The sequence below is a fragment of the Mucilaginibacter sp. genome (assembly GCF_041660805.1).
Taxonomy (GTDB): domain Bacteria; phylum Bacteroidota; class Bacteroidia; order Sphingobacteriales; family Sphingobacteriaceae; genus Mucilaginibacter.
Map to the genome: position 1 here is coordinate 1 of NZ_JBAZVP010000029.1, position 57,671 is coordinate 57,671.

At 40.7% G+C, this 57,671-nt stretch carries 50 protein-coding genes and 2 tRNA genes (1 of these 52 running past the window's edge); 28 read left to right on the forward strand and 24 right to left on the reverse strand.

Annotation, left to right across the window (positions count from 1 at the left end; translation table 11 throughout):
* Positions 1-255: 255 nt before the first annotated feature.
* The 6 genes from WC743_RS23160 to WC743_RS23185 all read right to left on the reverse strand — a co-directional run bounded on the left by WC743_RS23160 (position 256) and on the right by WC743_RS23185 (position 4,874).
* A complete protein-coding gene (locus tag WC743_RS23160; RefSeq protein ID WP_373015936.1) occupies positions 256-954 on the reverse strand; it encodes a peptidoglycan DD-metalloendopeptidase family protein in 699 nt (232 codons plus the stop codon).
* A gap of 6 nt (positions 955-960) precedes the next feature.
* Complete coding sequence (gene rbfA, locus WC743_RS23165) at positions 961-1,338, reverse strand: 30S ribosome-binding factor RbfA (RefSeq protein WP_373015937.1); 378 nt, start codon at positions 1,336-1,338, stop codon at positions 961-963.
* Between the two features lie 168 nt (positions 1,339-1,506).
* Entirely contained in the window at positions 1,507-2,736 is a 1,230-nt protein-coding gene (locus WC743_RS23170; RefSeq protein WP_373015938.1) for an FtsX-like permease family protein, read from the reverse strand.
* A 32-nt stretch (positions 2,737-2,768) separates the two neighbouring features.
* The gene (locus tag WC743_RS23175; RefSeq protein WP_373015939.1) at positions 2,769-3,404 is read right to left on the reverse strand and encodes an MBL fold metallo-hydrolase; all 636 of its coding nucleotides are present in this window, start codon (positions 3,402-3,404) and stop codon (positions 2,769-2,771) included.
* A gap of 94 nt (positions 3,405-3,498) precedes the next feature.
* The gene (gene gldD, locus WC743_RS23180; RefSeq protein WP_373015940.1) at positions 3,499-4,101 is read right to left on the reverse strand and encodes a gliding motility lipoprotein GldD; all 603 of its coding nucleotides are present in this window, start codon (positions 4,099-4,101) and stop codon (positions 3,499-3,501) included.
* Positions 4,083-4,874 (reverse strand): shikimate dehydrogenase, encoded by a 792-nt coding sequence (locus tag WC743_RS23185; protein ID WP_373015941.1) that lies wholly within the window; start codon positions 4,872-4,874, stop codon positions 4,083-4,085. The genes gldD and WC743_RS23185 overlap by 19 nt, the downstream gene beginning before the upstream one ends.
* A gap of 478 nt (positions 4,875-5,352) precedes the next feature.
* Between WC743_RS23185 and WC743_RS23190 the strand changes: the two genes are divergently transcribed.
* Positions 5,353-6,561, forward strand: a complete 1,209-nt coding sequence (locus WC743_RS23190) for a glycosyltransferase (protein ID WP_373015942.1) — start codon at positions 5,353-5,355, stop codon at positions 6,559-6,561.
* On the opposite strand, the gene WC743_RS23195 is transcribed toward WC743_RS23190, so the two are convergent.
* The 7 genes from WC743_RS23195 to WC743_RS23225 form a co-directional block, all read right to left on the reverse strand.
* Positions 6,548-7,396: a transglutaminase family protein gene (locus WC743_RS23195; RefSeq protein WP_373015943.1), complete on the reverse strand. Its 849-nt coding sequence runs from the start codon at positions 7,394-7,396 to the stop codon at positions 6,548-6,550. The genes WC743_RS23190 and WC743_RS23195 overlap by 14 nt on opposite strands.
* 4 nt (positions 7,397-7,400) lie before the next feature.
* A complete protein-coding gene (locus WC743_RS23200; RefSeq protein ID WP_373015944.1) occupies positions 7,401-8,123 on the reverse strand; it encodes a peptidase in 723 nt (240 codons plus the stop codon).
* A 21-nt stretch (positions 8,124-8,144) separates the two neighbouring features.
* Positions 8,145-9,125, reverse strand: a complete 981-nt coding sequence (locus WC743_RS23205; RefSeq protein WP_373015945.1) for a transglutaminase domain-containing protein — start codon at positions 9,123-9,125, stop codon at positions 8,145-8,147.
* A gap of 17 nt (positions 9,126-9,142) precedes the next feature.
* On the reverse strand, positions 9,143-10,078 hold the full coding sequence (locus tag WC743_RS23210; RefSeq protein ID WP_373015946.1) for an alpha-E domain-containing protein: 936 nt from the start codon (positions 10,076-10,078) through the stop codon (positions 9,143-9,145).
* A 125-nt stretch (positions 10,079-10,203) separates the two neighbouring features.
* Positions 10,204-11,652, reverse strand: coding sequence for a circularly permuted type 2 ATP-grasp protein (locus tag WC743_RS23215; protein WP_373015947.1), 1,449 nt, complete (start codon positions 11,650-11,652; stop codon positions 10,204-10,206).
* 446 nt (positions 11,653-12,098) lie between these two features.
* Positions 12,099-13,640 carry a SulP family inorganic anion transporter gene (locus WC743_RS23220; protein WP_373015948.1) on the reverse strand — a complete coding sequence of 514 codons (1,542 nt, stop codon included), beginning with the start codon at positions 13,638-13,640 and terminating at the stop codon, positions 12,099-12,101.
* A 303-nt stretch (positions 13,641-13,943) separates the two neighbouring features.
* The gene (locus WC743_RS23225; RefSeq protein ID WP_373015949.1) at positions 13,944-14,594 is read right to left on the reverse strand and encodes an autotransporter outer membrane beta-barrel domain-containing protein; all 651 of its coding nucleotides are present in this window, start codon (positions 14,592-14,594) and stop codon (positions 13,944-13,946) included.
* Between the two features lie 240 nt (positions 14,595-14,834).
* Between WC743_RS23225 and WC743_RS23230 the strand changes: the two genes are divergently transcribed.
* From WC743_RS23230 to WC743_RS23295, 14 genes are all read left to right on the forward strand, one after another.
* The gene (locus tag WC743_RS23230; protein WP_373015950.1) at positions 14,835-16,439 is read left to right on the forward strand and encodes a Na+/H+ antiporter; all 1,605 of its coding nucleotides are present in this window, start codon (positions 14,835-14,837) and stop codon (positions 16,437-16,439) included.
* Between the two features lie 116 nt (positions 16,440-16,555).
* Positions 16,556-17,038, forward strand: coding sequence for a DUF4440 domain-containing protein (locus WC743_RS23235; RefSeq protein ID WP_373015951.1), 483 nt, complete (start codon positions 16,556-16,558; stop codon positions 17,036-17,038).
* Between the two features lie 143 nt (positions 17,039-17,181).
* Positions 17,182-17,994, forward strand: coding sequence for a DUF6597 domain-containing transcriptional factor (locus WC743_RS23240; RefSeq protein WP_373015952.1), 813 nt, complete (start codon positions 17,182-17,184; stop codon positions 17,992-17,994).
* A gap of 408 nt (positions 17,995-18,402) precedes the next feature.
* Positions 18,403-19,173, forward strand: coding sequence for an isocitrate lyase/phosphoenolpyruvate mutase family protein (locus WC743_RS23245; protein ID WP_373015953.1), 771 nt, complete (start codon positions 18,403-18,405; stop codon positions 19,171-19,173).
* A gap of 45 nt (positions 19,174-19,218) precedes the next feature.
* The gene (locus WC743_RS23250) at positions 19,219-19,599 is read left to right on the forward strand and encodes a DUF4440 domain-containing protein (RefSeq protein ID WP_373015954.1); all 381 of its coding nucleotides are present in this window, start codon (positions 19,219-19,221) and stop codon (positions 19,597-19,599) included.
* 185 nt (positions 19,600-19,784) lie between these two features.
* Positions 19,785-20,561 carry an exodeoxyribonuclease III gene (xth, locus tag WC743_RS23255; RefSeq protein ID WP_373015955.1) on the forward strand — a complete coding sequence of 259 codons (777 nt, stop codon included), beginning with the start codon at positions 19,785-19,787 and terminating at the stop codon, positions 20,559-20,561.
* A gap of 42 nt (positions 20,562-20,603) precedes the next feature.
* A complete protein-coding gene (locus WC743_RS23260; RefSeq protein WP_373015956.1) occupies positions 20,604-21,104 on the forward strand; it encodes a cupin domain-containing protein in 501 nt (166 codons plus the stop codon).
* 245 nt (positions 21,105-21,349) lie between these two features.
* Positions 21,350-22,375, forward strand: a complete 1,026-nt coding sequence (locus WC743_RS23265) for a hypothetical protein (protein ID WP_373015957.1) — start codon at positions 21,350-21,352, stop codon at positions 22,373-22,375.
* A gap of 83 nt (positions 22,376-22,458) precedes the next feature.
* Positions 22,459-23,898, forward strand: a complete 1,440-nt coding sequence (locus WC743_RS23270; RefSeq protein WP_373015958.1) for an MBOAT family protein — start codon at positions 22,459-22,461, stop codon at positions 23,896-23,898.
* Positions 23,899-24,023: 125 nt separating this feature from the next.
* Positions 24,024-24,359 carry a hypothetical protein gene (locus tag WC743_RS23275; protein WP_373015959.1) on the forward strand — a complete coding sequence of 112 codons (336 nt, stop codon included), beginning with the start codon at positions 24,024-24,026 and terminating at the stop codon, positions 24,357-24,359.
* Positions 24,360-24,526: 167 nt separating this feature from the next.
* Positions 24,527-24,841, forward strand: coding sequence for a hypothetical protein (locus tag WC743_RS23280; protein ID WP_373015960.1), 315 nt, complete (start codon positions 24,527-24,529; stop codon positions 24,839-24,841).
* Positions 24,842-25,236: 395 nt separating this feature from the next.
* Positions 25,237-25,953 carry a DUF4386 domain-containing protein gene (locus WC743_RS23285; protein ID WP_373015961.1) on the forward strand — a complete coding sequence of 239 codons (717 nt, stop codon included), beginning with the start codon at positions 25,237-25,239 and terminating at the stop codon, positions 25,951-25,953.
* A gap of 220 nt (positions 25,954-26,173) precedes the next feature.
* The gene (locus WC743_RS23290) at positions 26,174-27,211 is read left to right on the forward strand and encodes a zinc-dependent alcohol dehydrogenase family protein (protein ID WP_373015962.1); all 1,038 of its coding nucleotides are present in this window, start codon (positions 26,174-26,176) and stop codon (positions 27,209-27,211) included.
* 125 nt (positions 27,212-27,336) lie between these two features.
* Entirely contained in the window at positions 27,337-28,224 is an 888-nt protein-coding gene (locus WC743_RS23295) for a dienelactone hydrolase family protein (RefSeq protein WP_373015963.1), read from the forward strand.
* Between the two features lie 217 nt (positions 28,225-28,441).
* On the opposite strand, the gene WC743_RS23300 is transcribed toward WC743_RS23295, so the two are convergent.
* The gene (locus tag WC743_RS23300; RefSeq protein ID WP_373015964.1) at positions 28,442-29,554 is read right to left on the reverse strand and encodes an acyltransferase family protein; all 1,113 of its coding nucleotides are present in this window, start codon (positions 29,552-29,554) and stop codon (positions 28,442-28,444) included.
* A 311-nt stretch (positions 29,555-29,865) separates the two neighbouring features.
* Here WC743_RS23300 and WC743_RS23305 point away from each other — a divergent pair, with 311 nt between their 5' ends.
* The 3 genes from WC743_RS23305 to WC743_RS23315 all read left to right on the forward strand — a co-directional run bounded on the left by WC743_RS23305 (position 29,866) and on the right by WC743_RS23315 (position 35,761).
* Positions 29,866-33,537 carry an ABC transporter permease gene (locus tag WC743_RS23305; protein WP_373015965.1) on the forward strand — a complete coding sequence of 1,224 codons (3,672 nt, stop codon included), beginning with the start codon at positions 29,866-29,868 and terminating at the stop codon, positions 33,535-33,537.
* 151 nt (positions 33,538-33,688) lie between these two features.
* A complete protein-coding gene (locus tag WC743_RS23310; RefSeq protein WP_373015966.1) occupies positions 33,689-34,228 on the forward strand; it encodes a hypothetical protein in 540 nt (179 codons plus the stop codon).
* A gap of 369 nt (positions 34,229-34,597) precedes the next feature.
* On the forward strand, positions 34,598-35,761 hold the full coding sequence (locus WC743_RS23315) for a hypothetical protein (RefSeq protein WP_373015967.1): 1,164 nt from the start codon (positions 34,598-34,600) through the stop codon (positions 35,759-35,761).
* Between the two features lie 155 nt (positions 35,762-35,916).
* Here WC743_RS23315 and WC743_RS23320 read toward each other — a convergent pair whose 3' ends face one another.
* On the reverse strand, positions 35,917-36,324 hold the full coding sequence (locus WC743_RS23320; RefSeq protein ID WP_373015968.1) for an EthD family reductase: 408 nt from the start codon (positions 36,322-36,324) through the stop codon (positions 35,917-35,919).
* A 543-nt stretch (positions 36,325-36,867) separates the two neighbouring features.
* Here WC743_RS23320 and WC743_RS23325 point away from each other — a divergent pair.
* The gene (locus tag WC743_RS23325) at positions 36,868-40,095 is read left to right on the forward strand and encodes a SusC/RagA family TonB-linked outer membrane protein (protein WP_373015969.1); all 3,228 of its coding nucleotides are present in this window, start codon (positions 36,868-36,870) and stop codon (positions 40,093-40,095) included.
* 20 nt (positions 40,096-40,115) lie between these two features.
* The gene (locus WC743_RS23330) at positions 40,116-41,762 is read left to right on the forward strand and encodes a RagB/SusD family nutrient uptake outer membrane protein (protein WP_373015970.1); all 1,647 of its coding nucleotides are present in this window, start codon (positions 40,116-40,118) and stop codon (positions 41,760-41,762) included.
* A gap of 302 nt (positions 41,763-42,064) precedes the next feature.
* Here WC743_RS23330 and WC743_RS23335 read toward each other — a convergent pair whose 3' ends face one another.
* On the reverse strand, positions 42,065-42,904 hold the full coding sequence (locus WC743_RS23335; RefSeq protein WP_373015971.1) for an AraC family transcriptional regulator: 840 nt from the start codon (positions 42,902-42,904) through the stop codon (positions 42,065-42,067).
* Positions 42,905-43,000: 96 nt separating this feature from the next.
* On the opposite strand from WC743_RS23335, the gene WC743_RS23340 reads away from it, so the two are divergent.
* Positions 43,001-43,513, forward strand: coding sequence for a lipocalin-like domain-containing protein (locus tag WC743_RS23340; protein ID WP_373015972.1), 513 nt, complete (start codon positions 43,001-43,003; stop codon positions 43,511-43,513).
* A 142-nt stretch (positions 43,514-43,655) separates the two neighbouring features.
* Here the strand turns inward: WC743_RS23340 and WC743_RS23345 are convergent.
* Positions 43,656-43,728: transfer RNA gene (locus tag WC743_RS23345), tRNA-Met, on the reverse strand.
* A 145-nt stretch (positions 43,729-43,873) separates the two neighbouring features.
* Positions 43,874-43,946: transfer RNA gene (locus tag WC743_RS23350), tRNA-Met, on the reverse strand.
* A gap of 144 nt (positions 43,947-44,090) precedes the next feature.
* Here WC743_RS23350 and era point away from each other — a divergent pair.
* The 4 genes from era (at position 44,091) to WC743_RS23370 (ending at position 51,609) form a co-directional block, all read left to right on the forward strand.
* Positions 44,091-44,966, forward strand: coding sequence for a GTPase Era (era, locus tag WC743_RS23355; protein ID WP_373015973.1), 876 nt, complete (start codon positions 44,091-44,093; stop codon positions 44,964-44,966).
* Positions 44,967-45,065: 99 nt separating this feature from the next.
* Complete coding sequence (gene der / locus WC743_RS23360; RefSeq protein WP_373015974.1) at positions 45,066-46,367, forward strand: ribosome biogenesis GTPase Der; 1,302 nt, start codon at positions 45,066-45,068, stop codon at positions 46,365-46,367.
* Positions 46,368-46,978: 611 nt separating this feature from the next.
* Positions 46,979-50,149, forward strand: coding sequence for an ATP-dependent DNA helicase (locus tag WC743_RS23365; protein ID WP_373015975.1), 3,171 nt, complete (start codon positions 46,979-46,981; stop codon positions 50,147-50,149).
* 116 nt (positions 50,150-50,265) lie between these two features.
* Positions 50,266-51,609, forward strand: coding sequence for a M20/M25/M40 family metallo-hydrolase (locus WC743_RS23370; protein ID WP_373015976.1), 1,344 nt, complete (start codon positions 50,266-50,268; stop codon positions 51,607-51,609).
* Here WC743_RS23370 and WC743_RS23375 read toward each other — a convergent pair whose 3' ends face one another.
* From WC743_RS23375 to WC743_RS23395, 5 genes are all read right to left on the reverse strand, one after another.
* A complete protein-coding gene (locus WC743_RS23375) occupies positions 51,610-51,846 on the reverse strand; it encodes a PLD nuclease N-terminal domain-containing protein (RefSeq protein ID WP_373015977.1) in 237 nt (78 codons plus the stop codon).
* A gap of 293 nt (positions 51,847-52,139) precedes the next feature.
* On the reverse strand, positions 52,140-52,589 hold the full coding sequence (locus WC743_RS23380) for a hypothetical protein (RefSeq protein ID WP_373015978.1): 450 nt from the start codon (positions 52,587-52,589) through the stop codon (positions 52,140-52,142).
* Between the two features lie 122 nt (positions 52,590-52,711).
* Positions 52,712-53,509 (reverse strand): ABC transporter permease, encoded by a 798-nt coding sequence (locus WC743_RS23385; RefSeq protein ID WP_373015979.1) that lies wholly within the window; start codon positions 53,507-53,509, stop codon positions 52,712-52,714.
* A gap of 3 nt (positions 53,510-53,512) precedes the next feature.
* Positions 53,513-54,412 (reverse strand): ABC transporter ATP-binding protein, encoded by a 900-nt coding sequence (locus WC743_RS23390; RefSeq protein WP_373015980.1) that lies wholly within the window; start codon positions 54,410-54,412, stop codon positions 53,513-53,515.
* On the reverse strand, positions 54,406-54,612 hold the full coding sequence (locus WC743_RS23395) for a hypothetical protein (protein ID WP_373015981.1): 207 nt from the start codon (positions 54,610-54,612) through the stop codon (positions 54,406-54,408). Before WC743_RS23395 ends, WC743_RS23390 begins: the two co-directional genes overlap by 7 nt.
* Positions 54,613-54,839: 227 nt before the next feature.
* On the opposite strand from WC743_RS23395, the gene WC743_RS23400 reads away from it, so the two are divergent.
* Genes WC743_RS23400 through WC743_RS23410 form a run of 3 tightly spaced genes read left to right on the forward strand, consistent with a single transcriptional unit; the run spans position 54,840 to position 57,194 of the window.
* Complete coding sequence (locus WC743_RS23400; protein ID WP_373015982.1) at positions 54,840-55,850, forward strand: sensor histidine kinase; 1,011 nt, start codon at positions 54,840-54,842, stop codon at positions 55,848-55,850.
* Positions 55,851-55,852: 2 nt separating this feature from the next.
* Positions 55,853-56,581 (forward strand): LytR/AlgR family response regulator transcription factor, encoded by a 729-nt coding sequence (locus WC743_RS23405; protein ID WP_373015983.1) that lies wholly within the window; start codon positions 55,853-55,855, stop codon positions 56,579-56,581.
* A 10-nt stretch (positions 56,582-56,591) separates the two neighbouring features.
* Positions 56,592-57,194: a hypothetical protein gene (locus WC743_RS23410; protein ID WP_373015984.1), complete on the forward strand. Its 603-nt coding sequence runs from the start codon at positions 56,592-56,594 to the stop codon at positions 57,192-57,194.
* 25 nt (positions 57,195-57,219) lie between these two features.
* Here WC743_RS23410 and WC743_RS23415 read toward each other — a convergent pair whose 3' ends face one another.
* On the reverse strand, positions 57,220-57,671 hold the 3' end of the coding sequence (locus WC743_RS23415; RefSeq protein ID WP_373015985.1) for an RNA methyltransferase. 961 nt of this gene lie beyond the right edge of the window; only the last 452 of its 1,413 coding nucleotides appear in the window; the start codon falls outside the window, past its right edge; it ends in the stop codon at positions 57,220-57,222.

A 57,671-nucleotide genomic window follows, 5' to 3' on the forward strand; every position in this document is an offset into this window, starting at 1 on the left:
GCGCATTTCTTCCTGCATGGCTTCCCTTAGCGCTTCCCTGAATTGTATTTCTCTCATTATATTATTAAAATGAAGTTTTTTTGCGATGGCAAATATAAGCACTAATGTGTAAAATGCAATTGGCTATGTAACACTGATAAGGTATTTATCTATTAATTGTTACATTAATTTAACTAAACCCATTTAATTGAAATATTCTTAGATAAAACATGGCTAAAACGGGGTTGTAATAGTGCGTTGTTTTCCTTTAGAGTATTAAAATTTATCTAAAAATTGCAATATTAATTCCGGGTTGGGTATGTTTTGCAGAAATTTCTCTTTTTCGGAATACTTGCCCACTCCGGGATAATCTCCATAATTATCGCCGATATCAAGCATTAACTGAAAGTGCAGGTGCGGCGGCCAGTTACCATTTTCCTGAGCAGTGCCCAGGGCGGCTATTTGTTGGTTCAGGTTAATTGGCTGTCCAACTTCCAGTCCAGCCAGACTCGCCCTGCTCAAATGCCCGTACAGGCTAAATAAAGTTAAACCATCCAAATTGTGCTGCAGGATTATAGTGGGGCCGTAATCGCCATGGTTATTATTATCAGCAAAGCTGTGTACCTTCCCGTTTAAAGGCGCATAAATGGGTATCCCTGCATCACCCCAAATATCTACACCAAGGTGCAGGCGGCGGGGTTCGTCTTCGGTATCAAATAGTGTACTGCGGGTGTAAATGGTTCGGTGCTCCATGTAGCCGCCAATGCCATAGCGGCATTGGTTATCGGCAAGCTTTTGGGTGATCCAGTTACTAAAGGCTGCTGTGTTGACAACCAGGTCGGCCGTTAATTCGGTATTGGCAACTGTAAGATCAAGCGGGTAAAGCCGGTCATGTACGGGGTTATAATCCACCACCTTGCCTATCTCTGGCCGATGGTTTTTTATATAAGCTGCTAATGCTGCGGTAGCATCCATAAAAGCTTAGTTGTCTTCGGTATCCGGCTGGCGCTCTTCCTTGCTTATTTTGTCAAATATCTTATCCATACGTTCAACGTATTCGCTGGTATCGTCAATAAAAAATTCAAGCTGTGGAATTATCCTTACCTGGTCTTTAATGCGGGCACCCAGTTTATACCTTATTTCTGACGCGTGCGATTTTATGGTTTGTAAAGCCAACTGGCCATTGGCATTGTTAAAAAAGCTCAGAAAGACACGGGCTATAGCCAAATCTGGCGTTACCCTAACTTTAGTAATTGTAACCAATGTATGTGGCAGATAATTCATACCCTCACGTTGAAATATAGCTGCCAGGTCCTGTTGGATTACTCCGGCAAATTTTTGCTGACGTTTTGATTCCATAGTAATAATTAACGCCGGTTAGGCAAATGAGTTTGTTTTATTTATGATAGGCAATTTATAAAGCTACTGAATTGAAAACGCCTTGCAAATTGTATTTATAATTTATGTTGTTTTGGTGACGGTACAAATCGGTTTCCTATTTATCTAATTGTCTTTTTCCTTTATTTGCTATAGGTCTTGCTTTATCTCGTCCAGTCGTTTAACACTTAGCCTTGCGCTAATGCTCGATGCTATAACCGCAATTGCTATAACAGTTAAAAATACCAGCACAAAATCGCTAATGCTAAATGCAACCGGATAGGCATCCAATACAGAGGTTTCGGAGCCCATTTTTATTAGGCTGAACTGTTGCTGTATCAGGCAAATTATAAAACCTATTACAATACCAATGACGCACCCTATAACAGAGATCATCATCCCCTCGAAAAAGAAAATGCCCTGTATGAGCTGTTTGTTAGCGCCCAGGCTTGTAAGTATGGCTATGTCTTGTCGTTTATCCATTACCAGCATGGTTAATGAGCCAATAATGTTAAATATGGCTATAATCATAACAAAAACCAGGATCATGAAAATAGACCAGCGTTCGTAATTAATGGTTTTATATAGCTCAGTATTCTGTTCTTTACGGTTTTTTACTACGAAGTTGCTGCCGGCCTTTTCAGTAATCTCATCCTGCATATCGCTGATGTCGGTTCCGGGCTTAAAATTAATTTCCAGAGATGATACCTTGTTTGGCTCATCGAGTAAATCGCGGGTAAACTCTATTGGCGTTATAATGATGTCATCAAAATCTTGCTGTATGGCAAACACACCCGATGGCATAATTGAACGGAACACAAAATCATTCATTGGGTTTGTTGAATTGCCGGCTGTGCGCTTTGGCGAAAATATTTGCAATGCATTAAATTGGTTCTTTAAGCTTACGCCCAGGCTACCCTGTATGGTTGAGCCTATTACACCATAAAAATTATTGTTGCTATCCTTAAGTGTGAAAGATCCTGTTTGTATGGTGCTATCTAACTGTTTACCTTTTAAAAAATCATCACTTACACCTTTAACCGTGCCAATAAAAGTTCTGTTACCATATTGTATAAGGGCTTTTTCTTCTAATACTTGTGTGTATGATACTATGCTTTTATCCTTTTTTAAGGCATTAAAATAAGTGCTGTCCGGATCAAAGGTTTTGCCTCGTGTAGGCTCTATTTTAAGTTCGGGGGTGAAATTGCTGTATAGCGAAAGTATAACTTTTTCTAACCCGTTAAATACCGACAGGATGATGATAAGTGCCGCGCTGCCCACCAAAACACCAAGCATAGATATGCCTGATATAATGTTGATGGCGTGCGTCTGTTTTTTGCTAAACAGGTACCTTTTGGCTATGTAGATAGATGTATTCAACCAGGGTTATTGTTAACGGATGCGTTTATAACTTACAAATACGGATTATGTTTTTTTTCGTACCCTATGGTTGTTTCGGGGCCGTGACCGGGATATACTGTACAATCATCGGGCAGCGAAAAAAGTTTTTCTTTAATGTTCTGTATCAGTAAATTGTAGTTGCCTCCCGGCAAATCAGTACGGCCAATGCTGCTTCTGAATAATACATCACCGCCTACAAGCAAATTGGCATCCTTATCATAAAAGCATAAGTGGGCAGGTGAATGGCCCGGCGCAAATATTAATTGTAGCTCAGTATTACCAAAGCTGATGGTGCCGGTTTCCGGCAAGTATTCATCTGGTAGCGGCGATGGCTCATATCTGAAACCCATTGCCGGTGCATAGGCAATAACAGCTTCTAATACCTCACTCTCGCCAATATGGAACTTTGGTTTTAAGCCGTATTGGTCAAAAACAAATTTGTTGCCAAGCACGTGGTCAACATGGCAATGGGTGTTAAGCAGTAAAACAGGCTTAAGATTATTGGCTTTAATAAAGTTTACTACCGTATTTTGTTCGGCAGCGGTATACATACCGGGGTCAATAATTACGCACTCCAAACTATCATCATACAAAATGTATGTGTTCTCCTGGTATGGGTTGTTTACAAATGATTGAATATTGGCCATGGGTGCAAAAGTAGGGTATTAGGCTGAAAGCAAAAAGCTGAAAGCCGAAAGCATTTATTTGGTGCTTTTAGCTTTTAGCCTTCCGCTTTAAGCTTTATTTCCACCTTAATGTTTTTATCAGCACATCAACATCCTTTTTAAGGAAGGTAAGTACCGGCTTAATAGAGTCAAGACGTGGTTCGGAGTTAAAGTACAGGGCGCCGCGCAGGTAATGACGGCGGGTGCTGTCTGTTAAATAAAACTGTGCCGATGACGCGGCATTGCCCTCAATAGTGTAATAAATGCCGTAAACATTCCTTTCGGGAAAGGAAATAACGCCTTCATCTATAGAGGTTGCCTTAACGGTGTGCTTAAAGCTCAATTTGTGGGCGTCCTCAATCAACTCATTAAATTCTTTTTTTGATGAAACAGGCTCGTAAGTTAAATGCAGTGTTGCATTAAATTGAGGGTATTGCAAATTCATCCAGCAAGGCTTTGCCTTTGCAGACCTGTCTGGCTCAAAGTGCGCGTATTGGGGATAGTCAAATGTAAAAGGGCAGCCTTCGGTGTAGGGCTGATAGGCTTTTTCAGGGAAAACTATTCTATAAAAGCCCCGTGGCTTAGGAGAATAATCCTGGTTGCCACCGCATGCGGTAATGAATAATACGGTTACTAAAGCGGCTAAAATTTTCACAGGTGCTATTCTTCTAAATTCCATATTTCCCAGGCTTTTTCAGCCTGCAATACTAACATTTCATATCCGTTCTTTGTAGTGGCCCTGCGCTCCGCTCCCTTTTGCAAAAATAAGGTTTGGGGAGGGTTATATATCAAATCGAATAATAAATGGCTGCTGGTTATTGCCTCGTATGGTATTGGCGGGCATTCATCAACATTTGGGTAAGTACCAATTGGTGTTGTATTAATAATTAGTTTATGATTGGCAATGTGTTTATCGGTTAGGTCTGTAAATAACAGGTTGCCCGGTTTTGGTTTACGGGTAACACATACATAATCAATCCCTTTGTTTTCCAGTACACATTTAACCGCTCTTGCGGCCCCGCCATCGCCCAGTATCAGTGCCTTATCATGGTCGCTGGTTAACAGCGGACTAATTGATCCATCAAAGCCATTTATATCTGTATTGTATCCTTCCAGCCTAAAGTCATGCCCCTTAATACCAACCTCGCCAGAGAATGCCGCCGATATAGGGCTTTCTGAAATTACTTTTATGCAGTTAACCGCCCCGGCATGTTTGGCATCATTCTCAATCCAATCCAGGTGCTGTAAAACACTAACCTTATGAGGGATTGTAACGTTTAAACCACAAAGATTTGGGTGGGCATGCAGCAGGGCCGGGAGGTCGTCAATATTTTCCAGTGGATATAATTCATAGGTGGCGTCGGCGATCTTTTCCGTTGCAAATTTTTCGGTAAAATACTTTTTTGAGAATGAGTGCGAAAGCGGATAGCCAATGAGCCCGTACTGTTTCATATGGTGTACAATTATATAATACTACAGCAGCGTTTTGCAATGCTGTTTTACAGTAACGGTAATATTAGTAACAATGTGCGGAGATTTATAATTTATTTTAATAGTTAGCAAGGCCTACGCCTTTTAAGGGTTAATACAAATTGAAAAACTAAAGTTAACATGATAATTCTACCATGGTTCAAGCGCTATCTATTAATGTTTGTAAGCTTCTGACATGATATTAAACAATTGTATTTACTATATTAGCGAATAGGTTTTTAACAACTTAAACTAAGTTTTTATTTGGTAATGCATTATTTATTAATGTTTTATCTTTTTTATTTTATGCTGCTCAATTCCATATATTTTATACTGTTTACATAGTTGTTATAACTTATACTTCGTATCCCTTTATAAAATATGCTGGTTTGATGGCTCCGGATAAATTAGTATCCAATTGATATATGGTTATTTTATTATTTAGAAACAGATATTCAGCATGTTAAACAATAGGAATATATTGTGCATTGCCGGCAATGAATGGCATGGTAACTACATTAAGCCCGTGGTTGAATTAATGAAAGTGCTTTCTGTTACTAATAAAATACTATTTGTTGATAATGCCTATACTTATAAAGATGCTTTATTTGGCGTAAACAATAAGGCCCCGGTTGATTTTAAACAAGCGTTTGGTTTAAAACCAAGGCTTAAAGAAATACACACCGACAATGGGGGAATTGTTTACTGGCTAACTCCCCCGCTGGCTTTCCCGGTAAGTTTTTTATCTAAGGGATTTGCCTATGATGTAATGATAAAGTACAATGCCTGGTTGCTTCGTAAGCTGGTAAAGAAAACCCTGCAAAAACTGGACATGAACCACGATCTTATCAATTTTACCTCATTTAACCCGGCTATGGGTGTTATGAATGGGCGTAAGTTTGGTGAACGCTCTTTAATATATCATTGCTATGATGAAATAAAAGGAGCAAACACCTGGCTAAGAAAACATGGTGAACGGATGGAAGAGGCATTTTTAGCCATTGCCGATGCTACCATTGTAAGTTCAAAAGGATTATATGAGAGTAAAAAGCCATACACCAAACGTTGCTTTATTGTAAAGAACGCGGTTAAAGCCGAACTGTTTAAGCAAGGGTTAAATGAGGCCATTAATAAAGACAAGCAGGTAATTGGCTTTGTGGGTACCATTGATTATCGTATGAACTATGATATAGTTACCTATTTGATAGAGAAACTGCCAAAAGCTGAATTTGTATTTGTTGGCCGCACGCTGAATGAAGAAGGTGCAAAATTATTAAAGAGCTATCCAAACGTTACGTTTGTTGGGCCTAAAAACCCCGAAGAACTGCCATCTTATTTAAAAAACTTTTCAGTAGCCATTATTCCATATGTGAATGATAAGTTAACAAGTGGTATATACCCCATGAAGATTAACGAATACCTTGCTGCGGGGCTGCCTGTAATAAGCGCCCGGTTTGGCGATATGACAGATTTTGAAGTTGTTATTCAACTGGCAGATAATAAAGAGGACTTTTTGCAATACGTTATCTCTGAAATAAGTAGTAACTCGCCAGAGAAACAGCAAGCCCGTATTAAAGTAGCCGAAGGAAACACCTGGGTAAAACGGGCCGAAGAATTATCTGCAGCCATTGAGCAAACCGAAAGGGAATTATACCCTACAGGTAAGTAATCCCATCAAATATTGACCGGGTATAGTAAATTGGTTTAAAGGGTTTGTCATCTACAAACTCACAGGCTACTTTAATGTTGGTGCAAAACACATCGCCAAATATGCTGGCTATCGCGGCATCGGCGGCATCCCGGCCGGTAGCTATTTTAACCAATCCGTTTAAGGGGATAAGCCTCGTGGCATCAAACAAAACCCAATCGCCACCTAAATAGGCCTCAAAGCAGGCATGAAAATCCGGCGGGTTTAATTGGTAAGCATACCCGGTAAAATAACGTGCGGGTATAGTAAGTGCACGGCACAAGGCAATGCCCAAATGTGCAAAATCACGGCATACACCCGCCTGTTGGGTAACAGTATCATAGGCAGATGTTTCTGAATTGGTAAAGCCGCTTAAGTATTCTACATTTTTATGGATCCAGTCGGTAACGGCAAACACCTGCTCAAATGATGTGCTGATGTGGCCAAAAGTGTTGTTTGCTAAACGATATAACTTATCCGACTGGCAATAACGGCTGGGGTTGAGGTAAGTTAATACTGCCGGATCAAACCTGCTCACCGGGATCTCTTCTACATTGGAGTGGTCTTTTACCTCATAGTAGTTATCAACAGTAGCCTCATATTTTATGCTGATGGTGCCGGTATCAGGGATGTCTAACCTAACAAAACGGTTCTCACCATTTACGGCGGTTAGCTCTTCTATCTTAAAATAGGGCTCAATGCTTAGTTTCTCATCCAGTACGGTTTGGTGGGCTGTTCTTAGTGCGTGTATATTTAGTATCAACGTGCTTGGCGCTTTCACTTCATAATCTAACTCCGCCGATACTTTAAATTTCATTCTGTTATTTTGGTAATTTATCAAACGCTTTATCCATCCACTCCCCCGGAATATTCAGCAAGGCATTTTTTAATTCATCGTCCCATTGTGCCGATATATCTGCCATATCTTTTTGCGTATAACGCTGATCTATCAATTGAAAGGTTCCCTTTTTATAAAGCGCCACATCAATAGGGAAATCAACATTATTGCTGCTTACCCGTGTTGAGTCAAACGACAAAAAACCCGCTTTTAAGGCCAGCTTCATATCCGAATCTTCATTTAGTATGCGGTTAAGAATAGCCTTGCCATGCCCCGAGTTACCTATTACTACAAAGGGCGCGCCAAGCCCCAGTTCTACCCAGTTCCCTTCGGGATAAAGCAAAAATAGCTTATGCTCATCGTCGCCTTCAAGCTGCCCGCCAATAATTGTGTTCAGGTCAAACTTAAAACCGGCTTTTTCTAAGGTCGCCCTGTCCTCGTCAGCTACACGCCTTACTTGTTTGCCAAACGCGTTTACTGCCTGGTACAGCTTATTAAATTCAGAGGTTTCCAGTATTTCATCAAAATAAACAATGGCCTTATCTCTTACAGAGCGCAAGCCGCTGGTCATGATAAACATAGAGGAATGTTCCTTTTGCAGGATGCTGATCTTCTTTTTTATGGTAGTATCTGTCCCGGTGGTAACGCGGGTATCGGCAATGGCTATTAAGCCTTCTTTAACTTTAATTCCTAAACAGTACGTCATCTTCTTTAAATATATAAACCCTTATTGCTGCTGCTGTTGTTGCTGCTGCTGCTGCACAATCTCCATATACCTGGCATAACTGTTTCGTGAAGCAGTAGTTTCGGTTTTGGAGACTGTTGATGCGGTAAATATATCTTTTTCTTCGGGTAAATGGTTGTCTTCATAGCCAACCGAAACAGATACCTCCAGCTTGTGGTTTGCCGAACCTTTGTACACACCCTTAACCGGCGAGCAGTCAGAGAAATTGCGGCCTACAGCCAATCTTACATGCATTTCATTGGCAACACAATTGTTGGTAGGGTCAATCCCTAACCAGCCGTACCCCGGTATGTAAGCTTCTGCCCATGCATGGGTGGCGCCTTCGCCTCTCATGCCGTCGCGGTTAGGGCAAATGTATCCGCTTACATACCGGGCAGGAATACCCACCAGGCGCAGCATCACCATTAAAAGATGTGCAAAATCCTGGCAAACACCGGCTTTTATTTTCCATATCTCGTCAAGGGTAGTTTCAACGGTGGTTACGCCCTTTATGTATTCAAAGTTCTTGTATACATACTGGCAAAATTTAAGGGCGGTATGATATGGAGTATCTTCAGTTTTGCGCTCGTTTTCAACAACGGGCCGTAATTCAATTAATCCTTCAAAATACTCTTGTTTTAAAAAGTCAATATAGGGTACTATGTATCTCAGGTTAAACAGTTCGTTCCATTGCTCTGATGCAAACATGTTATCAACCGGGAGTGGCCTCACATGTGTATTCACCAGTAATTGCGAATTAATAATGAGTTGGTTATGCGGCTCGGTATTGGTAAAGCTGCCTACCTCGTTACCATAATAATCAACATAAGTATCTACCTGGGGGTTACCCGTTATAACAAGGTCATGCTTAATAACATCCTGGTAAATGTCAACAATAGGAAACAGTATGATATTGTTGGCGCTATCGCGAACAAAGTTATCATAGGAGTATTTGGTGATATGCTGTATTTTAAATTCTGGCATAGTGTCAATTTTTTTGATCAGGAATTTGCAAAATAATATTCATTAAGCGCGTTACCTATATGGTACAGATCTTCTTTTACTCGTATAAGGTACTGGTGTAACCCTTCCTGGCTTATGCTTTTTACCGAGCTGTATTTAATACTGCTTTGCAGCCTGCCAATATGAAAGGATATCTCTCGGTAATCGTTCACATTACTGTTATTCTTGAGCCTGTCGAAATACCGCTGAATGCTGTTAACGGAGTAGATAACCGACCGTGGAAAATCATTATTAAGAATAACCAGCTCCAGTACATTCTGCGCCTCCAAACCGCCGCGATAGGTTTTTTGGTAAAGCTCATACCCGCCTATAGACATCAATAAGTGTTTCCAGTAGGTGATATCTGTAAGCAGGTTGGGGTTATTATTTAACGGGCCGTATTTAACATCCAAAATATCTATTGATTGGATAGCGCGCTCCAGGTACTTGCCAATATTCATAAAGCTGCGCCCCTGACCACGCTCCATGGTGATCTCGGCAGTGCCATAATATAGCATAACCTGCTTTATTAAAACATCAAGCACGCCTATAGGGTCGTCCTTTTTTAAACCGGCTGCTATTTTTGGCTCTTTAACGGTATGGTAGTACTCATTAAGGCACTGCCACAAATCTTTTGGGATATGTTCCTGTACACTGCGGGCGTTTTCACGGGCAAGGGTTATAATGTTAAGGATAGAGTTATTATTATCCTTATCAGTAACCATGTACTTTAATACGGCACGGCTATCGTTTCCCAGCCGCTCCATAAGTTCCTCATCCGGGCCCGAAAAAATACGGATCACAGGCTCCCAGGTAAACCCCGCTACCGAGTCTTGCGATGAAGCATAATTGATCTTCAGCATTCTTAAAATACCGTCGCTACGTTCAATATACCGGCTTAACCAATAAAAACTTGCTGCTACCCTGCTTAACATAGCTGCCCCCCAACCCCCTGAAGGGGGAGATTTTGATTTATATTATTTGCTATTTTGAATAACATGTCTTGTTTCTTGATTCATATATCTTACTTCAAATCCGGCTCCCCTTCAAGGGCTGGGGGTTACGCAAGTACCCACGTGTCTTTACTACCACCGCCCTGCGAGCTATTAACTACCAGCGAGCCTTCTTTTAGCGCTACGCGGGTTAAGCCGCCGGGTACAATTTCAATGCCGTCCGGCCCGCATAAAGCATAGGGGCGCAGGTCAATACGCCTTGGCTGCACCGCCCCGCCAATATAACATGGCGCTGCCGATAGGCTGATTGTTGGTTGTGCAATAAAATTTCTTGGATCTTTTAATATCTCCAGTTTGTACTTCTCAATTTCTTCTTCTGTTGATGCATGCCCCATTAACATACCATAGCCACCGCTTTCATTGGTTTTTTTAACCACCATGGTGTTAATATTCTTGAACACATGATCGCGCTCATCCTTATTACTCAGGCGATGGGTGGGTACATTCTTTAGTAGCGGCTCCTCGTTCAGGTAGTACTTGATCATATCAGGTACATATATGTAGGTAGCCTTGTCATCGGCCACCCCGTTACCAACGGCATTAACAATAGCTACGTTGCCTTTGCGATAAGCACCCATGAGGCCGGCTACACCCAGCACGCTGTTAGGGTTAAACACCAGCGGATCTAAGAATTCATCATCAACACGGCGGTAAATAACATCAACCTGCTGCAGGCCGGTGGTGGTTTTCATATAAACCTTGTGGTTGTTCACTACCAGGTCGCGGCCTTCAACCAGTTCAACACCCATCAAGCGGGCAAGTGTGGTGTGCTCAAAATAAGCAGAGTTATATATACCCGGACTAAGCAGTACGATAGTTGGGTTGCTAATTTGCCTTGGCGATAACGATAGCAGGTTTTTATACAGGATAGATGGGTACTCGGTAACGCTCCTTACACCGCAATTTGGCAGCAGATCTGGAAACAAACGTTTGGTTATCTCCCTGTTTTCCAGCATATAGCTTACGCCTGATGGGGTGCGCAGGTTGTCTTCCAGCACATAAAAAGTTCCGTCGTGGTCGCGGATCAGGTCAATACCGGCTATGTGCACATATACATCATAGGGTACATTTAACTGGTACATTTCCCGCAGAAAATGTGGGCAGGAGTACACAATGTCAATAGGGACAATCCCGTCTTTAACAATAAACTGGTTGTGATAAATGTCTTTTAGGAAAAGATTAAGCGCGGTAAGCCTTTGTTTAATGCCTTTTTCAATAAAAGCCCACTCACCTGATGTAATAACCCGCGGAATAATATCGAAAGGGAATATTTTTTCAATTCCTTCGCCGCTATTGTATACAGTAAAGGTAATTCCCTGGGTCATGAACAATCTTTTTGCCAATTCTTCCTTCTTTCCGAGGTCATCCGGTGATTCCTGAGCTAAATACTCAACTATTTTCTGATAATGATCGCGTACGGTGCTGTTTTCGCTGTGCATTTCGTCCCATACGCCGTTTATTAAATTGTATTTTTCAAAATGTTGCGATTTGTACATAAAAACTATCCTGATTAGTGCAGTAAAAACTCAAATATTATTAGGAATGCATGTAAATGATTATAAAACACTTCTAATTAATGATTTTTTTGGTAAATTATGAAAAAAAACATATAATTAATGCAAGATTTATATTAAATAATAATATTAATCTCATTTTTTTGAATGAATCTTATTCGGATTGTTGCTAATAATTATCTTTTGGCAGAAATAAGAGCCATAGATAATTGATAAACAAGCATGGCTGCACTGTGTTTGGTTTTTCAGAAACAATAAATTAAGCACAAAAAAGATACGGATTAACGCAGAAAAACACAAAAAGCTACAAAAAAATGCGGTCAGGCGGCTAATAAAACAAGGAATAGCAACAGGACTATTATTCCATCGCCGTAAACAAAAAAGGAGGGTCGATATTTATTCGGACCCCCTTTTTTGTTGAAGACAAACTACTTTACTTTATCTGTAGCTATGCTGTATGCAGGGTCTTCTATTACATTTACATCTATGATATCGGCTGCATTTTTAAGAAGCAGCCTGCAATCGGCGCTTAGGTGTTTAAGGTGGAGTTTTTTGCCTGCTTTACGGTATCTTTCTGTTAGTTTATTTAAAGCCTCAATGCCAGACATGTCTGCTATCCGGCTGTCTCTAAAATCAATAACCACCTCATTTGGATCGGTCATCACATCAAATTTTTCATTAAATGCTGTTACCGAGCCAAAAAATAATGGCCCGTATATTTCGTAATGTTTAACACCTCCGGCATCTGTATATTTCCTGGCCCTGATGCGTTTAGCGCTTTCCCACGCAAAAACCAATGCCGATATAATTACACCAATTAAAACGGCCAGAGCTAAATTATGCAACCAAATGGTAATGAGCGCTACAGTTATCCCAACAAAAACATCCTGCTTAGGCATCTTATTAATTATCCGGAAGCTAATCCACTCAAAGGTGCCTATTGCCACCATAATCATAACCCCGGTTAAAGCAGCCATGGGTAGTCGTTCTATAACAGGTGCTCCAAATAATATGATAAGCAAAATAGTAAGCGAAGCAATAATGCCCGATAGCCTTGCCCTTGCCCCGGCAGACAGGTTAACCAAAGTTTGCGCTATCATAGGGCAGCCGCCCATCCCAAAGAAAAAGCCATTTAATATATTGGCGCTGCCCTGGGCAATACATTCCCGGTTGCTATTGCCGCGGGTGGCGGTTATTTCATCTACCAGGTTCAGGGTTAATAATCCTTCTGTTAAACCTACGCCGGCCATGATCAGTGCATATGGGAAAATGATCTTTAAAGTATCCAGGTTAAAGGGCACTGCAGGGATATGAAAAGGAGGGAAGCCACCGCTTACTTCTGCAATATCTTTTACCGTTTTTGTGTGGATACCAAGGCCCAGCACAACAGCAAAAACTACCATGATGGCTACCAATGATGGGGGTACGGCCTTAGTGATACGTGGCAGTAAAAACACAATAGCAATAGTTAAGGCAACTAAGCCTGCCATAATAAACAATGGCGCCCCTGTAAGCCAGACTTCGTGCCCGTTCACTACCGTTTTAAATTGTTGCAGCTGTGCCATAAATATAACTACAGCCAACCCGTTAACAAAGCCATACATAACAGGCTGCGGAACCAGCCTTATAAACTTGCCCAGCTTAAATAAGCCTACAATTATTTGTATAACGCCTGCTAATGCAACGGCTGCAAAAACATAGTCAATACCATTTGATTTCATGAGCGCTATAAGTACAACTACTGTTGCGCCCGCCCCGCCCGAAATTAAACCCGGCCTGCCGCCAAATATGGCTGTAATTAGCCCCATAATAAAAGCGGCATATAGCCCAACCAAAGGTGGAAAACCAGCCAGGATAGCGAACGATAATGACTCGGGCATCATAGTCATGGCGACTGTTAACCCGGCTAAAATTTCATTTTTATAATTGATCTTCTGCGAAAGGTCAAAAAGTTGTAAATAAGGCTTCATCTTTAACTGTTAAGCATAAAAAAAACGGTAAAACAGCAAAGCATGCCGATAGAATAATGGATTAAAAACTCAATGCGGTGTAACCAGGCTAAATGAATTATTATCTGCCAAAATTATTAAAAATTGCATCTTATATTTATAAAAGGGAATTAAATAATCAGAAAACGGGTGCCATGGAATTACACGAACAATTTAAGTTCAATGGTGATAAGATCATTAAACTAACAGATATCAGTTAGATGATCATAAATCAGCCTTAAATCAAAAAAGATCTAAGGCTGATTAAGGGTTGTATTTGCTTAATTACCAAATGTAATTAACAGAAAAGATAAGTGAATTGGCAAAGCTTAAATTAAAGCTATTATAAGTCCCGCTTGTATTGCCGCTGCTCTTTTGATGCTGATAATCTAAATTGCCCATTGCAGCAGTAAGGCCTAATTTTTTTATAGGATAATAAACAAAATCGAGCCCTACACCGCCTGTATAAACATTACTGTTTGTGTTATAATTAGGCTGATTATTAATATTGTATGTATAAGATTGGCTTAATCGTTGGTAGCTAAGATGTGGGCCGGTGCGTATACCTATTTTGTTATCATACAAAAAGTATTTTCTTAACCTGATGGAGCTGAAGAAACTTTTGCCTGATTGGTTTTGTGGAGAGTACATATTGGTATCATACTTTTGGCTGCTGTATGAATATCCTACTGCCAAGCCAATATCCAGTTTATCTGCAATAAAGTAGCTGTAATTTGGCGAAATTGTGTAATTGTTTTGTTTTCCTTTAACCTCAGGATCGTAGTCGTTAGTGCTGTAATTAATACTCCTGGTTTTAAGGTCGGTGGTAGATAAACCAAAGCTTAATCCTACACTTTGATTGCCTTTTTCGGTTTGGGCTTTAGCTGCATTAATGGTGATAATTGATACGAATACCAAAAGGAGTTTTTTGTACATAAATGTTTAATAAGGTTTAATAATTTGATTAAGAATTGCGATTTTGACAGTGCCGAATGCCGTTAGTTTAACGCTATAAAGGCGATTGCCTGAATTTTTAACTAAAGCATTAGTTATGTGCGGGTTAAAATTTTATTTTTAGGATTCTGTTAATAATACGATGACATAAAACCGGTCAATTGGTGACATTTTAAACATTTACCTTATCTTACAGTTTAAATATATTATTTGAGTTGATAGATGCATGAAATTTTACTGCTTTGCCTGGGGCTGATCCTCAGCGTTTCTTTCCTGGTGGTGCTTGCTAATAAACTAAAGGTAGCATACCCCATTTTTTTAGTGATAGCAGGATTGGGCATCAGCTTTGTGCCCGGTATCCCCAATGTACATATTGACCCCGACGTGGTGTTCCTTGTTATTTTACCACCTGTACTGTTTGATGCCGCCCAAAATACTTCATGGAAGGCTTTATGGAAATGGCGGCGTATTGTTACCGTTATGGCCCTTGGGTATGTTTTGCTTACGGCAACCGCGGTAGCGTTTGTAAGCTATATGCTTATCCCTGGTTTTACATTGGCGCAGGGATTTTTACTGGGGGCCATTATTTCGCCGCCGGATGCGGCCGCCGCAACTTCAGTATTGCAATTTACCAGGCTGCCCAAAGGCATGGTATCTATACTTGAAGGGGAAAGCTTGCTGAACGATGCAACCAGTTTAACCCTTTTCAGATTTGCGCTTGCCGCCATTATAAGCAGCAATTTTGAATGGTATGATGCCGCATCGGGGTTTGTATTTGTAACCCTTTCGGGTATTGGTATCGGGTTGATATTGGGTTTAATATTTTATGCCATTTACCGCTGGCTGCCAACAACCTCTAACTTAGATATCGCTTTCGCGTTGGTATTGCCTTACCTTATCTATATCACGGCAGAGGAGCTGCATTCATCGGGCGTATTGGCGGTGGTAACCGGCAGTTTGTTCATATCCTATAGAAATCACTTTGTTTTAACACATACCAGCAGGCTTAAATCAAATGCGGTATGGCCGTCTATCGTATTTATATTTAACGCGGTGATTTTTTTTCTGATCGGGTTACAATTACCAGAAATTATCGGTGGCATAAAAGAAACTTCTTTGTATGATGCTTTCAGGATAGCGCTGATCATTACCGGGGTGGTTATCCTGGTAAGAATGTTTTCGGGGCTAATTTCGTCGCGGTTTACTACGTTCATCAGCAAGTATATTACCGTTGCCCAAAACCGGCCGGGTTGGCGAAACCCAACAATCATTGGTTGGGTAGGGATGCGTGGGGTAGTTTCTTTAGCATCGGCGTTGTCAATACCGCTAATGCTTAACAATCACGCTTTCCCAAATCGTAACCTCATACTGTTTATTACCTTTATCGTTATTATTGTAACGCTGGTTTGCCAGGGCCTTACCTTGCCATGGGTTATAAAATTAATAAAACCCGAGCCTGTTGACGATGATAAAGCCGATGACCAGCAGATTCTGGAAATTGAGTTGGCGCTGCTTTCCACGGCAGTAAAAGAAATAGGCGCTAAATACGAGGGCGACCTGAAAACCAATGATCTGTTAAAAAACAAATTTGAACTGCTAAAGTATAAGGTAGAACTTTATACCCAATCAAGGGATGACGAGAAGAAAAAGGTGGCTGTTAATAAAATGATAAGCCGGTTTAAGCATGTAATGACAGACATTATTGAACGTGAGCGCGAAAAGCTGCACGCCTTTAGAAAAAAGGATGGTTATGATGATGATATTATTTGGTTAATAGAAAACCGGCTGGATCTGGAGGAAGAGGGCCTACAGGAAGAGAGTGAATAGGTTATTAATATAGTCGCAATTTTTAAAAGATCAGGCTAAACAGTTCCTTTTTGTACAATTTGCTAATTTCCTTTTCAAGTAATTTTGATTATAAATTAAACGCTAAATAATTCAAAATGAAAAGAGGTATCTCCTTTGTCACTATTATGTTAGTGGCAGCTTTAAGTTTGTTTATAAACCAAAGTAACGCACAGTCTAAATCAGGTATAAGTATATCAGAAGCAAGAACAGCTATCGCCAAAAGTAACAGCATCTATTTTAAATCGTTCGTAAATAATGATCCGTCTGCTTTTGCAGATCGCTATGCGGAAGACTGCATTATAATGGTGCCAAATGCAAAGGCTTTGAAAGGGCGTAAAGGCGCGCTTGATTTTTTTAACATTGCTTATAACGATTTAGGCTTAAGGAATGGTAAATTTATTACCACAGATGTATATGGCCCTGGTAACGGCTATGTAGTTGAAGAGGGACTTTGGCAGTCGTTTGATAAGAATAACAAACTGTACGACAACGGAAAGTTCCTTGTTTTATGGAAAAAAACTAATAAAGGCTGGAAAATGTTCAGGGATTCTTTTAGTAGTGACAATAAAGCCAGGTAGTGTTTTACACCGGTTTATCTCCGGCTTAAATTTTTAAAGGCTTTCATATGAAAGCCTTTATTTTAAAAACAATACGATATTTTTACTGTACCATTAAGAATAGCAGCACCCATAAATAAATTTTAAGATCAAACTTTTATCAGGTGAACTTCAAACAATTTGCGCCATCTAATATATTAATGCCTTATATAAAGCACTATTATATTTTTGAATCAGATTCTGATATCGAGTTTGAAGACATCGTATTTCCAAGCGGCGATATGGAGGTGATCTTTAATTTGGGTAATGGTGTATGGGAATCATCTGTTGGCAATGAATTTTATAAAACACCTCAAATAGAATTATGGGGCCAGATAACCAAACCCTTAGCCATCAAGTCAAAGGGGAAGCATACCATGCTTGGGATCAAATTTTTTACACATTCCGCGGCTTACTTTTTTAACGATGAGATTGGGGTATTTAATGACCGCATCACAGACCTTTACGATGTATTAGGCAACCCGGCTAAAATATTGCACGCGCAGCTTTTAGAAACAAAAGACCAGGATAAAAGAATAGAAATATTAGAAGGCTTTTTGATAAAGAAACTAATAGGCGCTCAAAAAAGATTTGCCAGGATAGACAAGGTTGCCCATATTTTAATGAGTATAAAAAAGAACCCTGCAGAAAATAATCTGGGCAATATCGCGTCAAAACATGGCATTACCCCCCGTTACCTTCACAAGCTTATCTTACAAAATACCGGCCTTTCGCCATCTTCATTTAATAAAATAAACAGGTTTCAGTTCAGTCTTAAACTTATTGCTAAAAATAACCTGCCATTTACGGCTATTGCTTACAACTGTGGTTATTTTGATCAATCTCATTTTATAAGGGATTTTAAATCCTTTACCGGCCTTACCCCTTCGGCTTATATGGAAAATATTACGCCGGTTAACCAGTTGCTGCTGCAATAATAAACCTTACACTTTTTTAGCTGCATCTTTACTTCCGGGTATTAAAAATGCCGGTTAAAGCCCAATGTCATTATTTAAGGGATCTCTACCCCAGAGGGGTTAAAGCTTTGTAGACTAAAATCGAAATTATCTAATCCGTGCCATAGGTACGGAACCTTTGCGTTGCGTACCTACGGCACGCTAAAAACGCTATTTATATTTTCTACAAAGCTTTTACTCCTAACGGAGTATTTTGTCTTTCCTTAAATAATCACATTGGGTTAATGCCATGCGGCCTGTTTTAAATAACCTATCCTGAAATTATTTCGATCAACATATTATTACTGTTCCGCTTTATACAATTTTACTGTTTAGCACTGCAATATCTTTGTGCATACTATTTATTAAACATTATATAATCTGTATTTTATGAAATCTTTTGAAACATTTAAACAACTGCATCAGGGCCCAACCCCGTTCCTTTTAGGGAACGTATGGGACGTAAAAAGTGCCCAGGTATTTGAAGCTAACAATTATAAAGCAATAGGCATATCAAGTCAGGCATTATCAAATGCTTTTGGTTATGACGACGGCGAAAACCTACCGTTTGAGCTATTGCTTCAATTGGCTAAACGGGTATGTAAAGTAGCTTCTATCCCCTTTTCTGTTGATATGGAAGGCGGATATAGCCGCACCGTTCAAGGTATTTTGGAAAAGATAGACAAGCTGCATGACGCGGGAGTGGTTGGTATTAACCTGGAAGATACTATCCCGGGCGAGGTGCGTACTTTTCTGCCCGGTAACGAATTTGAGAAGATCCTGTCGGCGGTGGCAGATCATATCAGCAGGAACAATTTGAAACTTTTCTTAAACATCCGGACTGACGGGTTCCTGCTGGGCCTGCCAACAGCACTTTCTGAAACACTCACAAGGGCCAGAAGGTACGAAACTGCAGGTGCTGATGGAATATTTGTGCCTTGCATTACCAATAAAAACGACATTAAAGAGGTGGTAGAAGCCACAAGCCTGCCTGTTAATGTGATGTGCATGCCCAATTTGCCGGGCTTTGAAGAACTGGGGGAGCTTGGTGTAAAAAGGATCAGCATGGGGCCATTTCTTTTTAACAAGGCTTATGAAAACGTGGCAAACCTGGCAAAGGCAATTAATAACGACAAAAGCTTTACACCCCTATTTGCCTGATTTTTAGCTCATAAATTAATCACAAAATATAAAATTCAAAAAAAGATGAACCTACCAAAAAGAGCCGAAGATGCTCACGCAACACTTGCCGCCGCCTTTAATACCGGCGATGTAGCCACCGTAATGAGTATGTATGATGTAAACGGAATTATTGTACCCGAGCCAAACAAACCTGTATCAGGTGCGGCCAAATTCGAAGAATCAATAAAAGCAATTTTATCCATAAAGGGAAAAATGGAGATCAAAACCGTTTACTGCCTTGTTACAGCCGGCATCGCTTTAGGCCGGTCTGAATGGAGCATTACAGATGGCAACGAAGTAAAAATAAGCGCCAAAGGTATTGAGGTAATGAAACAACAAACTGACGGTACCTGGAAAATTGTTATAGACCAGGCATTTGGCGCCGAAGCTAACCTGGTAGCATAAAAAGCTAAACTGGTATAACCCCTGTAACCTAAACCGTTCTTAACAAAAAGCCTTAAGGTATTTTACCTTAAGGCTTTTTGTTAAGAATTACCCGCAGGCTAATTTTATTCATTTTAAAAAAGATCTGAAACTTTTATCCTTAATAAATATTAAGAACTTTATAAAAACAAAGTTTCAATTTTATCATGAAGATAGCTACCTATAACGTTAATGGTATTAACGGGCGTTTACCCGTACTGCTGCGCTGGCTTGAAGAAACAGCGCCCGATGTTGCCTGTTTGCAGGAACTAAAAGCGCCCGATGAAAAATTTCCGGAGCAGGCTATAAAAGATGCAGGTTATAGTGCCATATGGCACGGGCAAAAAAGCTGGAATGGGGTAGCCATATTAGCCCGGGGCACCGGTATTCAAGAAACAAGGCGCGGCCTTCCGGGTGATCCTGACGATAGCCATAGCCGCTATATTGAGGCCCTGGTTAACGGCATAACCATTGGCTGCCTTTATTTACCAAATGGCAACCCGGCCCCGGGCCCCAAGTTTGACTATAAATTACGCTGGTTTGAAAGATTGATTGCCCATGCGGCCGAGTTATACAGAGCTAACATGCCCGCAGTATTATTAGGTGATTATAATGTAATACCAACCGAACTTGATGCCTACAAACCCGAGCGCTGGGTGGAGGATGCATTGTTCCGCCCGGAAACCCGCGCGGCGTTTAAAGTACTTGTTGAACAGGGATGGACAGATGCCATACGCAAGCTTTACCCTACCGAGGTGATCTATACCTTTTATGACTATTTCCGTAATGCCTATGGCCGCAACGCGGGCTTACGTATAGATCATTTTTTGCTTAGTCCGCATTTGGATAGCCGCCTGGTAGCTGCCGGGGTTGACCGTAACGTGCGCGGATGGGAAAAAACAAGCGACCACGCACCGGTATGGATCGAGCTGGCCGATAAATAGCTGTTTTTGCCGACTCGTTATAAACGTAATTAAATCATCAATATGAAAAAGAAACAAAGTGTTACAGTGGTTGAAAAAGGAGCAGGGGCAATAGTTTCGGTAGTGGGCGATACGTACCGTATGGCAATAACAGGTAAGCAAACCAATGGAGATTTTGCCCTGATCGATATGTTGGTTCCGCCGGGCGGCGGGCCGGGGCCACACGCCCATCCGGCTTTCCACGAGACCTTTTATGTGCAGCAGGGCGAAGTGCAAATTAATAGCGAAGAGGGTACCTATATAGCTAAGGAGGGTACTGTAGTTCATATTCCTAAAGGTGGGATGGTGCATAGTTTTAAAAATAACACTGATAAACTTACCCGCCTGCTGTGCATAGTTGTACCGGCTGGCTTAGAAGAATTTTTTATGGAGTTTGGAAAACCTGTTGCCGCAAATACCTTTTTGCCGCCTGCAATGGATGAACAAACCATCAAAACATTGGAAGCACTTGCAGCAAAACATGGGATGCAAACTTTCCCTCCTGATTATTTGGATAAAAAGTAGTTAATCCAAAAAAGGCCTCTCAGATTTGTTTGAGAGGCTTTTTGTTTTACCGGCGCAAAGCAAAAATCATTTATGCCAAAACTGCAAATTATCTATACTGTGCATATTGTGTAAACATGGTATACAAAACTTGTAAAATATGCACAAATAAATATAAAACACATGCTTTGTATTAATTAATCGCCTAACTTAGAGTGTCTTAAGCGTCGCCTTTAACATTAACCGTTTCATTTTAATAAAACAATATGAAAACAAACCGGCCTTTAAACTCCTTAGCGCTGGCATTGGTACTGGTCATAAGCGCGGTTATTTGCTGGGAGATCTTTCTCCGGAATAAAGGACTAAAACCCGATTTTGATGATGGCCCGGAATTGTGGGCAGATAGACGGGCCATGGTTTACGAACCATCAAATAAAGCAACTGTTTTTATAGGCTCCTCGCGTATTAAGTATGACCTGGATATTGCTACATGGCAAAGTGTCACCGGCACCAATGCTATACAGTTAGCAATGGTTGGTTCATCACCACTCACCATGCTGAAAGACCTGGCCAACGACCCCAAGTTTAAAGGGAAGTTATTAGTAGATGTTACAGAAGTGCTTTTTTTCAGTGAGTCGCCGCGGGTATTTTTAACACCCGATGAGGCAATAAGCTACTATAACAAACGTACGCCCGCGCAAAAAGCAAGCTTTGAATTTGATAAGTTACTTGAGCCCAGACTGGCTATGCTTAATAAGGATTTTTACTCACTTAACGGCCTGTTAGATCATCTGTATGTGCCTAACCGGCAAGGGGTATACGCAGGGCTTGATTTCCCTATCGGTTTTGCAGAAACGCTTTACAGCAGGCAAACAAAAATGACAGATTCGTTTTTAAGCGATACCAACCGTGTAAATAAAGTAAGAGGGATATGGGGATTTGTGGCAAAGCTTAACCCAAAACCGCCCGTTACCGGTAAAGCGCTTGATGCTATTTTATCATCTGTGAAGCACGACGTTGACCGGATAAGGGCCAGGGGCGGTACCGTTATTTTTTTACGGACCCCATCAAGCGGGCCTTTTTTAATGGGCGAAAACATGGGTTATCCAAAGGCTAAATATTGGGCTAAATTACTGGCTGTTACCCAATGCAAAGGCATCCATTTTAGTGAGCACACCGCGCTGAATAAATTAGTATGCCCCGAGTTTTCTCATTTAGCCCCCAGTGATGCTGTAGTATATACAAAAGGTATTATTGATATCCTTAAAAAGGAAACAGACTGGAAATTATAATCCTGCAGATAAATATTAATTAAATATAAACCCATTGTGCCATGGTTTTTAATTCGTACACCTTTATAGCATTTTTTATAATAATGCTTATACTGCATAACCTGCCATTGCCATGGAAGGTTAAGAAAATTAACCTGCTACTGGCAAGTTATATATTTTATGCCGCCTGGAACCCGCCTTTCATCCTGCTGCTTTGGCTTTCAACCGTAGTAGATTTTTTTGTTGGAAAGGCATTATACGTACAACCTAATAAGCATAAACGATGGGTGCTTTTAGTAATTAGCCTTATTGGTAACCTGGGTATGTTATGCTTTTTTAAATACGGAACGTTTTTATTAGAGAATTTTGTAATTATATGTAATGCATTAGGGATTGATTATCACCCTGCTAAACCGAGCATTATTTTACCTGCAGGTATTTCATTTTATACATTTACTACGCTTTGCTATACAATAGATATGTATAAGCGGAAAAGTGAGCCGGTTAAATCATTGCTTGATTTTTCTTTGTTTGTTACCTTTTTTCCGCACCTGGTTGCCGGGCCTATTGTTCGCCCGCCGCAATTAGTGCCTCAGTTTGAATCGCCCCGCAAGGCCAGTAAACAGCAACTGGCCGATGGCCTGCTGTTACTAACCCTTGGCCTATTCATGAAAGTGGTATTGGCAGATACGCTCCTGTCTGCAACAGCCGATGCTGTATTTGGGTACACCGGCAAATTGAGCACCCTTGATGCCTGGGCGGGTGTACTTGCTTTTTCCGGCCAGATATTTTTTGACTTTGCAGGTTACTCTACCGCTGCAATTGGCGTGGCTTTATGCCTGGGGTTTGTATTGCCTCAAAACTTTTTATACCCATATGCCGCTATCGGGTTTTCTGATTTTTGGCGCAGGTGGCATATTACGCTATCATCATGGCTGCGCGATTACCTTTATATCCCGTTAGGCGGCAACCGCCAGGGGAGCTTTAAAACCTACATAAACATCATGATAACAATGCTGATTGGTGGGTTGTGGCATGGCGCCAACTGGACCTTCGTGGCATGGGGCGGCCTGCATGGCTTATATTTATGTGCCGAAAAAGCTATGGATTATAAACGGCCTAAAGCATCGCCCTTAATTGATATTACCCCTGAGCCGGTCATATCTACCGCTTCAATAATTCCACCATTAGTAAATAAAAAGCTTAATAGTAATATTTTAAAAGCGTTATTAACATTTTTTCTTATTTGTATAACCTGGGTGTTTTTTCGGTCGGCCACGTTTGCAGGTGCATGGCAGTTGCTGGGGTCAATGTTTACCAGGCAAGGGGACACTCTTCCTTTATTAACTACCATAGCCATTATTAAAGTAGGGGTAGTAGTTTCATTTATGTTAGTTTTTCATTGGATAATGCGCGATACCACCGTTTTAAAAGTTGTAAAGAAAACACCCGTATGGAGCCTTGGTATTGTTTGGTCGCTTATGCTGATATTGATCATTTTAAGCCAGGAGTCAAGTAAATCCTTTATATATTTTCAGTTTTAATTGATGGATTTAACCCGGTTAACACTGGTGATTTATGATATTCTTATCTGAAGATGTTTTAAGAAAATAACCTAATTTGAGTAAATTATTCGTTACATATATTTGTTATTACTATCTTGCAGGTAATGACGGATTATCTTACGCTGTTTAAAGATTGGGTTATTAACCTGGGGGAAAAGCATGAAGTTGACCCTCTTATTCTGGGAAGCCTTTATTTGGTCAGCAAGCTGAGTTTTTTTTCTTTTTTGGGTTGGGTAATCAAAAATTTGAGGTCAAAAAAGCCATTTCTTATACCCTTACTATTTGCATGCGTTAGTTTTAGCATGCCCTATCTTTACCTGGTGATAGCCGGTCGTAACATTTCTGTTTGGGTTTATATATTTATTGGCCTGATGTTCATTTACGGAGGATTCTCCATCTGGAAGAAAATTACAGTAAAGCCCAGTCCTGTTAACGCCTAATACACGTTGTCTCCTGTGTGATATTAAAAGCCCCTCAGATTTTCTGTAGAGAGGCTTCATTATGAATGAATGCCTTGTCGCAATTGCCCCTTTAACTTGTCCTTATTGCACCCGGCAGCGTATCTGTTTTCGTTTAAATTTGTAATGCTTACTTAAAATCATAAAATATGAAAATAGTTAGGGTTCAATACACTACAACGCAGGAGTATGTTGCCACAAATAAAGAAAACATCAGGCAGGTGGTAAACGAGTTAAAAAGCATCAATCATCCGGGTATTAAATACAGTACTTATTTGCTGCCGGATGGAAAGACATTTATGCACTTTGATCAGTTTGAAAACGGAGAGGCCCACGAGTTTTTGACGGCGCTTAACTCGTTTAAAAAATTCGCGGATGAACTGGAAGCAAGTGAACTTGAAGCAGAACCAAAGCTGGAGCTGTTAACCTTAGTGGCCTCTACAGAAGATTTTTTTGGCGAATAACCAATCTGTTAGTTGGCGTTGCCACTACAGGTGTTCGGAAGAAATAAAATTAAGGGTCATGCCGATGCATATCGGCATCTCACTGGCAAAGTAAAATACATGCTTAGCTATGAGTTGTCTGTAAAGTGGAGAACCGTCCTGATGGGATGCTGAAATAAATTCAGCATGACCTGGTTGTTTTTTAAGAAAATACAATCTACCCAACACCTGTAGTGTTGCCAACAAGCCATTATTACAAGTTTTCTCAAAAGCGCCTCAAATCAAAACACCGGCGCTCTTTATTTTCCATATAATTGATAATCAGAGTGAAGGAACTATAAAGCATTGCACTATTTTTTCAGGAATGGTCATTTTGTTTGTAACAATATCAATTGGCAATCATCAAAAATCAAAAAATGAACCCAAATCAAAAGGCCGAAGCTTCGCCACAAGTTTATGCACGAATAGGCGGGGTAATTTATTTGATCATCATAGTTGCCGGTATATTTGGTGAATTGTTTGTTAGGGGCAAACTTATTGTGCCGGGCAACCCTGCTGCTACAGCTAATAATATTATGGCCCATGAGCAGCTCTGGCGTATGGGCATTGCCGGCGACCTGCTAATGCATTTGTGCGATGTGCCTTTAATGCTGGTGTTTTATATTTTGCTAAGACCGGTAAACAAAAACCTTGCCTTGCTTGCCGTGCTTTTCAATTTGGTACAGACCGCAGTTTTGGCTGCCAATAAGTTAAATCTTTTAACAACATTGTTCCTGAGCGATGGTACTGGTAACTTAAAAACACTTGAACCGCACCAACTGAATGCACTGGCCTATGTTTATACGCGGGTGCATGGATACGGCTTTAGCGTTGGCCTTATGTTTTTTGGTTGCACATGCCTTGTTTTGGGGTATTTAATTTTCAGATCGGGCTATTTACCTAAAATTTTGGGTGTTTTGATGCAGATAGCCGGTTTGTGCTACCTTACCAATAGCTTTATATTGATAATTGCCCCATCAATAGAAAACATTGTATTTCCTGCCATTCTGGTTCCTCCTTTTATTGCGGAATTGTCCCTTTGCCTGTGGCTTCTTATAAAAGGTGTAAACCTCACAAAATGGAATATGGCTTAAACGCAAAAAAAGCTTTTCAGATTTAAGAGGCTTAGTTTTACTTACCCCTAATGGTACAAATCTTAAACCGCTTTTTAGCTGATTTAGGGAAACCCGCAGCTATTTATTACTAATTGATCATTTTGGTTGAAACAACTCTTACATGTCGTTGTAGTACAGGTACTACTATAGTATAAGATTCTTTTATACTTATGTTAATTCACTAACAATACATACGCCTATGAAAGCCTTGGTTTACCACGGGGAACATAACATCACTTTATCCGATGTTTCTAAACCTCAAATAGAAAAAGCGACAGATGCCATTGTCCGTATCGTTCATACAACCATTTGCGGAACTGACCTGGGGATCCTGAAGGGGAAAAACCCGGAGGTGACCAAGGGGCGCATTTTGGGCCATGAAGGTGTGGGGATCATAGAGGAAACAGGTTCCGGTGTTTCGCAATTCAAAAAGGGAGACAAAGTGATCATTTCCTGTATCACCGCTTGCGGAAGTTGCATCTATTGTAAAAAACAGATGTACGCTCATTGTAAGGATGGTGGCTGGATATTAGGGCACCTTATTGATGGTACGCAGGCAGAGTATGTGAGGATCCCGTATGCAGATAACAGCCTGTACAAAATCCCCGAAACGGTAGATGATGAAACTGCCATTATGCTCAGTGATATACTGCCTACCGGGCATGAGATAGGCGTACAGTACGGGAATGTTAAACCGGGAGATACTATAGCCATAGTGGGCGCGGGCCCTGTTGGGATGGCTGCCTTGCTGACTGCACAGTTTTACTCCCCGGCTAATATTGTAATGATGGATACGGATGAGAACAGGCTGGAATTTTCAAAAAAATTAGGTGCTACCCATACCATTAATTCCGGTACTGAAGATGTGGTTAAATTTATCAAGGAGCTTACGGATGGAGAAGGTGTTGATGTGGCCATAGAAGCTGTGGGGCTACCCGAGACCTTTGACATTTGCCAGCGCATTATTAGGCCTGGCGGGCATATTGCCAATGTAGGCGTACACGGAAGAAGTGTGGATTTTCAGATCCAGGATTTGTGGATTAAAAATATCACCCTAACCACCGGCCTGGTTAATACCAATACAGTGCCAATGCTTTTAAACGCGGTGGCATCAAAAAGGATAGCACCAAATAAACTCATAACTCACCGGTTTAAACTCGATCAGATATTGGAAGCCTATGAGGTTTTTAAAAACGGCGCAAAAGAAAAAGCGCTCAAAGTACTGATCAGCAATTGATTTAAAATACACTTAAAAATAACCGAACACTCAACAAACACCAAAACTTTACATGTAGCGAGACTGTTACCATTTGGGTAGCAAGCTGTTGCCGTGAATTATTATATTTGAGTAAAACCTTTAAAATGAGCCAGATCAACAAAGAAGACATTAAGCAGGAAGTGTTTGACCTGTATGATGATTACGCACACAACCGGCTTGACCGGCGCGGATTTGTGCAAAAGCTATCTCTTTATGCCGTTGGCGGGTTAACCGTACCCGCGCTGATGAGTTTCCTGATGCCCGATTACAAAGGGAACGTGCAGATAAAGCCGGATGATCCCCGCTTACAATCCGGATATATCAATTATTCTTCACCAAAAGGAGGCAAAACTATAAAAGGGTTGCTGTCAAAACCTGTAGATGCTAAAAAGAAACTTGGCGGCATTATAGTGGTGCATGAAAACCGGGGTTTGAACCCTTATATTGAAGATGTGGGCAGAAGGGCCGCCCTGGCAGGATTTATTTCGCTTGCACCCGATGCGCTGACACCCCTTGGTGGTTACCCGGGCAATGATGATGAGGGGCGTACCATGCAAAGCAAAAGGGACAAAGGCGAAATGGAGGAAGATTTTATAGCGGCATATGAATACTTAAAAAATCATAAAGACTGTAACGGTAAAGTAGGTGTTGTGGGCTTTTGTTTTGGCGGGGGTATAGCCAATATGATGGCTGTTCGTGTACCGGAACTGGCGGCAGCTGTACCTTTTTACGGCAGTCAGCCCGCTATTGCGGATGTGCCGAAAATTAAAGCACCACTGATGCTGCACTATGCATCGCTCGATACCAGGATCACTGACGGCTGGCCGCCCTATGAAGCTGCTTTAAAAGCAAATGGCAAAAAATACCAGGCGTTTATTTACGAAAACGTAAACCACGGCTTCCATAACGATACAACACCCCGTTATGACAAAGCAGCCGCAGAACTTGCCTGGAAACGCACCATAGATTTTTTTAGAGAGAATTTGGGATAAAGTGCTTGTATTGCACGTGAAAAGTATGAATATGAAAAAGCCCCATAGAGAAATCTAAGGGGCTTTTCATTTCCAGGGTAGCAGGAGCAGGACTAAAATCGAACCAATTGATAGACGATTTAAGGCGCATTGTGATATAAACATGCCTCGATATTGGTGAAAATCATCAGAGCGCAACTCATGCAGACAATATTTTTTTAATAAAAAATCCGGAGTTTTAATCACCATCGGCTTTTCGTTTGGCAAGCCTTTCACTTCGTTTATTGTTTAAATATTTCCTCACGGGGGTATCGTAAATTATCATTACTAAGTACGCTGCCCCAACCAGCAGGATTAGCCCGGCTATGATGATGAAAGCCAATTGCATCGTGCCTGGTTTATGACTGGTGTAATAATTACCGAACATCCATAACACGGCATAATGCGTCATGTACAATGGGTAGGAGATCTTTCCCCCAAATATACAGGCCTTTTTTAAGCCAGGTGTTAAACTAGCCCCTGCCCCCAAAGCGAGCAGCAAGGGGAAATAAAACAGTACTACAAAAGGCTCAGATAACCAGTTCCATTTTGACGATGGCATAATAAAGGCCAGGAACAATAATAAGGCTACGCCGATAAATCCCAGCTTATTTTTGATGATCCAATTGGAACGGTAAATAAGAAGTCCTGCTAAAAAAGAATACGATATCCGGGCGCTCCCGTCCCAAAAGGTGGGGCCGCTCCAACCGCCCAATAAATTACCGGAACGGTAAGATACAAAGCAAATAGACACCGCCGAGAGTATGGTTAACAGCAACAGGTAGCTGCGGCCAATTTTATAAAGCACAAATGCGTAAACAATATTGGCGACATATTCCCAAAACAACGACCATGACGGTGCATTGAAGCTAAACAGGTTAAAACCACGGTCGGCTATTACAGGCAAGGGGATAAGCAGTACCGAGCAAACAAATGTCAGGATGATTTTACCGGTGCTGTACAATTCGGGATGGCCGCCAAACGGGTCGAACAAAAATGCGAGCAAGCCTAATACCGATCCTGCTATAACCAGTGGGTGCAGCCGGATGATCCTTGATTTAAAAAACTCAAGAACGCCCATTTTTGCTATACGATCGTCATAGGCATATCCGATAACAAATCCCGAAAGGCAGAAGAAGAAATCGACAGCTAAAAAACCATGTCCGATAAAATTTTTGCTGGGATCGGTATAAACCCATTCCATAAAATGAAACGTTACAACAGCCAGGGCGGCAATGCCCCTTAACCCATCGAGAATTTCAAAATGCTGTTTTGTTTGCAGAATTGACGGGGCGATGTTGTTCTTGTCCATTTGATGTATCCTGGTACGTTAAATTTAACGTGGCAATATACACTGACTTGCTGTTGCCCCAAATTATTAAAAATTAATAATCCAACCAAAATGTATAGATGAGCCGGACGGCTAGCCCCAATAGGACTAAACCTGAACCGCTTGCATGCTGATTTGAGAAGTATAGCATTTTAGAATTTTTTTGTCCAAAATGCTATTTTAAAACCGAATGTACTTCGTTAGGTTTTGGTACACCATCTATCTCAACTTATTCGTTAATAGTCTAATTATTAGCATATTTGTTTGGATAGCGATTGCGATATTTAATTTACTTGAAACCATATACATTCCATATTACCCTTTATGACGTTGCGTTTCTTGGAACGATTTTTATCGGCCTCACTTTCATCCTGCTTTTATGGTTCACCAGGAAAGCCAACCGGCCGGCAAACCGGTTTTTAGCCATAGCACTGGCTATTGTTGCTTTGTGGATAACCCGGATATTGGCGATTGACATTCAGCTGGCAGCCTATGTTCCTTTTTGGAGCCGGCTGCCGCTACAATTTTCGCTGGCATTTGGCCCCGCCATTTTCTTTTATGTGCTTAAAATAACTCAGCCGGATTATAAATTCCGGCGCAAGGATCTGTTGCATTTCAGCCCCTTATTACTGGAACTAAGCGCTTACGTCTTAGAGACCGGGGAAAGTATAAAAACAGGCGTATCGACATACGATACGCTGACATTTCAACGATTGAACCCTATATTACAGCTATTAGCATTCATTTCGGTAATTATCTACCTATATCGGTGTTACAAATTAATTGAAAATTTTTACCAACAGCTGAAATTTAATGGAGGCGACCGGGCGCGGCACGAGCTGCGGTGGCTGCATAAATTACTGGCAGGTTTCGGGCTGTTATGGCTGTTGTGGATACCCTTTATAGCTGTAGATTATTTTTATTACAATTACCAGCCAGGCATACAGGCTTACTATCCTCTATATCTCCTTTTAGTGTCAATGATCATCTGGATGGCGGCGAGGGCCTTTTTAAGGCCGGAAATTGGCATCCCGGGAGATGCAGTATCAATTTTTAAACCATTACTGCCGGCAGAACTGAAGCAAAAAGGTATTTGGTTGAAGAAAATTGTTAAACAAACCCGCTATTACCAGGACCCGGAATTAAGTTTGAGTTCGCTTGCTGAAAAGCTTAAGCTGGGTCCTCATGAATTATCCCGGATCATCAATACAGCGCTCAAAAAAAGCTTCAATGACTTCATCAATGAATATCGCGTTGCGGAGGTCGTTCAGAAAATGCAGGATCCCGCTTACGGCCATATCACCCTGCTGGGTATTGCATTTGAATCGGGCTTTAATTCTAAAACTACTTTTAACCGCACTTTTAAACAATTGACGGGGAAAAGCCCGGTGGAGTATAAAAATCACCTGGAAAAAGAGCGCCCATCTTATAATTTGGGGCGTTCTCCCCGGTTTGCGACGGTAATTTCGTCTCAGGAAGCCACCCCGATGTGGCCTCACGACAAATTAAACCGCAACTTTATGTTTAAAAATTATTTCAAAATAGCATGGCGCAATCTGGTTCGCAATAAAAGCTATACTGCTATTAATATTACCGGCCTGGCCGTGGGGATTGCCGTTTGTATGGTAATCTTTATTATTATACAATTTCAAACCAGTTTTGATAATTTTCATGCAAAGAAAGATCGGGTCTATCGTGTGCTAACCGAATATCATAGTGCCGATGCAGCAGATATTTCTTATGGTAAAGATGTCCCTCTTCCAATGCCTGTCGGATTAAAAACGTCTTTCCCCCAAATAGAACAGGTAGTCCCAATTTATGCGAGTAAAGATGACCAGGTGCTGATACCTGATGATAGTGGAACTTCAAAAAAAATATTTAAAGAGCAGAGAGGTGTATTTTTTACAGAGCCTTCCTTTTTTAAACTATTTAATTTTCCCCTGCTTGCAGGTTCGTATGCCTCATTAAAAGATCCGAACAATGTATTGCTTACAAAAGAGATCGCTGAGAAATATTTCGGTGACTGGAAAACAGCAATAGGTAAAAGCATTAAGTTGCAAGCAGGCGGCAATATATTCAGTCACGGTACTGATGTATTGAAAGTTTCAGGCATTCTTGCAACCATACCTTCAAATACAGACTTTCAGTTAAAACTTGTCGTGTCTATTGGAACAGCGTCTACCGCGGATATGATAAAATCAACCGATTGGGAGGATAGAACGGGATCTGATTATGGCTGCTATGTTCTGCTGCCGCCGAATATTTCGGTAGACAATTTTAATCAGCAATTAAGAGCGTACTCCCGAAAGGTGCAATCTCCCGTTAATAAGGATACTCATATTGTGCAGCCATTAAGCGCGGTGCATTATGATACCCAAGCTGGTAATTACAGCAACAAAACGATCAGTCATCAGCTGCTTAATGTATTGTGGATCATTGCAGCATTCATCCTGTTAATTGCCTGCGTAAACTTTATCAACCTATCTACCGCGCAGGCTGTTAACCGGGCAAAAGAGGTCGGCGTACGTAAAGTTTTGGGGAGTAGTAAATCTCAATTGCAGGTCCAATTCATCATCGAGACATTTTTAATAGTGATAAGCGCCGTGGTGCTTGCAAGCTTTATTACCATGTTTGCATTGCCTTATGTAAATCAACTTTTAGAGCTTTCGCTTTCATTCAACATACTCAGCAATGCTACAATTGTTTTTTTCCTTTTGATTGTAACAATAGTTGTAACCGCGCTCGCCGGTTTTTATCCAGCCATTGTTTTATCAAGTTTCAATCCGGTTAATGCTTTAAAGAGTAAACTTACCACAGGTACAGCAAATGGAATTTCATTAAGAAGAGGACTGGTCATGTTTCAGTTCATCATTGCCCAGGTACTGATCATCGGGACGCTCATCATTGTAAAGCAAATGAATTTCTTTATGGGCCAACCCTTAGGCTTTGATAAAGATGCAATTGTAAATGTTCCTTTCCGTGTAGACAGTCTTCGCATCAGCAGGTTGGATTACTTAAAGAACCAGTTATTATCGGTAAACGGCGTGAAAGCAGTAAGCTACAGCTCCAACACCCCGGTTGAAGATGGTGCTGATATGTGGAACACACTCAGGTTTAACCACGCAATAAAAGAAACAGATTTTAAGGTTATCACCAAATTTGCCGACAACGGTTATGTGCCGGCTTATAAATTACAACTGATAGCCGGAAGAAATTTGCAACCTTCCATGATGACAAGAGAATTTTTGGTGAATGAATCACTCGTGAAAAGTTTAGGGCTTAAAAAACCGGAAGATATATTGAACAAAGAAATAAGCATGTGGGACGATCGAATAAAATGTTCTGTTGTTGGGGTGCTGAAAGATTTTAATGACAGATCTTTTCGCCATGATCTTGCACCATTACTTATTACCACAAACGTTACCATGTACAACCAGGCCGGAATAAAATTGGCAACCACAAATATTTCTTCAACAATGCAGTCTATTAAAAAAGTATTTGATCAAACATTTCCCGATTTTGTTTATGAATACAGGTTTCTTGATGATAAAATTGAAAGTTTTTACAAACAGGAGAATCAGTTAGCACAACTGTACAAAATTTTTGCAGCTATCGCGATACTCCTTAGTTGCCTTGGCTTGTATGGTTTAGCCTCATTTATGGCCGTGCAGCGAATAAAAGAAGTGGGTATTCGTAAAGTGCTTGGCGCCAGTGCGGGCAGTATCGTTTATTTGTTTTCAAAAGAGTTTATCATACTCATTGCAATTGCCTTTGCAATTGCTACACCCATTGCCTGGTATTACATGCACCAATGGTTGCAGGATTATGTTTATCGCATCAACATCAGTTGGTGGTTATTTGCGGCAGGCGGACTTGCTGCAATAATTATTGCGCTTGTAACGATAAGTTTCCAGGCAATAAAAGCAGCAATGGCAAACCCGGTGAAGAGTTTGAGAAGTGAATAACTGCACCAAACGCACAAGCCTTAAATCGAAAGATTTAAGGCTTGTAATTTTTATTAAGTTAGTACTTTATCTAAAGCTGCAAGTAAAATGAAGAACTCGCAAAAGCCCCAAATATTGTGAGGCATCCTAAAACACAAAATGAAAGTAATAAATGAAAAAAACCTTAACCTTAATTTTAATCACAGTCTTTACAATTGGCTCAATTTGTGCCTTGGTTCATTACATTAGAATGGATGGTGTTTCATTCGCGTGGGCTCTGAACTTTCTGTTGATGTTGTGTGTGCTTGCTTTTACTGAAACATTAAAAAGCCAACTTACTTCTTCTTACTATAATGAAAAGGGGTGGGAACGGAGAGGGAAAATATACGAACCTCTTGGAATAAAATTTTTCAGAAAATTATTGGTTTGGATTGGTTGGGAAAGACTGAATAAAAAATCTGCCCCAATAGAAAAAAACACCAAAGCTCTGATGAATTTACTTTATCAAACAAAAAAATCTGAACTAGGTCATATAATTATCCTGATTATAGTTTTAGGGTTTAACATTTTCGTGGCATTCAAATTTGGAGTTCTTAAATCTTTGTGGTTACTAATATTAAATGTCTTATTAAACCTTTATCCAATTTTCCTTCAACGATATAATCGGCCACGAATTGAAAGGGCTATAAATTTAAGTAAAAGAGTAGTCTAAAGAGATCTCTCAGGTGCCTGGCAATCTTAGCAGCTACTTCCACAAAAGATACAGCTTCACCCCTGCGGGTGGTTAACTATAACCTGAATGATGGGAAAAGTCAATTTGCGAGATTATTTACCTATTGATAAGTTACAGTTAAGTAAATGATGATTAGCTCAACTTTGATTTCTTTAATTAATTTGCGTTGGCATAGACCGTTATGTTCTTACATGACTTAAAAATTAATAGTTTGGTAGTCAAATCAAATAGCTGTAAAAACAGCTATGCATTCGAATATTAATTAGTTTTGTAATTACGGCTAATATGGTTAATTATCCGTTTATAGCCAGGATTTTCCCAGTATTCAGCACCTTAAAACACTTGTTCATGAAGTATATTTTGACACTATTATTAGCTCTGATTTTATTTCGCGGTTTCTCTCAAAATAAATTACCAGTTATAAATGCAAGTTCCAACCAGGCTAAAATTTATGAACAGGATAATCCTGCATCGAACTGGAATATCAATTCCGGGATAAAACCGGATATTTTTACGACGGGAAAACTGACCAAATCTAAAACGATAAAGTTCAAGACAGATATTGATTCGGTCAGCTTCAAAATAGGGCCCGGACAGCAAAAAGATTTTATTGTCCTGCTCAATGGAAAAGATTCCTGCCTCACCAGAATTCAAAGTCCTGAGATGAAAAACTTTAGCAAATTGCCGGTAGAAATTCATGACTCTATTCCCTTTTTTGTAAATCAATTCAATACTAACTTTTTACCAGTTGTTTTTAATAACGCTGATACGCTCATTTTGAATTTCGACACAGGCGCAACTGAAGTTTCATTTACGAATGATGCACTTAAGCAAAAGGTCAAGTCTCATCCCGAGCTTTATAACACCCGCTACGGAATCAAGATTGGGCACCAAACTTATAAAACTAAAATTTATGATATACAGCTTGCCGGGGACGAAACAGATGGCCTGGTAGGATGGGACCTGTTTGACGGAATGATTGTAGAACTTGATTATGATCACAATCAGTTGATCGTGCACTCTAAAATGCCAAAGCAGATCTTACATGACAGCAAGTATTCGAAATTTAAGATACGTTATATTAGAAACAGGCCCTTTATAGAAAGTGAAATTTTACAAAGCGGAATAAAGAGTAAAGGCTGGTTTATGTTTGACCTGGGTTACCAAAGAACAGTTATGCTGGATAACGATCTGCTCCGGGAGGACCGGTTTCCAACTGAAAAGATGGAGGTTATCAAAAAGGTTATTATGCACGGAGTAAGAGGCAACGAGGTCCCCGTCATTACGGCAAACCTGGAAACGTTAAAACTCGGGAATATTGAACTAAAAGATGTTCCCGCTCAAATCATGGAACAAAACAAGCCGATGAGGGGTGTCAATATCCATATCTTAGGAACCGACGTTTTGAAAAGGTTCAGTACAGTGTTAGACTTCCAAAAAAACGTAATTTATCTAAAACCTAATCATCTTTATGGCACCGGGTATGCAGACCAGAAAAAAAGCGGTGCATGAAATAGATTTGGCAAAATATATTGGTCTCCTTCCTACAACGTATACATGACCGGCAGTACAGGTGAAGCACCAGTATTTGTATTTGCAAATATTCGCTAACCTTTAAGAGTTGGTTCAACCGGCGAGTTGGCTGCTATTTTGTGAAAATGTTATGTTTACTTTATCACCTCACTCACCAAAATGACAGGACTGATATTGGTGTAATTTGAAAAATCTGCACGAATGGCGTTTATATGCGGCCCGATAGCCGCTTGATAATCGCTTAGGCTTTTTACATAAAATATACCAATAGCCATAAAAGGCAGTGGTTGGTTAGGGATACCATTGGAAAGCCCTTTTTCGATGGTGTATTTAGTCAAATTTGATCCTAAAAACGCTGCTACCATAGGCATGTGCTTAGTTTCATAATACTCCATATTAAAGGTTTTACCTTCGGCATAAGGGTACATGATGGATATTTTAATTAAGCCTTTTTCAATAACAGCCATTTTCTGCTTTTCTTGACTAAATGCAGTAAAACAAGTAGTTAAAAGCAAAAACGATACAATTAGTTTTAATTTCATACTTAATTTATTTAACGGATAAGATGTTCAATTTAAGTTTTTTTATACAAATACTAAAATATTGGCTTTATGAACCCGACGAGCTACAAGGTAGTAAAAAAACAAAAGCCTCTCAGATTTCTCTAAGAGGCTTTTCATTTCCTGGATAGCCCCCAACAGGACTAAAGTCGAACCATTTGGTAGATGGTTTTTCTCAGACTTTGATTTAGGTTGGGCTATTTTGTAATACCTCCGCCTTCAATTATAGTAACCAGTGCTGTTTTGCGGCCTTTTATACAAAAATAACGGCGGTTCTTACCAAAATTCATTTTAAATAGATAAAAATGGCAATTATTGATACTTTTTTTTGTAATATTTTACATTTTTAAGGGCTATTTGTTGTGAAATACTTAAAATAACATACCAATTTCAAAATAATAAGCAATTTCCCAAGTATTTTAATCGGTTTTTTGCTAAAAAAGTAAAAATCAGCTGCCGTTTGTAATGTAAATGTTACAACAGTATATTGTGTTAATTAACTTTTAACTCTAACTGATCAAGTTTATGAAAAAAAATTTGCTAAAATTTTTTATTGGGATGATTATGGCCTTTTCCAGCCAATACGCCCAATCTCAAACCCGAACAATTACGGGTGTTGTAGTGGCCCAGGACGATGGTTTACCCATACCGGGCGTAAGTGTGGGTGTTAAAGGTACCGGTATTGGTACCCAAACCTCTACAGAAGGAAAATACTCACTAACGGTGCCTGCCGGAGCCACTGCCATAACTTTCAGTTTCATTGGCTACGCCACTGCCGAACTACCCCTGACAGGCAGTGTGGTCAATGTGAAACTGATCACTTCTAATCGGCAGCTTACAGAGGTGGTAGTTACCGGATCTGGTGTGGCTACCAGTAAGGCAAAACTGGGTATCTCGGTGGAATCTATTTCGTCAAAAAACCTGCCCCAGGCACCTACGGCTTCTATAGACCAAGCGCTGGTGGGTAAAATTCCCGGTGCGCAAATATCCTCGGTTGATGGTACGCCAGGGGCCCGCACAAACATTGTACTCAGAGGTATCAATACCATACAGCGGGGTACATCTCCAATGATACTGGTTGATGGTGTTGAATCGGGAGCTACCGATATCAGCTTACTTGATCTGAGCAATGTAGACCGGATTGAAGTAGTGCAGGGTGCTGCATCGTCTACCATTTATGGTGCACAGGGTGCCAACGGTGTTATCCAGATCTTTACCAAAAAAGGCCAGCAAGGCAAACCGCAAATTAATGTATCAAGTAGTGTGGCAGCCAGTAACATTATTAATAGCGGGAATGTACACCAGGCAAAATTAACCAGCTTTAAAACAGATGGCAGCGGCAACTTTGTAGATAATGATGGCAATATTATAGCTTTGGATGAGAACGGAACCTATCCTGGTGTAACCTGGGCTTTCCCTGCCGGTAACGGAAACCCAACAGCTATGTCAAACCCACTGAATATTGCTGATAAACCTTACGGCACAAACCTAAAATACTATGATCACATCCAGCAACTCTTCCGTACGGCATATACTACCAATAACAGCGTAAGCGTATCCGGCGCTACAGATAAGTTTGATTACAATATTGGCGTAACCAATAACCACCAGCAAAGTACCATTCGCACCAACGGCTATAACGACCGGACAAACCTGGTGAGCAATTTAGGTGTCGAGCTTTTCAAGGGCTTTACCTTAAGATCAGTAACACAGTTGATTTATAACCGCAGCACCCTTAACAGAAATTTAGGCGTGGGCAATTCAGGTGGGTTATTTAACGCGTTAAACTCTTCACCTTTTTACGATTTTAACCAAAAACTGGCAGATGGCACGCTTCCGTTTTCTTTAAACTCGGGCACGGTGAGCGTAAACGGCAGTAACCCCTTTTATTATACCGAATACGGCCGTACGCGCGATAATAGGGTAGACATATTACAGAATATACAGGCAACTTATAAAGTAAATAAATTTGTAGAGCTGGCCGCCAAATACGGCTTAAACTACAGTAACCGTGAAGCCAATTATATATATGAAAACCAATCCTCCAACCTCGCTTCGCAAAACTTAAATACTTTCATCAGCAATTATAACGGCGAAAACACGGGTGAGCTAAACAAGAACACCTATAAAACTACATTTAAAAACTTCAATGGTTCAGCTACCATCCGTACCGATTTTGAGAAGGACTTCCATATCAATCTGCCAATTACTACCTCTACATTACTGCAGTATGATTACCGTAAAAACAACTATGAGGAGTTTGATACCTATGGCTTAGGTTTACCAAGCTACCCTATCTACAATTTCAACCAAACCCAAACACAGGCAGTGGCATTTGACTATACCGAACCTTTTGTCACTTATGGTTATGTAATTAATCAAAAAATTGATGTTGGCGACTTTGGAGGTGTATCGGGTGGTTTCCGTAGTGATTATTCTTCAGCCTTTGGCCAGGGTTCCAAGCCATTTACCTTTCCCAACGCTAACGCTTACATCCGCCCTTCTTCTTTTGGGTTTTGGAAAAACAGTAGTTTAGGCCGCCGGATCCCTGAATTTAAATTGAGAGCGGCGTATGGTAAAGCCGGTATACAACCGCAACCATTTGACAGGTATCCGGTATTAGTACCACAGAATTTAGGCTCAAATCTGGCCTTTGCCCTGCAAAATGCAAGTAAGAACCCAAACCTTAACGTGGAGGTATCAAGAGAGATTGAGGTGGGTACAGATTTCTCAGTAAATGGATTTAGTGGTGCCTGGCTATCGACATTCAATTTTAGCGCTACTTACTGGACACGTAAAGGAACGGATGTAATTTACGATGTGGCTGTTCCACCATCTACGGGCGCCAGTACTATCAGGACCAACGCACTTTCACTTTCATCAAACGGTTTCCAGGCATCGGTGAATATAAACGTATTACACTCCAAGGATTTCACCTGGAACTTTACTACCAACTACAGTCATCAAACATCTAAAATAGATGCGATTGATGGCCCCTCAATAATCCTTGCCAGTAGTGCAGGCAGCACGCAGCTTACACTAAATGCAGGTACGAAAATAGGCCAAATATATGGTTATAAAGCGTTAACAAGCCTTACCCAGGTAAACCAGAGTGGTGTCAGATACATTGCTGATGCTGACTTGGGGAACTATGAAATTGTAAATGGGATGGTTGTTGATAAAACAACCAAGGGGGTACAATTTACTAATGAGGCCTATTCGTTTGGCGACCCTAACCCAAAATTCAACATGTCGTTCATTAACAGCTTTAGTTACAAACAGCTGAGCTTTGGCTTCCAGTTTGATTGGGTGCACGGCAGCCATCTTTACAATCAAACAAAAGAGTGGATGTACCGTGACGGAATAAGCAGCGATTACGATGTACCGGTAACTATTGGCGGCACAAGAGCAGCCTACACCGCATATTACCGAAGCATTTATGCCGATTACTTTGGGGCACGTAACGGCCCTGCACGTAACGGAACCAAAGATTATTTTTATGAAGATGCTTCATTTGTACGGTTAAGAAACGTGAGTTTATCCTACGACTTTTCCAGCGTTATTAAAAACAAGGTCTTCAAAAAGGTACAATTAACCTTTACAGGGCGTAACTTATTAACCTTTACTAAGTACACCGGGTTTGACCCTGAAATTAGTACAGGTGTTTCCAATTCGGCGTTTGACCGCGGGGTTGACAACAGTTCGTCTCCCAACCTGAAGTCTTATCAAGTAGGATTAAACCTTGGATTTTAATTGACCTTAAATTTTTAGAAATGAAAAACTACAAAATATTATCAACCTGGCTTTTAACCGCGGTTTTGCTGGGCACCGCATCTTGTAAAAAAGAACTTGATGTAAAAAACCCTAACTCCCCTACTTTAGAACAGGCGGGTACGGAGTCAGGTATCATCTCATTAGCATCAGGAGGGGTTTACCTATCTGGCTTTAACGGAAGTAACCCGTCTGTTTTAAACGGACTGAATGCGCTGGGCGACAGCTATTTTTCGCAGGGGATCCAATACCACGAGTTGCTGGGCGACAACATTGGCGCCGAGGCATCCAATATCAACATCAACGTGGTGAACCTGCCGGATTATGCCATATTTGATGACAATACCAAAACCACCAATTCATCCCCGCAAAAATCAGTGTTACGTATCAGTAATACCCGCGATAAACGCCCCTCAAACGTATTTTACCTGGAGTGGACCTACATGTATGGCCTAAACAATGCCTGCAACCAGGTACTGGCACTGGTAGACGGTATAAAGTTTAGCGGCGATGAGGCTACTAAGAAGAATACCATTAAAGCCTGGTGCTACTGGTGGAAGGGTTTTGCCTATAGTAAATTAGGCTCTTTATACTATGCAGGTCTCATCAACGATAAAGTAAACGGAATCACATCTGCCTATGTAAACAGCGCAGCGCTTATTGCCGAATCGGATAAAAACCTTGATGCCGCAGCTGCTTTGTTAACGGGTATAACAAACACTGCAGATTACCAGGTAGTAATGGAGAAGCTGATCCCAAGTTTTGTTCAAACAGGTAACGGCGCGGTGCCTAACCCTACCATGTTTGTGCATAGCATCAATTCTTTAAAAGCCCGAAACATTGTAGCCAACAAAAAGGTGGCCGATATGACAGCGGCAGACTGGAGCAAAGTGCTCACATTGGTAAACAGCGGTATAACCAGTTCCGACAATGTGTTTGCAGGCCGTACTTCGGTATCAAACGGGTTCTTTTCGGCAACCGGCGGCTCCGTAGCTGCCCTAACTACCGGCCCCCCTAAGTCAAGCACATTTAAAATCAGCGAGCGCTTTATTCAGAGTTACCAAACCGGCGATAAACGTTTGAGCAACAACTTCACCGCTATAACACCCTATTTAAATCAGGTAGGCGGATTTACGTTCAGCACGAGGTGGCAGCTGGAAGACGGCGGAAAAAATCTGCCCGGTGTGCAGGTACTCAGCGACCGTACCCCCGGCAATTACCAGCTTTACATTGGCCCATCATACGAGGAGAACGAATTAATGAAAGCTGAGGCCCTGATAAATACGGGCAGCATCCCGGCAGCGCTGCAAAGTATAGATAAAGTGCGTGCCGCACAGGGGGCAGGGTTGGCGCCATTAGCCGGCACAAACCTGAGTACTGCCCAGGCAACCGCCATGCTAAGAAGCGAACGCCGCGTTGCACTGGTATTTAGGGGGCTTGCATTTTATGATGCCCGCCGTTACGGTATAATCTACGATATTTCAAAAGGAGGGGGCATAACCAATGCTGTAATTGTAGGTAGCACCGGTGCTGTAAGCACGCATGCTACCATCAATTATAATTTCCTCGATTACTGGGATGTACCGGCCGACGAGGCTGTTTTGAACCCGCCAGATGCGGGAAGCGCACCTATTGTTAACCCGAATTAAAACGGAAACTTCGTTCTTTATATTTCAGTTAATATTAATGCCCAAGGCCGAGGTTTGCGGCCTTGGGGCATTAATAAAGTTCGGTATGCTAGCTCATCCGGCGGTTATTCTTCACCAGGCCTCAGCAAAGTATCTCCTGCCGTGTGCGTAAAAACTATATCACTTAACGACATGCAATGTCTTGGTGGCATCTACATCCTTAAATGGCGCTAAGATATATAGCCTAACCATTGGAGTTAAATTTAAATAAGATTTGATTTAAGCTTTTTGAAAATTAGGCTTAACTACTTGACGTCCTTTTCTTAACTGTGCAGCTTCCTGAATTCGGACGGTGCCATGCCTTTATACTTTTTAAAAGATCGGTTCAGGTGGCTTTCGTCGGTAAAATTCAATTCGTTCACAATTTCATTGATGCGCATATCGCTATGCAAGAGGCGGGTCTCTACCAATCGCATTTTATACATGGCAATATAGTGTTGCAGTGTCTCGCCTGTCTGGCTTTTAAAATAACGGCCCAGGTAGCTTATTGATATCGCAAACTGTTTACTCAAACTTTCGGCCCGCAGCATTTGCGGCTCGAAAATGTTTTGCTGGATATAATGCAGCATCTCCAACACCGGTTCGCCGGTATTTTCTTTGATGTTCTTAGGAAGTTTTAAAGCAATGTTACGAGCCACAATGGTAATGATGGTGTTAACCAGTTGGGTAATTATGGTGTCGCAATAAATCTGCCGGTTGGTTTGTTCCTGAATGATGCTTTCAATAAGCGACGCGATAAGCGGTTTATCCACCTTGTTCTTCAAAATGCAGCCCGGTCGATGGCTGGCATTTTGCAAAATATATTCCATGCGCTGAACAAGCGCTTTATTCTTCGACGCGTTGTTCTGCACAAAATATTCATTGAACCGCAGGAAGAAAAACCTGGTGACCGTGCTTATCTCGAACGAATGCACATCCTGCGGCGTAAGCAGGAACAGATTGCCCTTACGATAATTGAACTTGTTCCTGTTAATATACTGAGCACCCGTACCATCAATAATATAGATCAGTTCGAAAAAATTATTGGTCCGCTGTGTTTTTGGAAAGCGGTCCAGCTCTTTGACTTCTATCTCGAACGGATGGTATAAACTCTCTTTTCTCATCAGTACGAATATACAGAATTAGTGAAATTTTGTACAAGTAATAGGTGCCGGTACCTGTATAACTTTACATCAATAAAAAAACTAAAATTGAGTACTATGAAATTTATGATGATCACTTTAATACTGTTTTGCACTGCAGCTATCGGATCTGCACAAACCAAAAACAACTCCAACAAACCGTTAAAAGAGCAACTTATTGGCACCTGGGCGTTGGTATCTGTTGATAATATTTACCCTGATAGCAGCAGGGTACACCCTTATGGCGAAAACCCAAAAGGCATGCTGATATTTGACGAACGGTTAAACTATGCTATTCAGATCTATAAAGCTGTGCGACCCAAAATAGCATCGGGCGATAAAAATGTTTGCACACCCGAAGAAAGCGCGGCACTGATACAAGGCAGCAATTCGCACTTTGGCAAATACACGGTTAGCGAGGCTAAACATACCATCACCTTCAAAATAGACCATGCGTCGTTCCCAAACTGGGAGGGTACCGATCAGGAACGAACCTATATTTATACCGGCAATGAGATAAGATATGTAGTTACCCATACTACGCAAGGCGGTAAAGCTGTAGTTGCTGAAGTGGTGTGGAGGCGGCTTTAAAAAGTATCTGCCTGGTGTTATGCTAAATAGGTTTATTATTTGTTCTTTTTAAGAGCGGCAGGTAAGCTAAGAACCGTTAACAATACGTTAACAGAAAAAAGAAAGGCAGCTACGTTTGTATCGTAACTGCCTTATTTTTAGGTAGCGGGAGCAGGACTCGAACCTACGACCTTCGGGTTATGAGCCCGACGAGCTACCAACTGCTCCATCCCGCACTATGTTTGGTATTATTATAACGGGCATAATTTCCGTTATTTTGGTCCCGATTGCCGTGAACCTGGCGTACAAAAACTGATCTTGTCACCGCTGTTTAGAAATCAAAAGCCTCAAATCATCAAGACTTGAGGCTTTCTCTTCAGGTAGCGGGAGCAGGACTCGAACCTACGACCTTCGGGTTATGAGCCCGACGAGCTACCAACTGCTCCATCCCGCACTATTTTTGGTATTATACATAACGGGCATAACTCCGAAATGTTTGTTCCAATTGTCAAAAAAGCAATTTGCCGTTCCTTTTAATTGGACTGCAAAGATATAATTCGTTTCTTTGCAGTCCAAATAATATTTTAATTATTTTTTTATGGCACATAGGGCAGGTTTTGTAAGTATAATTGGTAAACCCAACGCGGGTAAGTCAACCCTTATGAACGCATTGGTGGGCGAGAAAATGTCAATCATCACCCCAAAGGCGCAAACCACCCGCCACCGTATTTTGGGTATTGTTAATGAAGAGGATTATCAGATCGTATTTTCTGATACCCCCGGCATTATTAAACCGCATTACGCATTGCATGAAAGTATGATGCACCAGGTTGATGGCTCTATTGTAGATGCCGACCTGATATTGCTGGTTACCGACATTAACGAAGAATACGACGAACAGGATGTACTGAAAAAACTGGAAGGTTCTACAGCGCCGCTAGCAGTATTGATCAACAAGATCGACCTGTCTACAGAAGAAGAAGTAAAAGAAAAGGTAGAATACTGGCAGGAGAAACTGAAACCTAAAGTGGTTTTCGCGATATCTGCCCTGCATGATCATAATATAAAAGCCATTATGGATTTTGTATTGGAGAGCCTGCCAGAGCACCCGGCTTATTATGAAAAGGATGCGCTTACAGACAGGAACGACCGCTTCTTTGCATCAGAAATGATCCGCGCGCAAATATTTAAGCAATACAAAAAAGAGATACCTTACAGTACCGAAGTTATTGTAACCGCTTTTGTTGAGGGCGAGAAGCTGCACCGCATCAGCGCCGAAATTATTGTGGAACGCGATTCGCAAAAGAATATAGTGATAGGCAATAAAGGCGAGATGCTTAAAATTGTAGGCACTTACGCCAGGAGAGATATGGAGGAGTTTTTCCAAAAGAAAATTTTCCTGGAGATGTTTGTAAAAGTGATACCCGACTGGCGCAGCAAAAAAAATTACCTAAAAAAATTCGGGTACGAATAAAAATAAGATGTAAGATTTGAGATGTAAGATAGGAGACTAATACGTAATTTAGTCGGGCATCTCACATCTCACATCTAATATCTCAAATCTAAAATTGAAATGAGCAACATAGTAGCTATAGTAGGCAGGCCTAACGTAGGAAAATCAACTTTATATAACCGTTTAACCGAAAGCCGCAAAGCAATTGTTGACGATTTTAGCGGCGTAACCCGCGACAGGCATTACGGTACATCTGAGTGGACCGACCAAAAATTTACGGTAATTGATACCGGCGGCTATGTAGCCAACTCCGAAGAACTTTTTGAAGTTGCCATCCGCGAGCAGGTGCTTATCGCTATTGAAGAAGCAAGCGTAATTTTGTTTATGGTTGATGTTACCACCGGTATCACCGATTTGGATGATGAAATTGCAAACATCCTGCGTAAAGGAAACAAGCCGGTATTTGTTGTAGTTAATAAACTGGATAACAACTCACAACTGGCGGATGCTACTGAATTTTACAGCTTAGGTTTAGGCGAAATTTATACCCTGTCATCTATGACGGGTTCAGGCACCGGCGAGTTATTGGATGAAGTGGTTAAACATTTTGAGGATGTACCATTTGATGAGAACGAACGCCCTAAGTATGCCATTGTTGGCCGCCCTAATGTGGGTAAATCATCTATCATTAATGCTTTAATAGGTAAAGACCGTAATATAGTTACCCCGATAGCAGGCACCACGCGCGATTCTATCCACATCCATTATAACCAGTATGGTCATGATTTTATGCTGATTGATACTGCGGGGATGCGTAAAAAGACCAAGGTTAAAGAGAATATCGAATTCTACTCGGTAATGCGTACCATAAAGGCATTGGAAGAAGCGGATGTGGTGATATTGATGATTGACGCGGTTGAAGGTTTGGAGTCTCAGGATGTAAACCTTTTCCACCTGGCCGAAAAGAATAAAAAAGGTATTGTAATAGTAGTGAACAAATGGGATTTGATTGAAAAGAACAATAAAACCATTAAAGTTTTTGAAGAGCAGATCCGCGAGAAAATAGCACCTTTTACTGATGTGCCAATCGTATTTACTTCGGTTACCGAAAAACAACGTGTGTTAAAAGTAATAGAGGTTGCTAACCAGGTTTATGCAAACCGCGCCCGCAAAATACCTACCTCAAAACTGAATGATATTATGCTGCCGATAATTGAGAATTATCCGCCGCCATCGTTAAAAGGCAAGTACGTTAAGATAAAATATATCACGCAAATAGCAGGAGCATCGCCAATGTTCGCGTTTTTCTGTAACCTGCCGCAGTATGTAAAAGAACCATATTATCGTTTTATAGAAAACCAACTGCGCGAGAACTTTGAGTTTTCGGGCGCACCAATACAAGTTTGGTTCAGGCAGAAATAAAAAAAGTAAAAGCTTATATACAATAGCGATGGGTTTTAGATTCATCGCTATTTTTGTTTAGGTTGGGCAATGTTTCGGTGAGGACACCGAAACCGGAGTTCATAACCCATTGTCGGTGTCCTCACCGACAACTGCTTTTTTGTTAAGTATGTTTCGGTGAGGACACGGAAACCGGAGTTCATAACCCATTGTCGGTGTCCTCACCGGCAACTGCTTTTTTGTTAAGTATGTTTCGGTGAGGACACGGAAACCGGAGTTCATAACCCATTGTCGGTGTCCTCACCGGCAACTGCTTTTTTTGCTAAGTATGTTTCGGTGAGGACACCGAAACAGGGGGAGGTTGAAACCCATAACCCAAGCCCTTATTGTCGGTGTCCTCACCGGCAATCCTCCCCACCCTCTTTGCACAGCAGAGAGGGTCGACCGGCGAAGCGTAGTCGGGGTGAGTAAATTTTTTTGCGCGATGGGATTTGCCATTCCGTCCCTGGGGAAGGTGGAGGAAGGGGTTTATAAAAGCGGCGAACCCCTCCCTGCCCTCCCGAGGGAGGGAATTATTAGCTACGGGCTGTTCTCCTCATCGCCCGCAATTCCTTATCTTTACTCTTACAATTATGCAATCTCCACTCAATAAATACAATATCAAATTTCAGGAAGCGCTGGCGGGTTTAAACCCCGAACAATTGGCGGCTGTAAATAAAATGGATGGCCCGGTACTGGTAGTTGCCGGCCCGGGTACGGGTAAAACGCAGATCCTGGCCGCGCGTATTGGTAAGATCCTTGTGGATACCGATGCTTTGCCAAATGAGATACTGTGCTTAACCTATACCGATGCAGGGGCGGTTGCCATGCGCAAGCGCTTGTTTGAGTTTATTGGTCCAGATGCTTATCGCATCAACATATATACTTTTCATGCTTTTTGTAACGAGATAATTCAGGAGAACCTGGAGTATTTTGGCAAGCTGAATTTAGAGGCATTGTCTGATCTGGAATCGGCTATGTTGTTTAGGGAGCTGGTAGATGATTTTGATAACGAACATTTGTTAAAGCGCTTTACCGGTGATATCTATTATGATGCACCGCGACTGAAAAACCTGTTCTCTACCATGAAACGTGAGAACTGGAACGAGGCATTGATTGAACTGGCGGTTAAAGAATATTTGGATGACCTGCCCAACCGGGATGAGTTTATTTATAAAAGGGCAAACCCTAAAGCTGGTATCAAAATAGGCGACCCGAAACAAAAGGATATAGACAAAGCTCATGAAACCATGAGTAAGATGCTGGCGGCAGTAAACGAATACAAACGATATGATGCCAAAATGAAAAGCCGCGGCCGTTATGATTATGACGACATGATCATTTGGGTGCTGAAGGCTTTCCGCGAGAACGAAGAGATTTTGCGCAAATACCAGGAACGTTACCAATATATTCTGGTAGATGAGTTTCAGGATACCAGCGGCTCACAAAATGAATTGCTGAAATTTTTATTGAACTACTGGGAAACGCCAAACGTATTTGTGGTGGGCGATGATGACCAGTCGATATTTAAGTTTCAGGGGGCAAACATGAAGAACATTCTTGATTTTGCCGGTGATTATGTGGATGCCTTGCATACGGTTGTGTTAAAGCATAACTATCGTTCTAATCAGCATATCCTGGATATTTCACGTGCACTAATTAATAATAACCAGGAGCGTTTAACAGCACAACTCAGGCTGGATAAAAACCTGCAGGCATCGCATCCGCGTTTTAATGATCTGGTTGTTGAGCCGGTAATTAAAGAGTACGAAAACCCCGATCAGGAGTTGGTTGATGTTGCCCTGCAAATAAAAGAACTGGTAGCAATAGGTACCGAACCCGGCGAAATAGCGGTTATTTATCGTAACCACAGCCAGGTTGAGGAATTGCTGCATTATTTAGATGCCCAGCAAATTGCTGTAAACACCAAGCGTAAAATTGATATCCTTACCCAGCCTTTTGGCGAAAAGATAGTGAACATACTGCGTTATCTGGCCATGGAGCTCGATTCGCCTTACAGCGGCGATGAGTTGTTGTTCGAGATCTTGCATTATGATCTGTTTAATATTAAGCCTATTGAAATTGCAAAGGCCAGTATAGCGGTATCAAAAGAAAACTTTGCTACTGCAAGTAATAACTTGCCTAAAACATCATTGCGCCGTTACATCAGCGAAATGCGGATATCCGCACAGCCCGATCTGTTTGAGGGGCAGAAGAATGTAGAGATGAAATTTCTCATTAATGATATTGATGAGTTGTTAAAATCGGCTGTGAGCGTAACGCTGCAACAGTTTTTTCAGGATGTGATAGCCAAAATGGGTATCCTTAAATATATTATGCAGCAGCATGATAAAGGGATGTATATGCAGGCACTTACCAGTTTCTTTGATTTCCTGAAAGACGAGAGCCGTAAGAATCCGGAAATTAAACTGGCCGATCTGATTTACACCATCGATTTGATGAAGAAAAATAACATCAGGTTAGATCTCAATAAAGTTATCTTTTCTGATAATGGGATCAACTTTTTAACAGCACATGGCTCTAAAGGGCTGGAGTTTGAGCATGTATTTTTTATAGGTTGCGATAAAAAAACATGGGATAGCAAAGGCCGCAACCACGGTTTTAGCTACCCGGATACGCTGACCGGGGCCACATCTGACGATATCGCTCAGAAGGAAGAGGCCCGTCGCTTGTTTTATGTAGCTATTACCCGTGCCAAGCAATGCCTTAATATTTCATATGCGGGTAAAGACAAGAAAGGCAAGGATCAGGAACCTTCGCAATTCATAGGGGAGATTTTGGCGGATACGCATCTGCAATTAAAATTCCCAAAAGTGAGCAGCGATGACATGATGGGCTTTTTTGTTACGCAGTTTAGCGAAGCCGATAAGCCGGTTGTTGAATTGCTTGACAGGAACTACATTAATCAGTTGCTGCAAAACTATACCTTATCAGTAACGCACCTGAGTAATTACCTGGATTGCCCGCTGAGGTTCTACTTCCAGTGTTTAATTAGGGTGCCGTCAGGTAAAAGTCCGTCGGCTACGTTTGGGCAGGCGGTGCACTGGGCGCTGAATAAAGCTTTTAGAAAATTGCCGTTATACGATAATGAATTTATGCCTACAGAGGAGTTCATTAAGGAATTTCGGTGGTATATGTACCGCAACCGCGATTCGTTTACTAAGGATGAGTTTAAGTTACGGGTAGATTATGGCGATAAAATACTACCGCCTTATTACGAGCAAAATATTACAACATGGAACAAAGTTGCCCAAACCGAACGCAGCATAAAAAATATAGAGGTACAGGGCGTTCCAATTAAAGGTAACCTGGATAAGATTGAATTTGATGGCAAGCAGGTAACCGTAGTTGATTATAAAACCGGCCGTGTGCGTAACGCTAAAGACAAATTAATGCGCCCTACCAACGAGCAGATCAATGGCGGTGATTACTGGCGCCAGGCGGTTTTTTATAAAATACTAATTGATAATGACCACACGAACGATTGGGAAGTGATTAATACTGTATTTGATTTTGTTGAACCGGTTAAAGAAGGGGAGTACTTTAAAGAGAAGATAGTAATAACTCCGGATGATATTGAAACGGTAACCGGGCAGATAACAACTGTATACCAAAAGATAATGAACCATGAGTTTAGTACAGGTTGCGGTAAAAAGGAATGCGACTGGTGCCATTTTGTAAAAAGCAACTTTAAACAACCAGGAGGGATGTTAGAATTTGCTGAGGGGGAAGAAGTAGAATAGCCACAGAAAAGAGATTTCGTACCTTGTTTAGGTAAGTAATTGATTTTTTATGTAAAATGTTTGTTAAGGCTAATTGTCACGCCCTATACATTGAATTTTATTTTTACATTGCTTTTATGAAATATCCTAAACTTTTCATCCTCTTATTCATAACCGTTTCAGCATCGGCACAAACCACCATTAAGCAGGATGCATCAATAAAGCAAATGATTGATGAGGTATCCTCAAAAAACATTGAAGCTATTGTACGTAAGCTGGTAACCTTTAAAACAAGGCATACCTTAAGTGATACCGTTAGCAAAACCGAAGGCATTGGTGCTGCCCGTAACTGGATAAAAGCAGAATATGAAAGATATGCTGCGGCATCAAACGGGCGGATGAAGGTAGAGTTTGATGAGTTTGTGCAGCCAAAAGGCAACCGCATAGATAAACCAACACCCATGAAAAACGTGTTGGCTATATTAAAAGGAACAGATACTGCAGATAAGCGCATTTATATTGTATCAGGGCATTACGATTCACGGGTTACAGATGTAATGAACATAAAATCTTTCGCCCCTGGTGCGGTTGATGATGCATCGGGCACGGCCGTTTCAATGGAATTGGCAAGAGTGATGGCAAAGCGTTCGTTCCCCGCTACTATTATATTTATGGCCGTTGTGGGCGAGGAGCAGGGATTATACGGGTCTACAAACGTAGCTAAACGCGCGAAAGCCGAAAACTGGCAGGTTGATGCCATGCTAAATAATGATATTGTAGGCAATACCTACGGTATGGAAACAGGACTGAAAGATAATCGTAGCGTGCGCGTTTTCAGCGAAGGCGTCCCGGCTGTTGAAACAGAAAGACAGGCCTCAACCCGTAATTCTGTGGGTGGTGAAAATGATAGTCCGGCTCGTGAGTTGGCCCGTTATACTAAAGAAATTGCCGAACGATATGTTGATCAACTGGATGTAAAGCTGATCTATCGGCGCGACCGTTACCTGCGCGGAGGCGATCATACCTCATTCTCTCAGCAGGGTTTTACTGCAATCCGCATAACAGAAATGAATGAGGATTTTAACCGCCAGCATCAGGACATCCGTAAAGAGAACGGAGTAGATTATGGCGACCTGCCAGATTTTGCAGATTACGACTATATTCAAAAGGTGGGGCGCATGAACCTTTCTGTATTGGCTAACCTTGCTACAGCCCCTGCCGAACCGCAGGCAGTAAGCATTGTTACCAGTGGCCTTACCAATAAAACCCAATTAAAATGGGAAGCACCAAAAGGCAAAGCACCCGCAGGTTATTATGTATTAATGCGCGAAACTATCAGTCCGTTTTGGGAAAAGAAATTTTATGCCGCCGGTACAACGGCTACAATAGCTTACTCTAAAGACAATTACTTGTTTGCTGTACAATCAGTAGATGCAGAAGGGCATGAAAGTTTACCGGTGTTCCCTAAGCCAGCACGTTAATTAAACTTTTAATGTTGTTTTGCCGCGGCCCACTGCCAGGTAAGTAAAAGCACCAACAACCGGGATAAGTAAAACGATCATCGCCCAAAGTACTTTATTGTTTTGATCCTTGCTTGAGCGTATAATATCTAACACGCAAAACACGCCAATTATAGGGTAACACATTACTATTAGCCAAATAAAGATCATTAAGATCGTTTCTGCTAAACCCATATTAAGGAATAGTAATGTGCTCATAATTAATGTTTTTACTAATATAAATATTTTTAGTATTTATTCAAATATCATTATAGGCACATTATTATTGAGATTTTTAAGCCTGAAAAAGGAATAAGAGAGACACAAATGTCAATAATAAGAGAGACACAAAATATTGTGTCTCTACTGGGGAGGGTGTAGATATTAATAACAAAAACCCATAATGGTGCTTTATAAGAATAATTCCGTTTCCTTATCGCCATTCAATAACCATTGTTCGGGATTATTGTAAATATAAGCCCTTATATTGTCATACTCCCGTTCATCACGAATTACCCGGTCATGATATTTTGGCTGCCAATTAATTCAATATTATTACTGGTTGCATATGCTTTCACCGACGCTTTATAGCCCCTGATAATCGATGCTAAATTTTGGCTTTGCGCGCCAAATTTATTCGTTTGCCAATCTTCTTTATCTGGTTTATTGATAAATAAGATACCGTGTATGTGGTTTGGCATAATCACATATTCATCAACTTCAACAAAATTGAAATGTTTAGGGATGTCCAACCAATTCTTTTCAGATACTTCGCCAATGCAAGTTTTCTGTAGAGACGCGATATTTTGCGTCTCTTGACTTGCATTTGAAATAACGTCGCCCAAATAAGGTAACCTGCCTTTAGTGCAAATAGTTACAAAATATAAACCATGTGAGCCATAATCCAATGAAAGTCTTCGTGCAGGTGCTGTTCTATATTTGTTTTTAAATTTATCATCCATAAAACGTAGAGACGCAATATTTTTGCGTCTCTTAATGTAAAGATAATTTTAGGAAAAGATATTCAGGGTAAGTAAAGAGAGACACAATGTCAATAATAAGAGAGACACAAAATATTGTGTCTCTACTTTATACTCTTTTTGAGCACGATAAAGTAGCCTACAAAAAAAACTACAACTGCCACACCCAGGCTTACAAAAACATCTTTAGTAAACATATCTATTTGGAGGTTTCTTGTCTGGTCGTTGTTATGTTTTATCATGCTGCTTAAGGCCGCCATGGGGTGTGCATAGGGAAAGGCGTAACTATATTCCCAGTTTTTTGAGGCCGCAATTACACCTATGATTGTTGCAACGAAACCAATTCCCATCGGTTTTAAAAAATCGGCCCATAGTAAGCTGAATAAAAATTGTATGGATAGGATACCTAATGATGATAAGAACAGTTTAAAATAGATCTGTAAGATCTGCTGCTCCATATGGTAGTTGTTAAACTTAAGCTCGGGCTTTAAAATGCTTAGCAGGTTACCAAAACCAATTGTAAATAAAGCAAATAATGCAAGGCATAAGAACACCAGGAACATCGCATAAAAAAACTTTGCCCCATAAACAGACCACCTTGATATTGGCAGGCTAAATAGCGTTTTCCAGGTATCGGCCTTATGTTCTACACTGTTTACAGAATAAGCGATAAATATGGTATACATCGGTAACAGTAATGTCCCCATTATGCCAAGGCTTACCATGGCAAATTGCACCCACAGCATCATGGGTTGCATCATAATAAACTTTTCGCTTTTAGTATAAAATATGGTAAAAGCTAACACGCTTATAAGTAACGGCAATAAAATGGCGCACCAAAAGCTAAGCGTTTTACGGGTTTTATAAAATTCAGATTGAAATGATAGTAGAAATCCCTTCATGTATTAATTGCTTTTGGTAATATCTAAAAATAATTTTTCAAGATCCTTTTGCTGTTTGTTAATGCCGAATACGGTTATACCGTTTTGTACAAGCAGGGAATTGATTTGGCCTATTTGTTGCTTTGAAGTGAATGGAAGATATAAACGTTCGTGGTTAATATCATTCACAACAAAATCATGACGTTTTAAAAGGTTTGCAGCATCAACAGTATTATCAGTCTCAATTTGAACCTGTGGCTGGCTTATACCTTCAAGATCCTTAATACTTCCCTGGAACAACAATTCACCCTGATTAATGATACCTACATGCGTAGCCATCCGCTCTATTTCGGATAACAAATGGCTCGATATAAAAACAGTTTTACCATGTTCCTGTACCAAACGCATCATTAATTCCCGTATTTCGATAATGCCATTAGGGTCAAGTCCGTTGGTGGGCTCATCCAGTATTAAAAGTTTAGGGTCACTTAATAAAGCAAGAGCAATGCCCAGGCGTTGTTTCATGCCTAAAGAATACTGACCGGCTTTTTTGTGCGCGGCATTAGTAAGCTGTACCAGTTTAAGCATTTCATCAACCCGGTTTTCGGTTACCTGTAACAGCATGGCGCGGTTTAGTAAATTTTCTTTCCCGGTAAGGTGATGGTATATGGCAGGCTGCTCAATAAGCGAACCTATTTGTGATAGTATATTAATGCGGTTGCTTTGCAGCTCCTGCCCAAAAATATGAATGCTGCCTTCCTGTATTTTTAACAGGTTAAGCAGCATTTTTATAGTAGTGGTTTTGCCAGCCCCATTTGGCCCTAAAAAACCGTAAATACTTCCTGCAGGTACCTGCAGCGATAATGATTTAACCACCTGCTGTTTGTCAAAGCTAAATGATAAGCCTTCGGTACTTATTACCATACTTTCTCTTGTGCAATTGAGCAAACAGCTTTTACCAAACCTACACCTTTAAAGAACAGTGATGTTGCCTGTACTGCAGATGCATGATTGTCATTTTGTTTCTTTTGTTCAAACTGATAGCTAACACCCATAATGATGGCAAAAAATACTGGAGCCAATAATAAGATGAATGGATTTGAATTTGAAACTAACTTTTTCATTGTGTGATTGTTTTGATAGAACAAAGGAATACTAAAAAAATTAAGTGCTAAAAACATTTAGACCAACGGGCATCCTTTGTAGATGAACGGGTTATTATGGCGTTTAACCAGTTCGTCGGTTTAAAATGCCCGTTCATCTAAAAAAATACGGTCTAACATACAATCAGCACATTTAATAATTATCAAAATGCTACTTTAGGTGCTGTAAGTAAATTATTAAGTAATTAATGAAAAGAAGCTGGCAAATATTCTGGCATACATTATTTTGGGTAAGTGTTATATCCTTCTTTATTTTTATAGCACATAATGGTGGCAAAAGCACCATGCAAATGCTTTTTATTGTATTTGTAGTGTATGGTATAGTTAATATTGGCTTGTTTTACTTAAACTACCTGGTACTCATCCCCCGTTTTTTAGATAAAAAGAAGTATAAAATATATGCATTATATGTAATAAGCGCTATTATAATCATCGGCTTATGCAAGTATGGTTTGGCTATAGCATTTAAGCCTATAACATATGTACGTATGCATAAGCCCATTGGCTTTTGGCAATACTCCTTTAGTACCTCGTTCACCAGTATTATTTTTATATTTTTAAGTACAGTTTTAAAGTTCACGGTTGATTGGTTCCTGAACGAACGCATCCAGCGCGATCTGGAAAACCAACGCTTAAGTGCCGAGTTGTCTTTCCTTAAATCGCAGATCAATCCGCATTTTTTATTCAACTCCTTAAATAGTATTTACTCGCTGGCCTACCAAAAGTCTGATACCACACCCGAAGCTATTTTAAAACTATCGGAGATTATGCGGTACATGCTTTATGAGTGTAATGATAATAAGGTAGAGCTGGCCAAAGAGCTGCAGTACCTGCATAACTATATCGACCTGCAAAAGATCCGTTTTGGCAACAAAGCTTTTATTGATTTTGAAGTGAACGGCGAAATTAACAATCAATACATTGTGCCGTTATTGCTGATATCTTTTATAGAGAATGCCTTTAAACACGGCATAGCTAATGACCCTATTATGCCAATAAGCTTAAAAATAAATATTGAGGATGGGAAGCTGTACTTTTTTATTCAGAACAAAAAGCACTCGCATAACCGTGATGCATCCGGTGGGATAGGCTTAATGAATGTTAAACGCCGGTTAGATCTTTTATACCCCGGAAAATATAATTTAGATATTCGTGACGAAACGGATACTTACACTGTTCAATTATCCTTAGTTTTATAACCATGATAAGATGCCTTGTAGTTGATGATGAGCCCCTGGCTTTGAACATACTGGAAGATTACATTTCCAAAATGCCTTTTTTGCAATTAATAAAAGCCACAACCAACCCAATTGAGGCTCTTACATTAGTGCAGCAGGGAGATATTGACCTGGTGTTTTTAGATGTGCAAATGCCGGAACTTACCGGGATCCAATTTTTGCGCATAGCAAACGGTAAAGCAAAAGTGATATTAACCACGGCTTACCCGCAATACGCGTTAGAGGGTTATGAATTGGATGTAGTTGATTACCTGTTAAAACCAATAGCGTTTGATAGGTTCTTTAAATCGGCACAAAAGGCACAGGGTATTATACAGCCCGCCGCCGCTAAACCCGTTGCACAGGCAGAGCCCGCGCATAAAGATGATTTTTCGAACGATTTTATATTTGTTAAAACCGAGCACAAAATTCAAAAAGTTTACCTGCACGATATTTTGTTTATAGAAGGATTGAAGGATTATATCTCCATTTTTACCCCTGCCGAGCGTATTATTACCCTACAGAATATGAAAAAGATGGAAGATGCCCTGCCCGAAAAGCATTTTATACGTGTGCATAAATCATACATTGTATCTATTAACAAGATTGACAGCATAGAACGCAGCCGTATCTTCATCGGCGATAAAATTATCCCGGTAGGCGATACCTATCGCGAAGATTTCTTCAAGATAGTTGACGGGAAGAATATATAGTACATTTAAAATGAAGTTTCCATACCTATTCGTTATCCTTCTTATTGCAAACTTGTCGGGTAAAGCTCAATCTGCTACTGGCAAAGTCGCCACAGTAGACTCAGCACTTTCAAGTTTAAAAAGCAAAAAAGCAGCTATTGATAAGTATGTAGATGCTCACAAAAAACAGATGGGTGTTTTTGTTAAGGCACCTAACAAAAAAGCCTTAATAAGAGTTTACAATGAGAAATGGCCCGAAGAAATAGAATATACCTATAATATAATAAAAGATAAAGCCGGCAAGATTATCTATATTTTACAAACACCATTTAGCGAAAGCGGAGACTGGGATATATTGTATGAGCACTATTTTGACGAAAGTGGGAACGTTTTTGCGTTTTTTAGAGTTGAATCTATTTTTGATGATAATGTAAAAGGCGGCGTAGTCCGCAATAAGCTTTTAAAATACTATAACAAAGATTTTAAAGTTGTTAAGCAAAACAACTGGCTTACGGATACGAACGGCGGCATTGTTAAAGCAAATGCAAACACTTTCAATTTCCGTGGTTATAATTACACAATCTATAAAAACTTAGCCGAATGTTTAAAGGGCTATAATATCAAAGCTTTTTAAATGCCCCCCTTCAGGGGCCTGGGGGCTACTGCTGCGTCATTATCCTTATCTCTTTCGGATAATAATTATTGATCCTGTTCGGCAGCAACTTGGCCCAACCTAAAGCATGCCCTTCATAGGTCATCAAGCTCCAGCCCTTACCTGTAATAGTTATATCTATATTATCCCTGCGCAAATATTGTATAGCTTGTTCCTTATTTAAAGGAGTAGATAATACTGCATCCTTATTAATAGCAAGGCTTAAAGCCAGTTCATGGTCAGGTATCAGATCGTTTCCGGCCAGTTTGCCAATCCGCACGCCCGATTTTTTGATATATAGGTGCCGGTGTAAAATATTAAGGCTTTCCTTGTGTTCCCGGTTAATGGCCAGCCAGTCATCATTCACTTTAAAAAAGTAAAAATCGTCCGCATTATTAATATAGGCTTTTATCAGTTCCATTTCTTTGGCCGGTAGCTTTTGCTGCCCGTTGTTTTTAT

Bases quoted from the DNA above. Each gene is read 5' to 3' on its own strand.
- WC743_RS23160 (WP_373015936.1), bottom strand. From the start codon at position 954: ATGGATGCTACCGCAGCATTAGCAGCTTATATAAAAAACCATCGGCCA.
- rbfA (WP_373015937.1), bottom strand. From the start codon at position 1,338: ATGGAATCAAAACGTCAGCAAAAATTTGCCGGAGTAATCCAACAGGAC.
- WC743_RS23175 (WP_373015939.1), bottom strand. From the start codon at position 3,404: ATGGCCAATATTCAATCATTTGTAAACAACCCATACCAGGAGAACACA.
- gldD (WP_373015940.1), bottom strand. From the start codon at position 4,101: ATGGAATTTAGAAGAATAGCACCTGTGAAAATTTTAGCCGCTTTAGTA.
- WC743_RS23185 (WP_373015941.1), bottom strand. From the start codon at position 4,874: ATGAAACAGTACGGGCTCATTGGCTATCCGCTTTCGCACTCATTCTCA.
- WC743_RS23190 (WP_373015942.1), top strand. From the start codon at position 5,353: ATGTTAAACAATAGGAATATATTGTGCATTGCCGGCAATGAATGGCAT.
- WC743_RS23195 (WP_373015943.1), bottom strand. From the start codon at position 7,396: ATGAAATTTAAAGTATCGGCGGAGTTAGATTATGAAGTGAAAGCGCCA.
- WC743_RS23200 (WP_373015944.1), bottom strand. From the start codon at position 8,123: ATGACGTACTGTTTAGGAATTAAAGTTAAAGAAGGCTTAATAGCCATT.
- WC743_RS23205 (WP_373015945.1), bottom strand. From the start codon at position 9,125: ATGCCAGAATTTAAAATACAGCATATCACCAAATACTCCTATGATAAC.
- WC743_RS23210 (WP_373015946.1), bottom strand. From the start codon at position 10,078: ATGTTAAGCAGGGTAGCAGCAAGTTTTTATTGGTTAAGCCGGTATATT.
- WC743_RS23215 (WP_373015947.1), bottom strand. From the start codon at position 11,652: ATGTACAAATCGCAACATTTTGAAAAATACAATTTAATAAACGGCGTA.
- WC743_RS23220 (WP_373015948.1), bottom strand. From the start codon at position 13,640: ATGAAGCCTTATTTACAACTTTTTGACCTTTCGCAGAAGATCAATTAT.
- WC743_RS23225 (WP_373015949.1), bottom strand. From the start codon at position 14,594: ATGTACAAAAAACTCCTTTTGGTATTCGTATCAATTATCACCATTAAT.
- WC743_RS23230 (WP_373015950.1), top strand. From the start codon at position 14,835: ATGCATGAAATTTTACTGCTTTGCCTGGGGCTGATCCTCAGCGTTTCT.
- WC743_RS23235 (WP_373015951.1), top strand. From the start codon at position 16,556: ATGAAAAGAGGTATCTCCTTTGTCACTATTATGTTAGTGGCAGCTTTA.
- WC743_RS23245 (WP_373015953.1), top strand. From the start codon at position 18,403: ATGAAATCTTTTGAAACATTTAAACAACTGCATCAGGGCCCAACCCCG.
- WC743_RS23250 (WP_373015954.1), top strand. From the start codon at position 19,219: ATGAACCTACCAAAAAGAGCCGAAGATGCTCACGCAACACTTGCCGCC.
- xth (WP_373015955.1), top strand. From the start codon at position 19,785: ATGAAGATAGCTACCTATAACGTTAATGGTATTAACGGGCGTTTACCC.
- WC743_RS23260 (WP_373015956.1), top strand. From the start codon at position 20,604: ATGAAAAAGAAACAAAGTGTTACAGTGGTTGAAAAAGGAGCAGGGGCA.
- WC743_RS23265 (WP_373015957.1), top strand. From the start codon at position 21,350: ATGAAAACAAACCGGCCTTTAAACTCCTTAGCGCTGGCATTGGTACTG.
- WC743_RS23270 (WP_373015958.1), top strand. From the start codon at position 22,459: ATGCTTATACTGCATAACCTGCCATTGCCATGGAAGGTTAAGAAAATT.
- WC743_RS23275 (WP_373015959.1), top strand. From the start codon at position 24,024: ATGACGGATTATCTTACGCTGTTTAAAGATTGGGTTATTAACCTGGGG.
- WC743_RS23280 (WP_373015960.1), top strand. From the start codon at position 24,527: ATGAAAATAGTTAGGGTTCAATACACTACAACGCAGGAGTATGTTGCC.
- WC743_RS23285 (WP_373015961.1), top strand. From the start codon at position 25,237: ATGAACCCAAATCAAAAGGCCGAAGCTTCGCCACAAGTTTATGCACGA.
- WC743_RS23290 (WP_373015962.1), top strand. From the start codon at position 26,174: ATGAAAGCCTTGGTTTACCACGGGGAACATAACATCACTTTATCCGAT.
- WC743_RS23295 (WP_373015963.1), top strand. From the start codon at position 27,337: ATGAGCCAGATCAACAAAGAAGACATTAAGCAGGAAGTGTTTGACCTG.
- WC743_RS23300 (WP_373015964.1), bottom strand. From the start codon at position 29,554: ATGGACAAGAACAACATCGCCCCGTCAATTCTGCAAACAAAACAGCAT.
- WC743_RS23310 (WP_373015966.1), top strand. From the start codon at position 33,689: ATGAAAAAAACCTTAACCTTAATTTTAATCACAGTCTTTACAATTGGC.
- WC743_RS23315 (WP_373015967.1), top strand. From the start codon at position 34,598: ATGAAGTATATTTTGACACTATTATTAGCTCTGATTTTATTTCGCGGT.
- WC743_RS23320 (WP_373015968.1), bottom strand. From the start codon at position 36,324: ATGAAATTAAAACTAATTGTATCGTTTTTGCTTTTAACTACTTGTTTT.
- WC743_RS23325 (WP_373015969.1), top strand. From the start codon at position 36,868: ATGAAAAAAAATTTGCTAAAATTTTTTATTGGGATGATTATGGCCTTT.
- WC743_RS23330 (WP_373015970.1), top strand. From the start codon at position 40,116: ATGAAAAACTACAAAATATTATCAACCTGGCTTTTAACCGCGGTTTTG.
- WC743_RS23335 (WP_373015971.1), bottom strand. From the start codon at position 42,904: ATGAGAAAAGAGAGTTTATACCATCCGTTCGAGATAGAAGTCAAAGAG.
- WC743_RS23340 (WP_373015972.1), top strand. From the start codon at position 43,001: ATGAAATTTATGATGATCACTTTAATACTGTTTTGCACTGCAGCTATC.
- era (WP_373015973.1), top strand. From the start codon at position 44,091: ATGGCACATAGGGCAGGTTTTGTAAGTATAATTGGTAAACCCAACGCG.
- der (WP_373015974.1), top strand. From the start codon at position 45,066: ATGAGCAACATAGTAGCTATAGTAGGCAGGCCTAACGTAGGAAAATCA.
- WC743_RS23365 (WP_373015975.1), top strand. From the start codon at position 46,979: ATGCAATCTCCACTCAATAAATACAATATCAAATTTCAGGAAGCGCTG.
- WC743_RS23370 (WP_373015976.1), top strand. From the start codon at position 50,266: ATGAAATATCCTAAACTTTTCATCCTCTTATTCATAACCGTTTCAGCA.
- WC743_RS23375 (WP_373015977.1), bottom strand. From the start codon at position 51,846: ATGAGCACATTACTATTCCTTAATATGGGTTTAGCAGAAACGATCTTA.
- WC743_RS23380 (WP_373015978.1), bottom strand. From the start codon at position 52,589: ATGGATGATAAATTTAAAAACAAATATAGAACAGCACCTGCACGAAGA.
- WC743_RS23385 (WP_373015979.1), bottom strand. From the start codon at position 53,509: ATGAAGGGATTTCTACTATCATTTCAATCTGAATTTTATAAAACCCGT.
- WC743_RS23390 (WP_373015980.1), bottom strand. From the start codon at position 54,412: ATGGTAATAAGTACCGAAGGCTTATCATTTAGCTTTGACAAACAGCAG.
- WC743_RS23395 (WP_373015981.1), bottom strand. From the start codon at position 54,612: ATGAAAAAGTTAGTTTCAAATTCAAATCCATTCATCTTATTATTGGCT.
- WC743_RS23400 (WP_373015982.1), top strand. From the start codon at position 54,840: ATGAAAAGAAGCTGGCAAATATTCTGGCATACATTATTTTGGGTAAGT.
- WC743_RS23405 (WP_373015983.1), top strand. From the start codon at position 55,853: ATGATAAGATGCCTTGTAGTTGATGATGAGCCCCTGGCTTTGAACATA.
- WC743_RS23410 (WP_373015984.1), top strand. From the start codon at position 56,592: ATGAAGTTTCCATACCTATTCGTTATCCTTCTTATTGCAAACTTGTCG.